Source organism: Gordonia hankookensis (assembly GCF_014673215.1).
GTDB classification, from domain to species: domain Bacteria; phylum Actinomycetota; class Actinomycetes; order Mycobacteriales; family Mycobacteriaceae; genus Gordonia; species Gordonia hankookensis.
Window position 1 is genome coordinate 971017 of the sequence record NZ_JACWMS010000002.1, and the last position, 57671, is coordinate 1028687.

38 protein-coding genes (2 of these 38 only partly in view) are annotated in these 57671 nt (G+C 66.9%); 18 read left to right on the forward strand and 20 right to left on the reverse strand.

Features of this window, described 5'->3' with window-relative positions:
- From IDF66_RS11815 to IDF66_RS11835, 5 genes are all read left to right on the forward strand, one after another.
- Positions 1-780 carry the 3' portion of a phytoene desaturase family protein gene (locus IDF66_RS11815; protein WP_190266977.1) on the forward strand. 756 nt of this gene lie to the left of the window's left edge, so only the last 780 of its 1536 coding nucleotides appear in the window; the start codon falls outside the window, past its left edge; the stop codon is at positions 778-780.
- A gap of 98 nt (positions 781-878) precedes the next feature.
- A complete protein-coding gene (locus IDF66_RS11820; RefSeq protein WP_164309544.1) occupies positions 879-2297 on the forward strand; it encodes an FAD-binding oxidoreductase in 1419 nt (472 codons plus the stop codon).
- Between the two features lie 52 nt (positions 2298-2349).
- Positions 2350-3111, forward strand: coding sequence for a decaprenylphospho-beta-D-erythro-pentofuranosid-2-ulose 2-reductase (locus IDF66_RS11825; RefSeq protein WP_164309543.1), 762 nt, complete (start codon positions 2350-2352; stop codon positions 3109-3111).
- A 2-nt stretch (positions 3112-3113) separates the two neighbouring features.
- Entirely contained in the window at positions 3114-5051 is a 1938-nt protein-coding gene (locus tag IDF66_RS11830) for a galactan 5-O-arabinofuranosyltransferase (protein ID WP_190266978.1), read from the forward strand.
- Entirely contained in the window at positions 5048-5809 is a 762-nt protein-coding gene (locus tag IDF66_RS11835; protein WP_190266979.1) for an MBL fold metallo-hydrolase, read from the forward strand. The genes IDF66_RS11830 and IDF66_RS11835 overlap by 4 nt, the downstream gene beginning before the upstream one ends.
- Positions 5810-5906: 97 nt before the next feature.
- Here the strand turns inward: IDF66_RS11835 and IDF66_RS11840 are convergent, their stop codons facing one another.
- Complete coding sequence (locus IDF66_RS11840; RefSeq protein WP_164309540.1) at positions 5907-6227, reverse strand: ArsR/SmtB family transcription factor; 321 nt, start codon at positions 6225-6227, stop codon at positions 5907-5909.
- Positions 6228-6267: 40 nt separating this feature from the next.
- The gene (locus IDF66_RS11845) at positions 6268-6717 is read right to left on the reverse strand and encodes an SRPBCC domain-containing protein (protein WP_190266980.1); all 450 of its coding nucleotides are present in this window, start codon (positions 6715-6717) and stop codon (positions 6268-6270) included.
- A 133-nt stretch (positions 6718-6850) separates the two neighbouring features.
- Between IDF66_RS11845 and IDF66_RS11850 the strand changes: the two genes are divergently transcribed.
- A complete protein-coding gene (locus tag IDF66_RS11850; RefSeq protein WP_190266981.1) occupies positions 6851-7168 on the forward strand; it encodes an antibiotic biosynthesis monooxygenase in 318 nt (105 codons plus the stop codon).
- A gap of 32 nt (positions 7169-7200) precedes the next feature.
- Here IDF66_RS11850 and IDF66_RS11855 read toward each other — a convergent pair whose 3' ends face one another.
- Positions 7201-8013 (reverse strand): SAM-dependent methyltransferase, encoded by an 813-nt coding sequence (locus IDF66_RS11855; protein WP_190266982.1) that lies wholly within the window; start codon positions 8011-8013, stop codon positions 7201-7203.
- Entirely contained in the window at positions 8010-8477 is a 468-nt protein-coding gene (aroQ, locus tag IDF66_RS11860; protein ID WP_190266983.1) for a type II 3-dehydroquinate dehydratase, read from the reverse strand. Before aroQ ends, IDF66_RS11855 begins: the two co-directional genes overlap by 4 nt.
- A 68-nt stretch (positions 8478-8545) precedes the next feature.
- Here aroQ and IDF66_RS11865 point away from each other — a divergent pair, with 68 nt between their 5' ends.
- On the forward strand, positions 8546-11875 hold the full coding sequence (locus IDF66_RS11865; RefSeq protein WP_190266984.1) for an arabinosyltransferase domain-containing protein: 3330 nt from the start codon (positions 8546-8548) through the stop codon (positions 11873-11875).
- Between the two features lie 51 nt (positions 11876-11926).
- On the opposite strand, the gene IDF66_RS11870 is transcribed toward IDF66_RS11865, so the two are convergent.
- A complete protein-coding gene (locus IDF66_RS11870; protein WP_190266985.1) occupies positions 11927-15301 on the reverse strand; it encodes an arabinosyltransferase domain-containing protein in 3375 nt (1124 codons plus the stop codon).
- Positions 15294-18584, reverse strand: a complete 3291-nt coding sequence (locus IDF66_RS11875) for an arabinosyltransferase domain-containing protein (protein WP_190266986.1) — start codon at positions 18582-18584, stop codon at positions 15294-15296. Before IDF66_RS11875 ends, IDF66_RS11870 begins: the two co-directional genes overlap by 8 nt.
- A 94-nt stretch (positions 18585-18678) precedes the next feature.
- On the opposite strand from IDF66_RS11875, the gene IDF66_RS11880 reads away from it, so the two are divergent.
- The 5 genes from IDF66_RS11880 (at position 18679) to IDF66_RS11900 (ending at position 28469) form a co-directional block, all read left to right on the forward strand.
- Positions 18679-22047 (forward strand): arabinosyltransferase domain-containing protein, encoded by a 3369-nt coding sequence (locus tag IDF66_RS11880; protein ID WP_190266987.1) that lies wholly within the window; start codon positions 18679-18681, stop codon positions 22045-22047.
- On the forward strand, positions 22037-25354 hold the full coding sequence (locus IDF66_RS11885; RefSeq protein WP_190266988.1) for an arabinosyltransferase domain-containing protein: 3318 nt from the start codon (positions 22037-22039) through the stop codon (positions 25352-25354). The genes IDF66_RS11880 and IDF66_RS11885 overlap by 11 nt, the downstream gene beginning before the upstream one ends.
- 116 nt (positions 25355-25470) lie before the next feature.
- Positions 25471-26364 (forward strand): oxygenase MpaB family protein, encoded by an 894-nt coding sequence (locus IDF66_RS11890; RefSeq protein ID WP_164309530.1) that lies wholly within the window; start codon positions 25471-25473, stop codon positions 26362-26364.
- Between the two features lie 66 nt (positions 26365-26430).
- The gene (locus tag IDF66_RS11895) at positions 26431-27153 is read left to right on the forward strand and encodes a VIT1/CCC1 transporter family protein (RefSeq protein WP_190266989.1); all 723 of its coding nucleotides are present in this window, start codon (positions 26431-26433) and stop codon (positions 27151-27153) included.
- Positions 27154-27236: 83 nt separating this feature from the next.
- Positions 27237-28469 carry an HNH endonuclease gene (locus tag IDF66_RS11900; protein WP_223309427.1) on the forward strand — a complete coding sequence of 411 codons (1233 nt, stop codon included), beginning with the start codon at positions 27237-27239 and terminating at the stop codon, positions 28467-28469.
- 188 nt (positions 28470-28657) lie between these two features.
- On the opposite strand, the gene mqo is transcribed toward IDF66_RS11900, so the two are convergent.
- Complete coding sequence (mqo, locus tag IDF66_RS11905) at positions 28658-30154, reverse strand: malate dehydrogenase (quinone) (RefSeq protein WP_190266991.1); 1497 nt, start codon at positions 30152-30154, stop codon at positions 28658-28660.
- A gap of 93 nt (positions 30155-30247) precedes the next feature.
- Between mqo and IDF66_RS11910 the strand changes: the two genes are divergently transcribed.
- Together IDF66_RS11910 and IDF66_RS11915 are read left to right on the forward strand one after the other, a co-directional pair.
- Complete coding sequence (locus tag IDF66_RS11910; protein WP_190266992.1) at positions 30248-31135, forward strand: LysR family transcriptional regulator; 888 nt, start codon at positions 30248-30250, stop codon at positions 31133-31135.
- 162 nt (positions 31136-31297) lie between these two features.
- Positions 31298-32527 carry a DICT sensory domain-containing protein gene (locus IDF66_RS11915; RefSeq protein ID WP_190267461.1) on the forward strand — a complete coding sequence of 410 codons (1230 nt, stop codon included), beginning with the start codon at positions 31298-31300 and terminating at the stop codon, positions 32525-32527.
- Between the two features lie 30 nt (positions 32528-32557).
- Here IDF66_RS11915 and IDF66_RS11920 read toward each other — a convergent pair whose 3' ends face one another.
- From IDF66_RS11920 to glf, 13 genes are all read right to left on the reverse strand, one after another.
- Positions 32558-34108 carry an acyl-CoA carboxylase subunit beta gene (locus IDF66_RS11920; RefSeq protein ID WP_164309526.1) on the reverse strand — a complete coding sequence of 517 codons (1551 nt, stop codon included), beginning with the start codon at positions 34106-34108 and terminating at the stop codon, positions 32558-32560.
- Between the two features lie 8 nt (positions 34109-34116).
- Positions 34117-39537, reverse strand: a complete 5421-nt coding sequence (gene pks13 / locus IDF66_RS11925; RefSeq protein WP_190266993.1) for a polyketide synthase Pks13 — start codon at positions 39535-39537, stop codon at positions 34117-34119.
- A 75-nt stretch (positions 39538-39612) separates the two neighbouring features.
- Positions 39613-41514, reverse strand: coding sequence for a long-chain-fatty-acid--AMP ligase FadD32 (gene fadD32 / locus IDF66_RS11930; RefSeq protein WP_164309524.1), 1902 nt, complete (start codon positions 41512-41514; stop codon positions 39613-39615).
- A gap of 252 nt (positions 41515-41766) precedes the next feature.
- Positions 41767-42753 carry an LLM class F420-dependent oxidoreductase gene (locus tag IDF66_RS11935; RefSeq protein ID WP_190266994.1) on the reverse strand — a complete coding sequence of 329 codons (987 nt, stop codon included), beginning with the start codon at positions 42751-42753 and terminating at the stop codon, positions 41767-41769.
- Between the two features lie 167 nt (positions 42754-42920).
- Positions 42921-43919 carry a cutinase family protein gene (locus IDF66_RS11940; protein ID WP_164309522.1) on the reverse strand — a complete coding sequence of 333 codons (999 nt, stop codon included), beginning with the start codon at positions 43917-43919 and terminating at the stop codon, positions 42921-42923.
- A gap of 3 nt (positions 43920-43922) precedes the next feature.
- A complete protein-coding gene (locus tag IDF66_RS11945; RefSeq protein ID WP_190266995.1) occupies positions 43923-44480 on the reverse strand; it encodes a DUF732 domain-containing protein in 558 nt (185 codons plus the stop codon).
- A 241-nt stretch (positions 44481-44721) separates the two neighbouring features.
- Positions 44722-46188 carry an alpha/beta hydrolase-fold protein gene (locus IDF66_RS11950; RefSeq protein ID WP_190267462.1) on the reverse strand — a complete coding sequence of 489 codons (1467 nt, stop codon included), beginning with the start codon at positions 46186-46188 and terminating at the stop codon, positions 44722-44724.
- 261 nt (positions 46189-46449) lie between these two features.
- Positions 46450-47439, reverse strand: a complete 990-nt coding sequence (locus tag IDF66_RS11955; RefSeq protein ID WP_164309955.1) for an alpha/beta hydrolase — start codon at positions 47437-47439, stop codon at positions 46450-46452.
- Positions 47440-47816: 377 nt separating this feature from the next.
- Positions 47817-49952 (reverse strand): flagellar motor control protein ZomB, encoded by a 2136-nt coding sequence (zomB, locus tag IDF66_RS11960; protein ID WP_223309428.1) that lies wholly within the window; start codon positions 49950-49952, stop codon positions 47817-47819.
- On the reverse strand, positions 49939-50859 hold the full coding sequence (locus tag IDF66_RS11965) for a decaprenyl-phosphate phosphoribosyltransferase (protein WP_164309956.1): 921 nt from the start codon (positions 50857-50859) through the stop codon (positions 49939-49941). Before IDF66_RS11965 ends, zomB begins: the two co-directional genes overlap by 14 nt.
- Complete coding sequence (locus tag IDF66_RS11970; protein WP_190266996.1) at positions 50856-51470, reverse strand: phosphatase PAP2 family protein; 615 nt, start codon at positions 51468-51470, stop codon at positions 50856-50858. The genes IDF66_RS11965 and IDF66_RS11970 overlap by 4 nt, the downstream gene beginning before the upstream one ends.
- Entirely contained in the window at positions 51451-53391 is a 1941-nt protein-coding gene (locus IDF66_RS11975; protein ID WP_190266997.1) for a glycosyltransferase, read from the reverse strand. Before IDF66_RS11975 ends, IDF66_RS11970 begins: the two co-directional genes overlap by 20 nt.
- Entirely contained in the window at positions 53392-54624 is a 1233-nt protein-coding gene (gene glf / locus IDF66_RS11980) for a UDP-galactopyranose mutase (RefSeq protein WP_190266998.1), read from the reverse strand.
- Positions 54625-54791: 167 nt separating this feature from the next.
- Between glf and IDF66_RS11985 the strand changes: the two genes are divergently transcribed.
- The 4 genes in view from IDF66_RS11985 to IDF66_RS12000 are tightly spaced (each overlapping or abutting the next) and all read left to right on the forward strand, a layout consistent with a single transcriptional unit that may run on beyond the window.
- Positions 54792-55532 carry a glycosyltransferase gene (locus IDF66_RS11985; RefSeq protein ID WP_190266999.1) on the forward strand — a complete coding sequence of 247 codons (741 nt, stop codon included), beginning with the start codon at positions 54792-54794 and terminating at the stop codon, positions 55530-55532.
- Entirely contained in the window at positions 55529-56596 is a 1068-nt protein-coding gene (locus tag IDF66_RS11990; RefSeq protein WP_317628665.1) for an acyl-CoA dehydrogenase family protein, read from the forward strand. Before IDF66_RS11985 ends, IDF66_RS11990 begins: the two co-directional genes overlap by 4 nt.
- Positions 56593-57381, forward strand: a complete 789-nt coding sequence (locus IDF66_RS11995) for a PIG-L deacetylase family protein (protein ID WP_190267000.1) — start codon at positions 56593-56595, stop codon at positions 57379-57381. The genes IDF66_RS11990 and IDF66_RS11995 overlap by 4 nt, the downstream gene beginning before the upstream one ends.
- Positions 57378-57671, forward strand: the 5' portion of a protein-coding gene (locus tag IDF66_RS12000; protein WP_190267001.1) for a class I SAM-dependent methyltransferase. Its footprint extends 354 nt past the window's final position; 294 of the gene's 648 nt are visible here — the first part of the coding sequence; its start codon is at positions 57378-57380; its stop codon lies off the right edge, out of view. Before IDF66_RS11995 ends, IDF66_RS12000 begins: the two co-directional genes overlap by 4 nt.

A 57671-nucleotide genomic window follows, 5' to 3' on the forward strand; every position in this document is an offset into this window, starting at 1 on the left:
CGCACCGGCGTCCGGGTGCTCGGCGTGGACCCGTCGGACGGGACCGTCGAACTCGCCGGCGACCGCGTGACCGGGTCGATGCTGTACGCGGCCTGCGCACCACAGGTGATCAACGGCCTCCTCGACGAGCCCGTCGACACCGAGGCAGACCCGAGGGGTTCGCAGCTGAAGATCAACCTCCTGCTCGAACGGCTGCCGCGCCTGTGCGACACGACGACGTCGCCGGAGGCCGCGTTCGCCGGCACCTTCCACATCAACGAATCCGCGAGCCAGCTGCGGATCGCGTGGGAGCAGGCCGACCGTGGCCAGGTGCCCGAACAGCCGCCGTGCGAGATCTACTGCCACACACTCTCGGACGGCTCGATCCTCGGCCCCGAGCTCGAGGGCAGACACACTCTGACGCTGTTCGCCCTGCACATGCCCCCGGAGGTGTTCGACGCACCCGGCGCCGTCGAGCACGCGGTCGGCGCCACCCTCGCATCGTTGAACTCCGTGCTCGCCGAGCCCATCCAGTCGGTGATCGCCCACGACGTGACCGGCAATCCCTGCATCGAGGTCAAGACCCCGCAGGATCTCGAGGAGAACCTCGGCCTGCCCGGCGGCAACATCTTTCACCGCAGCCTCCAGTGGCCGTGGGCCGAGTCCGAATCCGAGGTCGGGTCCTGGGGCGTGGAGACCCGGCATCCGCGCCTGCTGCTCTGCGGAGCCGGCGCACGGCGCGGCGGCGGGGTGAGCGGCATCCCGGGCCACAATGCGGCAGCGAGAACACTCCGCGGATAGCGATCCGGGGCAACCGCCGCAGATGCACACCCGTCCCTCAGCGTTTTCTCACCGTGAGGGCTCTGTGCCCGCGCACCGTGCAGGTACCCTCATGAGCGATGTCTACAGAAGAGCTGTTGCCGATCGAGACCCGCAAACTGATGGGGTGGGGACGCACGATGCCCATCCAGGGGCACGTGCTGGCGACCCCATACCCCGAGGTCATCGCCGAGGCGGTGGCGCGAGTTGCCGACCAGAATGCCGACAAACCCGACTATCTCAAACGCGGCGTGATCGCCCGCGGACTCGGTCGCTCCTACGGTGAGAACGCGCAGAATGCCGGTGGCCTGACCATCGACATGTCGCTGCTCAACCGGATCTACTCGATCGACCCCGACACCGCCATCGTCGACGTCGACGCCGGCGTCGATCTGGACACGCTGATGCGCAAGGCGCTGCCACACGGTCTGTGGGTCCCGGTGCTGCCGGGCACGAGGCAGGTGACCGTCGGCGGCGCGATCGGCTGCGACATCCACGGCAAGAACCACCACAGCGCCGGCAGCTTCGGCAACCACGTGGTCGAGGTCACGCTGCTACTCGCCAGCGGGAAGATCATCACGATCACCCCGGACGGCACCGACGACGATCCCGACGCCTCGATCTTCTGGGCCACCGTCGGCGGCATCGGCCTGACCGGGATCATCCTGCGGGCGAAGATCAGGATGACCCGTACCGAGTCGGCGTATTTCATCGCCGACGGCACGGTCACGTCCACACTCGACGAGACCATCGCCCTGCATCAGGACGGCAGCGAGTCGAACTACACCTACAGCTCCGGCTGGTTCGACGCGATCAGCAAGCCCCCGAAGCTCGGCCGCGGCACGTTCTCCCGCGGTTCGCTCGCCACCCTGGATCAGCTGCCGCCGGAACTGGCCAAGGACCCGTTGAAGTTCGACGCCCCGACCCTGATGAACTTCCCCGACATCTTCCCCAACGGGCTGGCCAACAAGTTCGACTTCTCCATCGTCGGCGAGGCCTATTACCGGATGGGTGGCAACTACACCGGGAAGATCCAGAATCTGACGCAGTTCTATCACCCGCTCGATCTGTTCGGGAACTGGAATCGCGCCTACGGCTCCAAGGGGTTCCTGCAGTACCAATTCATCGTCCCGCCGGAGGCCGTCGAGGAGTTCAAGCAGATCATCATCGACATCCAGGCATCCGGGCACGTCAGCTTCCTCAACGTGTTCAAACTGTTCGGCCCGGGAAATCAGGCGCCACTGTCGTTCCCGATGGCGGGATGGAACATCTGCGTCGACTTCCCCATCAAGAAGGGCCTCGCCGAGTTCTGCAACGAACTCGACCGGCGGGTCATGTCGATCGGCGGCCGCCTCTACACCGCAAAGGATTCGCGCACCTCGGCCGATACCTTCCACGCGATGTATCCGAGGGTCGACGAGTGGATCTCGACGCGCCGCCGTGTCGATCCGGAGCGGGTGTTCATGTCCGATATGGGACGCCGCCTCCAGCTCGTCTGAAACAAGCCCGAACTGCCAGGGCCACAACGCTTCCCAAAGGAGAAATGACACCATGATCAATGCCGTCGGCGTGCCGCGGTCCGTCCTCGTGCTGGGCGGGAGTTCCGAGATCGGGCTGGCCATCACCGAGGAGTACCTCAAGAAGGGCCCGATGCGGGTGGTGCTGGCCACCGTCCCCGGCGACCCCGCGGCGACGGCCGCCGCCGAGAAGATGACCAAGGCCGGAGCATCGAGCGTCGAGCAGATCGACTTCGACGCCCTCGCCCCGGAGACCCATCCGGCCGTACTGGACAAGGCCTTCGCCGGCGGCGACATCGATGTCGCGATCGTGGCCTTCGGTATCCAACCCGACGACGAGAAGGCCTGGCAGGACCAGAAGGTCGCGGTCACCGAGGCGGGGATCAACTACACCGCCGCGGTGTCGGTCGGGGTGTTGCTGGGCGAGAAGATGCGCGCACAGGGGTTCGGTCAGATCATCGCGATGAGCTCGGTCGCCGGAGAACGGGTGCGCCGCAGCAACTTCGTGTACGGCTCCACCAAGGCCGGCCTCGACGGCTTCTACCTCGGGCTCGGTGACGCATTGCGTCCGTTCGGCATCCGCGTCCTGGTCATCCGGCCGGGACAGGTCCGGACCCGCCTGTCGGCGCACGTGAAGGAGGCGCCGATGACGGTCGAGAAGGAGGACGTCGCACGCCTGGCCGTCGCGGCCGCCGACAAGGGCAAGGAAATCGTCTGGGCGCCCGGGCCGTTCCGCTTCGTGATGATCATCCTGCGGCACATCCCGCGCCCGATCTTCCGTCGACTGCCCATCTGAGGATGGCACTCCCCGCTCGCCGCGCCCGCGACGTCGGAGAACTCGTCGTCGGTGCGGTCGTCGCCGTTGCGATCGCCTACCTCGGCCTCAAGATCATCGGGGCTGTCGACTGGCCCGCGTTCAACTCGTCCAACGTGAGTCGGGCGCTCACCACCGTCGGCCAGGTCGTCGCCGTCGCGCTGCTGGTGGTCGCCGTGATCCTCCATCGCGGCGGCCGCGTCCGATGGCTGACGAGCCTTCTGTCGGTGGTCGGGTCGGCCGGTCTGGTGACGGTCACGCTCGGCATGCCGCTGGGCGCCACCAAGCTCTATCTGTTCGGTCTCTCGGTGGATCAGGAGTTCCGTACCGAGTACCTGACCAGGATGACGAGCAGCCCCCGACTGGCCGACATGACCTACATCGACCTGCCGCCGTACTACCCGGCAGGCTGGTTCTGGTGGGGCGGGCGGTTCGCCAATGTCGAGGGCCTTCCCGGCTGGGAGGCCTACAAACCGTGGGCGATCATCTCGATGTCGGTGGCCGCGGCCGTGGGCATCCTGCTGTGGACGCGGATGGTCGGCGCGAACCGCGGGATCCCGATCGCGCTCGCGGTCACCACCATCACCCTCATGTACGCCTCCCCGGAGCCGTACGCGGCGGTGCTGGTCATGATCGGCACGCCGATGCTCATCACGCTGCTCTACGCGCTGCGCGGCCGATCGCGCATCGCCGACGGGCCGGTCGGCGGGCTCCGGCGCGGGACGAGTTGGCCTGCCGTGGTCGCGGCGGGTGCGTTCCTGGGCCTCAGCGCCACCTTCTACACCCTCTACACCGGCCTGTTCGCCCTCACCGCGGCCCTGATGGCGCTCTATCTCATCGGCCAGGCTTGGTTCGGCGCCTCCAACAAGGCCGTTCCCGACGAGACGGTCTCCGCCCGAAGGCGTTCGACGATCGGTGCGGTCATCGGCCGACTCGTGTCGGTCGGCGTGATCGCCGGACTCATCGCATTGCTCGTGTGGGCGCCGTACCTGTGGTCGAGGCTCCGCAGTGAACCGGCCAGCGGCGGTACCGCCGAGCACTACCTGCCCGAGCGTGGCTCCATCCTGCCGCTGCCGTTCTTCCACTTCACCCTCGTCGGGATCATCACCTTCATCGGGCTGGTCTGGCTCTTGCTGCGTTTCCGGAAACGGACGATCGCCCTCGCGCTGGGCTTGACGGTGCTGACCGTCTACCTGTTCTGCCTGCTGTCGATGCTCCTCACCGCCGCGGGCACCACGCTCCTCTCGTTCCGTCTCGATCCGATCCTCGATGCGACCCTCGGCGCCGCCGGTGTGCTCGGTGTGGCGGAGGTGTCGCGGTGGGCGGTCGGTAGATTCGGCGATGTCCGGTTCGCGATCGGTGCCGTCGCGGCGGTCTCCGCCATCGCCCTCGCCCAAGGCGTCCCGGGCTATCTCTCCACCGAGATCACCACCGCCTACACCGATACCGACGGCTACGGGAAACGCGCCGATCAGCGACCACCGGGCGCCGAATCGTACTTTCCCGAGATCAATCGCCTCATCCACCGACAGACCGGCCGGCCGGCCGAGCAGAACGTGGTGCTCACCGCCGACTACGGATTCCTCTCCATCTACCCGTACTGGGGTTTCCAGGGTCTGACATCGCATTACGCCAATCCGTTGGCGCAGTTCGACAAGCGCGCGGCCATCATCGCGCGGTGGTCGGAGTCGACGACGCCCGACCAGATGATCAGAAAGCTCGACCGGTCACCGTGGAAGCCACCGAATGTCTTCCTGTTCCGCTATGGCGCAGACGGTTACACGCTGAGGTTGGCAAAGGATGTCTATCCGAACGACCCGAACGTCAGCCGGTACTCGGTCACGTTCGATCCCGCGGTGTTCGCCGACCCACGCTTCACGGTGACCGAGGTCGGCCCGTTCGTGGTGGTGGTCCGGAGATGATCGTGCCGAAGAGCAGGTTCCTGATCAGCCGGGTCGACGCCGGATCGTCATCGGCCTTCCTGGTACACACCGACGTCGTGAACTGGGTTCTGCTCCAAGAGGGTTCGGGCATCACCCTGATCGACGGCGGCTACCCGGGCCAGGCCTCCGACGTGGTGGAGTCGATCCGGCACATCGGCGGGCGGCCCGAGGACATCCAAGGTGCGCTGCTGACCCATGCCCACGTCGATCACCTCGGCGGACTCGTGTCCCTGAGCGAGCAGTACGGATTCGACGTGTACATGGATCCGGTCGAGGTGACACACGCCCGACGTGAGTACCTCCAGCAGGCCGGCCCCCTCGACATCCTGCCGATCGCGTACCGGCCACGTGTCCTGCGGTGGCTGGCCGCGGTGACCCCGCTCGGCGTGTTGAGCCGCAAGGGAATCGACGGCGCCAAGCCGTTCGGGACCCGACTCGACCTACCCGGCGGTCCGACTCCGGTTGCCGCACACGGTCATACCGACGGACACAGCGCCTATCTCGTCGCCGACGATACCGTCCTGGTGTCCGGCGATGCACTGGTCAGTGGGCATCCGATCTCGGCAATCGCAGGCCCGCAATGTATCTCGGATGCCTTTCAGCACGACGTCGAGACGGCACGGCGGACCGTCGAATCGTTCACCCGGCTCGACGCGACCGTCCTGTTCCCCGGCCACGGACCGCGATACGACGGTTCCGTCGCGGACGCCGCCCGGCGAGCGCTCGACGTGTCCTGAGCGGTTGCCCCGCGATATCGGAAAACCGCCCCGGGAAAGCGCCTGCCAAGGACCACCGATCGGCAGACGTCGATGGGAGCTCTCTGACAGGCGGTTCTCAGGGGCGGCCGTCCTCGGCGATCGACCTGATCCGGTCGAGTCGGCGGTCCCAGCCACGCGCGATGGTATCGAGTTGTCGGGCGACCTGACTCAGCCGCGCGCCAACCGGCTCGTAACGCAGCTCCCGGCCGGCCTTGGCCGAACTGACCAGCCCCACCTCCTCCAGTACGCGAAGGTGTTTCGCGATCGCCTGTCTGGTGATGGGCAGTTCGGACGCCAGCGCCGACGCCGACGCCGGGGCCGCGGAGAGCGTCACGAGGATCTGCCACCGACTGTCGTCGGCGAGCGCCGCGAACAGATCGACCGGCGCGGCGGCCATTAAATCCCCCGTCGCTTCGCTCGCCGAGACCACATCCCCATCAGGCACGGGCAGCGGCCCCGTTGAGGTGGGCGCGAGCCAGATCCAGCTCGATGCCCCACCCCTCGGTGTGGTCGTCGAATCGCGAGCGGCGATCGGCCTCCGGCTCGGAGAGCGACCCGAAGCCCGACTCGGCGACCTTGAGTACGACGCCCGTCTCCGCCTCGGTGACCCAGAACTCCACCAGCGTCGATGAACTCGACAGGTCATCGGCATCGATGTGCCAGCGGAAGGCCGCATAGTTCGGTTCGTCGAGTGTCACCGTCCGGAAGGCGAACCGACCATGGTCGGGGTCGGTGACGTAGGAGATATCGCCGTCGCGACTGATCTGATGGTCGAGGATCTTCTGATCGTTGATGTACCAGCCCGGCTCGCTGACAAGTGCCCAGACGCGGTCGGCGGGGGCGTCGATGCTGATCTCGCGTTCGATGCGATCGAATTGGGTGTCCACGGTGTCCTCCTCGGGACTCGATGGTTTGTGTGCAACCCGATAGTTGCACAGAACCTCTACGTCTGCAACCCCTCGGTTGCAATCAGGAGTGCTGCTTGACCTCAAGTGAACTTGAAGTATGAGACTTTGCGACATGACATCGACATCACCGCAGCTCCACCGCATCGACAAGTTCGCCGTGCCCGCCGAGGCGATGACCGAGTTCCTCACTCGGGTACGGCACACCCACCGGATCCTCGGTGGCCAGCCGGGCATCGTCCGCAACGACGTCGTGACGCTGGTCGACGGCGAGAGCGACTACAACGTGGTGACCGCGGTGACGTGGGAGTCACGCGAAGCACTCCAGAACGCCGGTCGGGCGGTGGCCGCGGATGTCGCGGCGAGCGGATTCGACCGGGCCGCTTTCCTGCGGCGACTCGGGGTCACGGCGGACTTCGGGACGTACTCGTGACGTCGTGACGCGCCCGCGCTCGCCCGCGGCCCTCAACCCCGCCGAGTGCCCGCCAACAGCGACGCCGAGCTCATCCCCGGCCGATTGATCGGCCTGCCGTGCGCCGCCAGTACGGACCCGGTGTCACTCAGCGAGCACTCCCACCCCGCCGCGTCCAGGGCGGCGGGAACGTCCGGGTTGTCGTGCCAGAGTGCGCGGATCTCGGCGAAGGGATCGTCACGGCCGGGCGCGCGTCTGCGCGCCCGGCGCACGGTGACACCGATCCTCGAATCCGCTGTCGCCGCCACGCTGACACCGTCGATGACGCGGGTCACGACGTCGGCGGGCAGATACGCGAGCAGCCCCTCGGCGAGCCACGCCGACGGTTCGTCGGGTCGAAAACCGTTGTCCTGCAGCGCACGCAACCAGTCGTCGACGAGGTCGCAACGCACCGGCCGCCGGTCGACGACGGGTTCGATCCCCACCTCGGCGACCACGGCCTCCTTCACGTCGACCACTGCGGGGCGGTCGACCTCGAACAGCCGGGAGTCGGGTGTGAGCCCGCTCCGGAATCCTCGACCGTCCAGACCGGAGCCGAGGATGACGAACTGCCGGATTCCCGCCGCGGCGGCGTCTGCGAGGACATCGTCGAGAAACAGGGTCCGTGCGACGAGCCACAGGTACATCGCCTCGACCTCGACACGGCTGTCCTCGCTGTCACGTTCGGCCGGATACGGCCGCGGACGCACACGCGCGATGGCCTCGGCGAGCGGGTCATGAAAGAGGGCATCGCGACGCGAGGACTCCGTCGCCCGTGCCCACGCGACCCCGAGTGCGGTTCTGCCGACGGCATCCAGTTCGCTCAATGGGCGTCGACCAGTTCCGCGAGCCGACGGATCGCGAACTCATAGCCTGCAATGCCGCAGCCGGCGATCACCCCGGACGCGATCGGCGACACGTAGGAATGATGCCGGAACGCCTCGCGCCGGTGGATGTTGCTGATGTGGACCTCCATGATCGGCACCTCCGGAACCACCAGCGCGTCAGCCAGCGCGACCGACGTGTGCGTCCAGCCGCCCGGGTTGATCACGATGCCGCTGACCTGCCCGCGGGCCTCGTGGATCCAGTCGATCATCTGGCCCTCGTGATTGGTCTGGGCGGCCCGCAGACCGAACCCCACTTCCGATGCGGTCCGTTCCGCGAGCGCGACGACGTCGTCGAGGGTCGCCGATCCGTAGACGTCCGGCTGCCGGACGCCCAGGGTGTTCAGGTTCGGGCCGTTGAGCAGCAGAATCGGCAGGGGTTCGGGGCTCGACGAGGTGTCCGGCATGGCTCCAACCATAGTTCAGTCCTTTGCGCCGACATCGCGCCCAGGGACAACGGTTACCATCTCTCTTTGTGCCATCGCCGACGGTCCGACGAGCCAAGATCGTCGCCATCATCACCGGACTGCTCGGACTGTTCATGGCACTGGCCACGCCGCTCATGCCGGTCCAGCAGACCACGGCGCAGATCAATTGGCCACAGGACAACACCGTCGGATCGGTTGCCGCCCCGCTGATCAGCTATGTCCCCATCGACTTCGACGCGCACGTCCCGTGCCGCGCCGTCGATCAACTCGGCGACGGCGAATCGGTACTGCTGTCGACGACGCCCAAAGAGGCCGAGAAATCCCCGGAACGCGGGCTGTTCATCCGTAAGACCGGGCAACCCGGCGATCCCCCCGATCAGCAGACCATCGAGGTGGTCATCCGGAACCTCCCGCTGGTCTCGGCGACACTGGCGCAGGTCCGGCAGCAGGACTGCCGCGAGATCGTCGTGCACGCGGACTCCGAGGCGGTGTCGGCCGAGTTCGTCGGGATGCGCAACGACCAGGGCGAACCGCTCGACGGCACCACCGCCGGCCGGGAGTCCAACACCTACGACCAGGACCAGCGACCGCAGGTCACCGGACTGTTCACCGACCTCTCCGGTCCGGCCGCGAGTCAACCGGGCCTCAGCGCACACGCCACCATCGACTCCCGCTACACGACGGCTCCGACCATCCTGAAATGGCTCGTCCTGATCGTCGGCATCATCTGCACCCTGTTGTCGTTGGCCGCGCTCGCCGTCCTCGACTCCACCGACGGCCGCAAACACCGGCGCATCCTCCCGGCGCGCTGGTGGCGGCTCAACGCCCGCGACTACGTGGTCATCGGCGCGCTGATCCTGTGGCACTTCATCGGACCCAACACCTCCGACGACGGCTATCTGCTGACCATGGCCCGCGTCGCGCAGAACGCGCAGTACACGGCCAACTACTTCCGATGGTATGGCGCTCCCGAGGCACCGTTCGGCTGGTACTACCAGGTCTTCGGACTGCTCAGCCATGTCAGTGTGGCCAGCCCGTGGATGCGCATCCCCGCATTGATCTGCGGCATCGGCGTCTGGCTCATCATCAGCCACGAGGTGCTGCCGAGACTCGGTCGTGCCGCCATCACCCGCCCGTCCGTCGGGTGGACCGCCGCCTTCGTGTTCCTCGTGTCGTGGTTCCCGTTCGACAACGGTCTGCGCCCGGAACCGATCATCTGTCTGGGCGCCCTGCTCACATGGTGTTCGGTGGAACGTGCCATCGCGACCGGGCGTCTCCTACCCGCCGCGGTGGCCTGTCTGATCGGTGCGTTCAGCCTGGCCGCCGGTCCGACCGGTCTGCTCGCCGTGGCCGCGCTCATCGCGGGCGCACGACCGATGATCCTGGCACTGATCAAGCGCGCGAAGGTCATCGGCGGCGGTCGATGGGCCTACGTCGCACTGGTGGCACCTATCCTCGCGGCAGGCACCTTCATCATCTTCGTCGTGTTCTCCAATCTCACGCTGCGATCATTCGTCGAGGCGTCGCAGATGAAGACCGCCCTCGGACCGTCGGGCCACTGGTACAACGAGATCAATCGCTACTCGTCGCTGTTCGCCTTCTCCGCCGACGGCTCCATCGTCCGACGGTTCGCCGTCCTCGCGATGATCCTCGGCCTGGTGGTGTCGGCGGCCATGCTGATCCGCCGGTCCCGCATCCCCGGCACCGCGCTGGGTCCGTCCCGACGCATCGTCGCGATCACTTTCGCGTCGTTGGTCTTCCTGATGTTCACGCCGACGAAGTGGACACACCACTTCGGGGTGTTCGCCGGACTCGGGGCGGCGCTCGCAGCCATCGCGGCGATCGCGGCGAGTAATCACGTCATGCATTCCAGGCGCAACCGCACGCTGTTCGCGGCGTTGGTCCTGTTCATCGCGGGTCTGGCGTTCACAGCACCCAACTCGTATTACTACTCGTCCGCCTGGGGAATGCCCTGGGGCGTCATGCAGGTCACCATCGCGGGGGTGAACCTGGCAAATCTGCTCTTGTACGCAGCACTCGTACTCCTGTTGGCGGCCTTGTGGTTCCACTTCCGTGAGCCGTTCACCGGAGTCGATCCGGCCGACCAGAGACCCGACCCCTCGGCGCGGCCGTGGTACCGACGGCTCGCGGCGATGCTCGCCTCGGCTCCGTTGGCCTTCGTCGCCGCGGCGGTGGTGATCTTCGCCCTGGTCACCGCGATGTTCGCCGGCATCCAGCAGAGCTCGTCGTATTCCGTGCCGCGCGCGAATCTGGAGGCGCTCAAGGGCGAGGAATGCGGTATGGCCGACAAGGTCTGGGTCGAGACGGACCCCAGCCGATACCAGCTCAAGCCCGTCGACGGATCGATAGCCGACCCGCTGGCAGGCCCGCCGACGGCACCAACCGACGCAACCCAGCCGGCCACCACCGGATTCACCGCGAACGGGGTGGACGAGGATCTCGAGACCACGGCGAGCGAGGGCTCGCTGGGCGTACTGGCCGGTAGCGCAGTCGCGTCGCCGGATGTACTGACCGCCAACGCAGGCGGCACCGGGGGCGGCATCGAGTCGACTGCCGGGGTCAACGGCAGTCATGCACAACTCCCGTTCTTCCTCGACCCGGCGAAGACGCCGGTGATGGGCAGCTACTCGAAGACCGATCAGGTCCCGGCACATCTGACGTCGGCGTGGTACGCGATGCCCGCCGATTACAAGGACCGTCCGATGGTGGCATTCTCGGTCGCCGGCCTCTTCGACAATCCGGACCTGCTGCTCGAATACACCACCGATCCGGTCGGACCGGGTACCCGCGACGCGTCGCTCCATGCCACGGGTGACACCGAGATGATCGACCCCGGCCCGCGTCCGTCATGGCGGAACGCCCGTGTCACCACTGATTCACTGCCGGACGACATCACCGCGGTTCGGATCGTCGCCACCGACGAGAACCTCTCGGAGGACCGCTTCATCGTGGTCACCCCGCCTCGACTCCCGGAGATGCAGACGCTGCAGCAGGTGGTCGGGCGCGAGGACCCTGTGCACGTCGACTGGACCTCCGGCCTCTCGTTCCCGTGTCAGCGGCCGTTCACCCACAAGGACGGGGTGGCCGAGATCCCCAAGTGGCGCATCATGCCGGGTGCCGACCTTGCCGCAGCGGTGTCGGCATGGCAGAACTCCTTCGGCGGAGGCCCGCTCGGCTGGATCGAGGTCTCTCAGCAGGCCACCGCGATGTCCACCTACCTCCAGGACGACATCGGACGCGACTGGGGCGCGCTCGAGCGCTACACGCCGTACGGCGACGTGACCAGGCTCGCCGACATCGACACCGGAACGGCGACCCGCAGCGGGTTGTGGAGCCCGGCGCCGATCCGGCACTGAGTTCGTAGCGATAGTCCGCGCTGAGCGCGGACCATCGCTACGAAACGCGAGTCAGTTCTTGATCGCCCGCATCGGGCCCGGCGTCCACGTACCGCCGTGCACGTCGCCGGTGACCTTCAGTTCCGCATCGACCTGGGGCTTGAGCGGCACGAGTCGCTGCAGGCTGCCCCAGTCCCGGGCCCAGCCGTTGCGCAGGTAGGTCGGCAGCACGATGGGACGCAACTCGTTCTCGACGATGCCCAGCGGCCCGCCGTAGTCGCCTGCCATCCAGCGACGTGAGTTGACCCGTTCGCCCTCGGCATCGGGTGTGACCCGCCACTTCGGCGTCTCGAGCACACCGTTGACCGCGGCGGCCGGTCGCTGACACGGGAACGCCAGGGCGACCTCCCAGTCCAAGAGCACCGGGTCGTCGCTGCCCACGAGCGAATTCAACGTCACCATCTTGGTGACACGCGGCGGGGTCATCGCCAGCCACTGCTGGGAGTCCGTCGAGGTGTCGTCGGCGACGATCCGCGTGACCGTGGCCCGCGGCGGCACCTGGTCGAGTGGCACACGCATGTTTCGCCACTCGGGGTCGGTGTCGATGCCCAACGGCACCACCGACGCCACCGTGGTGACGCGGCCGTCCGGCTCCACGCGCCCGAACTCGAGCCTCAGCTTCTGGCCGGGATGGGTGACGGCGAGGTGATCGACGTACTCCACCTTGCCCGCAACCGACATCGTGAGCAGCGGCGCGTCGTCGCTGCGTGCCGGCAGCTGATACCAGTCCGACGTCAGATGCGCTCGGCCCGACGGCGACCCGTAGCTACCGAGGACCGGGACTCGACGCTGGTCGAGGCCGAACGGCAACCGCACCGACGACCCGTTCACGCCCTGGGTGGCTGTGGTGCCACCGCCGGTGTCGGCGGCACCCGCCGAGCCGCTCGGTTCTTCCTGCGCCGACGTCGGATCCGATTGCGAACGGTCCAGTTCCGTCGAGCTCTTGTCCGCATCGGCGTCCGACGAGCCCCCACCGGAATCGGCGTCGCTTTCCAGATCCGTCGACACGCCGTCGGGATCGAAGCCCGACATGCCCCGGCCTGCCAATGCCGCACCCGCCGACGGATTGTTCTGTCCGGCAACACCGGCCGGGGCCAAGAGACCCGTGTTGGGGTCGGCCTCCACCATGACCGCATCCGCCAGAGCGCAGGGGCTGCCCCGCAGCGCATCGATGTTGGAGCTGGTCCACGACCACGAATCCTGCTGTGTCCGAGCCGCCTTGGCGAACGACACGAAGTTGAACAACAGGATCACGGTGGAGATGATCGCCAACGAGTAGGTCGGCATCCGCGCGAAGATGCTGCCTCCCGAATCTGCCGGGCCGGCGACAGATTCACCCCGCTGCTCGAGCTGATCATCTCGGTAGTACTGCCAGACGCCGTACAAGGTCAGCAGCACAGCCACCACCAGGATGGGGACGAACAGCCCCACACCGGCGACATTCGGGGTGTCGTCGGCCCACGGGATGCCGTAACTGCCGACGTACCACCACTGGTTGCGCCCGGCGAAAGCCACCGCGAGTGCATACGCAGCGGCCGCCGCGATGAATGTCCGGTTGCACCGGCGGCGCATCACCGACGGCTGCAGGAAGACCGTCGCCGCGGCAGCGAGCACGCCTGTGAGACACGCGAAGGCACCCATCTGGTGCGTGGCCTTGGTCGGGACGAACGCGAGTACCGCCACCGCACCCGACGTGACCGCGATGAGCCGCCACAGCGGAGCGCTCGGCACGCCCGGCACCCGACGCTTGCTCAGCAGGGTGAGGACGATGATGCCCACCGACAGAATTGTCACGAAGATGCCGACCCGCCGTGCGATGGAGCCGTCCGGAGTCGGGTTCAGCAGGATGTAGTACCGCATCGCCTCGGTCCACCATTCGTTGGTGGGTCCGACGATGCCCTGCACCTTGATGCCCTCGCGGATGGCAGCCAGCGACTGGTCGGCGAAGATCTCGAACAACACCGCCAAGCCTGCTGCCAGGACCGGCATGAGCAAGGGCAGCAGGCCATCCCGCACACGGCGGCGGCGCAGACGCCTCAGCAACGGACGTACCGCGGCCAGCAACGGCAGGACCGCGATTGCGCCGGCCGGATGAATCGTCAGTGTGAAGGCCGCCGCCAGCACGGCAAGCGTCAGTGGGAAGAACCGTCCGGTGGCGATCGAACGCTCGACCAGTACCCAGGTGAGCAGGATTCCGACACTGAGCGCCGGTTCCACACGCAATCCGTTGTTGAACGCGAGCCATACCACCAGGAAGCCGAGTGCTGCCGTCCAACGGGCCGCGTTCGACGACCGCACCGCCCGACCGAGCCGAGGCAGCGCCGCGCGACTGATCAGGAACCACCCCGCCAGCGCGAACAGCAGAGGCAGCACGCGTAGCCACGGGGTGGCCGTACTCACCTGCATCCACAGCGCGAGATAGCGATAGTGCCAGCCGAACGGGTCCTGCGGCGCACCGAAATAGCGGTAGTAGTTGTCGAGATAGCCCGCACCGGGCGCGACGCGTCCCACGGTGACCTGGTAGCCGTCGTCGGCGGTGTTGCCACCCACGAACAGCCATACCACCAGCACACCGGTGACCACCACATCGAGCGGCTTGAGCCGCCACCAACGATCTCTACCCGCGCGGACCATACGCCGCAGCCGCCGTCCATCGCGTGCGTCGAGCACAGCCAGCGCGATCATCGAGACGATCGTGGAGATCACGCCGAGGATCAGGAGCGCACCCTTGAGGGTCGTCGGACTCGAGATGAATCGGGTGTCGATCGTCGATCGGTACGAGAGCCCCTCTGTGGAGACGTCTTTCGGAAGATCGGTGTAGACACCGATGATCTGGGGACGCGCGTTGGGGTCGTCGAGCCGGAAACTCTGGGTCCCGGCATCCGGGTCGACGCCCTCGACCTCGCCGCGGCTACCAGAGGTGTCCGCGTGGATGACCACCCGACATTGCGCATTCTGTTGCGCGTCGGCACGAGGTACGTTCAGCAACACCGCGTTTCGCTGCGTCACCAGCAGTCGGTCATGGGTGGCGCGGACGAACAGGCCGACGGTTCCGGCCTCCGCGCCGTTCTCGGGCACCGTCGACAGCAGCACCCCGCCCGACGGCGGCAGGTCGGCCGCGAGCCGGCACGGCACCGAGATGTCCATGGACACCGGCGCATACGACACGTTGGGCGCCGCGACGTTCTCCACGACCGGATTGCTCGGCTGTGGCCACTGCAGTTCGGTCTTGGTGTAGGTCACCGGCAGGAACGGCGCAGCGATCGCCAGCAGCACCCCGAGTGCACCCGCCACGATCGCGACGATCTTCGCGATCCTGATGGTCCTGCTGTCGGGCGCCGAGCGCATCGGCTGCGCTGCCTTCTCCCGTGACGTCGGCTCAGTCATTCTGCGGCACCACCCTGATCGATCCCGGTCGCGTCCATCCCCAGGCTGTCGTGGTCCCGGTGTTCACCCGCGCGGGCGTCGCATCCGGCACCAGCGGCGACAACCGTTGCAGCCCACCCCAATCGCGATACCAGTCGTTGTCGAGGTAGGTGGCAACCGTCGTCGCACTCGTCAATGCCTCCGGCGTGCCGAGGATGCCGCCGTTGACCGACGCCTGCCACGTCTTCGACTTGGAATTGGTGGTCGTCTGGTCCGGGACGATGCGCCACTTCGGCACTTCGCTCACACCATTTCGCGTGCTCATCGGGCGCTGGCAAGGGAATTGGCTACCGACCGACCGATCCAGCAGCACCGGGGTCCGGGACCCGACGACGTCCTGCAGGGTGTGCAGTTCCGGTGCCCGGGGCGGCGTGAACGCCAACCACTGGTCAGGGCTGACGTTGTCGTCCACCGCGACGATCCGCATGGCCGTCGCACCGGCGGGAACCGCCGTCATCGGGATACGCAGGTTCCGCCACGGTCGATTCGGCCGCCCGGGTCCCGGATCGATGGGGGTGTACGCCTTTCCCACCTGCTGGAAGTCGCCGGAGCCGGCGGTCTTGCCGAACTGCACCTGCAGCGACCGGCCGGCCTGCGGCACGCCGTCCTGGTCGACCGAGAAGACCGGCCCGGCCGCGGTGATCACCAGCAACGGCGACGCATCCCGCGCCGGCAGCCGGTACCAGCCGGAAGTCAATTCGGCGGTGCCGTTGTCGTGCCCGTAACTGCCCAGGACCGGGGTGGTCTTCGGGTCGAGGCCGAACGGCAGCGCCGCCGACGAACCGTTGATCGTCTTCGGTCCGGAACCACCGGTGGTGCCGGGGGATCCGCCGGTGACGACGAACGGCCGCGACAGGTCGCCGGACGTGTTGATGGTGCCCGCACCCAACGACGTCGGGTCGGGAAGCAGGTCTCCCGCGACGCCGTCCGGAGTGAAGCCGGAGGATTCGCCCGCGAGCGCCCGGGAGATGTCGCGGGTACCGATCGGCGACAGCGCACCACGATTGGGATTCTGTTCCAGCAGCACCTGATCGGCCATGCTACAGGGATCACCCGCGAGCGCGCGGGTATTCGCGTGGAACGTGGTGTACGTGTCCGAGCGGTCCACGGCGGCCTTGGCGAACAGCCCCATCTCGCCGACCACCACCAGGGTGGCGATCACCAGCATGGGTGCCGATGCCACAGCGATCTGCATGCGCGACAGGCGAGTCCGGTCACCGCGAACCTTTCCGCGGTCCGCGTCGACGTCGATCCGCAGGTGATACCAGGTTGCCACCGCGAGTGCCAGGACGGTGAGCACCAAGAACACCGACGACAGCGGCGTCCCCGCCACCACCGGCGCCTTGTCGAACCACGAGATGCCGAAATCGTAGCCCCAGCCCCACGCGTTCTCACCCGCGACGGCGACCGCGCAGGCGAACAGCAGCACCGCGATGTACATCCACAGATTGCGCGGCGAACGTCGTGCCGACTGCGCGACGGCGACCGTCGCCACCGCGGCCATCGCCGCTCCGACACCCGCATAGATCCCGAACTGGATGGTCCACTTGGTCGGTGTGAACGACAGCAGCAGCACCGTCAGCAGGATCGAGCCGACGAGTCGCCACACCGGACCGGGGTCGACACCACGGATGTGCTTGCGCCGCAACATCACCGCCAGCGTCACGAACAGTGCGGCAACCAGCAGGAGCAGCGGCACGCGTCGCACCAGCGACCCGTCCTGAGTGGTCAGGGAGAGATAGTAGAAGCGCAGGAGTTCCTGGTACCAGGCCAACGTCGGGCCAACGGTGTAGCGAAGGCGGACTGCCTCGGCGACGTTGGCGAGCGTCTGGTCGCGGAAGACGACGATGACCACCACCGCGAACGCCCCGGCGACCGGCGCCAGCAACGGCAGCATGCCGTTCTCGCGACGGCGGGTCCGGATGGTGCGCAACATCGGTCGCGAACCCGCGATGAGCATCGCAAGCGCGATGACGCCGTGCGGGGCCACCGCCAGGGTGAGGCCGGCGGCCAGCGCGGCACCCGCCGCCGGCAGCATCCGGCGGGTGGCGACGGCCTGCTCGACCGCCCACCAGGTGAGTAACGATCCGAGCACGATGATGCCCTCGCTGCGCAACCCGCTGCACAGCGGCATCCAGAAGGCCACGAACACCGCGGCTGCGGTGAACATCGCCCACTGGGAACGGCGGACCGCACCACCCAGCCGCGGCAGCAGGATCCGGCTCAGCACGAACCAACTGACCAATCCCGCCACCAGGGCGGGCAGTCGCATCCAGACACCGGCCGTCGACACGGTCGACCAGTGGGAGAGGAAGCTGTAGTACCAGTCGAACGGCGCCTCCGGGATCCCGAAGAAGCGGTAGTAGTTCGCCAGGTAACCGGCGTCGTGCGCGTTGCGGCCCATGTTCAGGATGTAGCCGTCGTCGGACGATCCGGCGCCCAGGAAGTGCCACACGACGAGCGCTGCGGTCACCGCGATGTCGGCGGCCCGCGGCGCCAGCAGCCGACGTAGGTCGAGGCGTCCGATCCGGCGGTGATATCCGTTTCGGACGTCGAGGATCGCGATCGCGATGAACGCCATGGCCGCGGCGATCAACCCGACGATCATCGTGATGAGCTTGATCACCGACGGGCTGGTGTCGAAGCGATTGTCGATGTCCAGATGGACCGCCAGCCGGTCTGCGGACGGCCCCTGACCGGCGGCCTGACGCACGGCGGAGGGTTCGAGTCCGGTGAAGACCCCGGACACCTGTGGGCGATCGCCCGGGTCACCCGCGACAGCCGGGCCGAGCCCGACAAACTGTGCCTCGACCCCCGACGACGATGCGCGCACGGTCAGCCGGTCGCAGCGGGCGAGGTCGGCCCGATCGGCACGGGCCAGTTCCTGACCGCGCATCGAGACCGAGACCGCCTGGCCGTCTGCGGTCACGAACAGCGCCTTGTTGGATGCGTCGCGCCCCGCAGACGGCATGGTGGAGACCACCACGGTCGTCTTGTCGGCCGGGGTCTGCGCCAGGGCGCGACACCCGACGGTGACATCGAGGCCTGCGGCCGTCTGGGCCACCAGCGGCGCGGTCACCGACGCGCTGGTCCCGGTGGTCTGCTGGGGCCAGTCGATGGACGCGGTGTGCCGGCTGACCGGCAGCAAAGGCGTCAGCACGGCAGCGACGATCGCGACCAGTCCGGACACGATGGCGATCGCGGCCCAGACACGTGTGGGCGATCGTCGGGAAGAGGCAGTCATCAGACGGTGACCCTAGTTCACCGGAAAAAACCTGTTGTAGCGCAGTCCGGGTCTGACTAGGTCCTCTCAGGGAAGTCCCATACCATCAGACATCGTGCCTGTGACAGCCTCGACCGCTGCGCCCGACGCCGCGCCGCCGACATCCAGGGTGTCTGTGGGCACCGCCCGCACGGTCGCCGTGGTTGCAGGCATCATCGGCATCGTCCTGTGTGCCATCACGCCATTTCTGCCGGTCAAGGCCACCGATGCCGCGTTCGACTGGCCGTCCGGGCAGAGTCTGTCCGCGCAATCGGCCGATGTCGTCGCGCCGCTGATCGCCCAGACACCCCAGGCTCTCGACGCACGGATCCCGTGCGGCGTGTTGTCGGGATTGCCGGCCGACGGCGGCCTGGTGTTCGCGACGATGCCGACCAACGCCCCCAAGAGCAGGTCGTCGGCGCTCTACGTCACCGCAAACCGGGACACGGTGACGGTCAGTTTCCGCAACACCGTGGCGGCCGACGCACCCCGCGATCAACTGGCCCGGTGTTCGGTGCTGCACGTCTGGTCGGCACCGACCGGGCCGGGCGCACAGTTCGTCGGCCTGGGCGAGTCGACCGTCCTGCCGCCGGACAAGCGCCCCCAGGTCGACGGCATCTTCACCGGCCTGAACACCCGACAGGTGCAGTCGGCCGCGAGCGCGGGCCTGCGGGTGCACGTCCAGATCGACAACCGCTACGTCAGCTCGCCCACGGTGCTCAAGCTCATCGTGATGGTGCTGGCGGTGATCGCCGTCCTCGTCGCGCTGGTGGCGCTGTACCTCCTCGACCGGGCACACGGCCACCACCGCCGTATCGGCAGACGCGCCGACGACGGCAGCAGGCCGAACCGTCTCGGGTCCTGGTGGCGCAATCTGATCCCGCGCACCTCCGACGTCGCGGTCACCGTCGTCCTGCTGATCTGGGCGCTCCTCGGGGCCGGGACCGCCGACGATGGCTACATCCTGAACATGGGCCGGACGGCCGACGCCTCCGGCTATCTGGCCAACTACTACCGCTGGTACGGCATACCCGAGGCGCCGTTCGACTGGTACTACAGCTTCCTCGCGCACTGGTCGTCGATCTCGTCCACGATCTTGTGGATGCACCTGCCGTCATTGGCCGCGGGGCTCGTCTCCTGGTTCGTCCTCAGTCGGGTGCTGCTGCCGCGGCTGGGTGCAGGCGTCCGCCGCAGCGGCTGGGCCGTGTGGGCCGCAGCGCTGGTGTTCATCGCGTTCTGGCTGCCGTTCAACAGCGGCCTGCGGAGCGAACCGATCATCGTGCTCGGTTCGCTGCTCACCTGGTGGGCGGCGGAGCAGGCCATCGCCACCCGCCGCCTGCTCCCCGCCGCGCTCGGTGCGATCGCGGCGGGCTTCACCCTCGCGCTCGCCCCACAGGGCGTCATCGCGGTGGCGATCCTGCTGGTGTCGGCGCGGCCGCTGCTGCACATCCTGCTCGACCGTCGGCGTGAGTCGGGCACGCTCGCACTCATCGCCCCGATGACCGCGGCGGGCCTGCTGGTGCTGATCGTGGTGTTCCGCGACCAGACACTGGCCACGGTCCTCGAGGCGATGAAGATCCGGTATCAGGTCGGACCGGTGATCAGCTGGCATCAGGAATTCCTGCGCTACTACTTCATCTCGGTCACCACCGACGACGGTGCGCTGACGCGCCGGGTACCGGTGCTGCTCCTGCTGGCCGGTCTCATCGTCACCGTGGCGGTGATGCTGCGCCGCAACAAGATCCGTGCAGTCGACCCCGGACCGACCTGGCGGCTCATCGGCTCGATCGGCGTCACGATGCTGCTGCTGGCCTTCACTCCGACCAAATGGACCATCCAATTCGGCATCTTCGCCGGACTCGCCGCCGCCATCGCGGCCACCGCCACCCTCGCGGTGGCCCAGTCGGCGGCCCGGTCGGCGCGCAACCTGACGGTGTTCGTGTCCGGGCTGTTCTTCGCGCTCGCCGCTGCCATGGCCGGTTACAACGCCTGGCCGTTCGCCTACGAATACGGGATCTCCTGGTTCGACCGTGCGCCGGTGCTGGCCGGACGACCGGTGTCCACACTGTTCCTCGTCCTGGCCGTGATCACCGCGGTACTCGCCGTCTGGCAGCACCTGCGCCTCGACTACGTCGAGAACAAGGGCCTGGCCCACGCCGGCGACGGTGACGGTGGGAGCAAGGCCGATCGTCGGCGGCTGTTCCTGGCGTCGTCACCGATCGCGGTCATCGCCGGCCTGATGGTGGTGGCGGAACTGCTGGTGTTCGCGAAGGCGGCCGTGACCCGCTATCCGGCCGACACGGTGTTCTCCGAGAACGTGAACGCTCTGCGCGGCAACAGCTGCGGCATGGCCGACGAGGTCCTCGTCGAGTCGGACCCGAACGCCGGGATGCTGGCACCCGCCGATGGCGAGTCGGTGTCCGCGGCACTGCGTGGGACCGATCCCGTCGGATTCACCCCGAACGGTGTCCCCGACGACCTCACGCCCGACCCCGGCAACCAGCGACCAGGCCAGATGAATGTGTCGGCAAGTGTCGCCAAACCCTTCGTCATCACGGGTGGACTCGGTGCAGGCACCACCGGAGGCACCGGACCCCGCACCGTCAACGGGTCAACAGTGGCGCTGCCCTACGGGCTCGACCCGTCCACGACCCCGGTCCTGGGCAGCTACGGCTATCCGGGCGAGGCACATCTGACCACCGGCTGGTACCGATTGCCCACGGTGCGCGCGGCGTCACCGCTGCTGGTGTTCAGTACGGCAGGCGCCGTATCGACGATCGACACCTTCGGCGTCCGCAACTTCGGCCAGAAGCTCGTCGTCCAGTTCGGACGGCCCGGCCCCGATGGTTCGTTCACCCAGATCGGACCGGACGTGCTGCCGATCGATCCCGGCCCGGTCATCACCAACCGGCCCTGGCGCAACCTCCGGGTGCCGATGAGTGCGGCACCTCGGGCAGCCACCACGATGCGCCTGTCATTGCTCGACAACAACCTCGGACAGAGTCAGTTCATCGGCATCACCCCGCCCAGGGCACCGCGATTGCGGTCGCTGCAGGATGTCGTCGGGTCACAGTCGCCGACACTGATCGACTTCACGGTCGGTGCGCATTTCCCGTGCCAGCGACCCCTGCGGGTGACCAACGGCGTCGCCGAGGTCCCTCGATGGCGAATCCTCCCCGACTACCCACTTGCCAACTCGCAGTCCAAGACCTGGCAGTCCGGCGCCGACGGAGGACTGTTGTCGATCTCGGAGTCGACCACCTCGGCGCAGGCCGTTCCGACATACCTCAAGGACGACTGGGCACGCGAATGGGGAGCTCTGGAGCGGCTGACGCCACTCGCCGAGAACGCGGGGACGGCGCAGGTGAACACTTCTCAGACGACACAGTGGGGCTGGTCACGCACCGGTTCGATCAGGGTGGAGCCGCAATCAGATGACGAGTGAGACAGTGACGCAGCCATCGACGCCACGCTCCCGCGATCACCGCACCGCGAAGATCGTCGCGGTGGTGGCAGGGGTGTGCGGCTTCCTGGCTGCCATCCTCACCCCGCTGCTACCGGTGAATCAGTCCACCGCCGAACTGAATTGGCCGCAGGGTGACAGCGTGGGCAGTGTCGCGGCGCCACTCGTCTCGTATGTGCCGATCGACATGGACGTGACGGTCCCGTGTTCACTCGCCACGCGGTTGCCGCGGGACGGCGGACTCCTGCTGTCGACGATCCCGGAGGGCGGTCAGGATGCCGGCGCCCGCGCGCTGATGATCCGCGCCACGAGTGACGCACTCACCGTCACCGATCGCGACGTGGTGATCCTCAACACCGATCGCGCCACGGCCCAGTCGAATCCCGGCTGCCGGATCAGGTTCCACGCCGACGGCTCCGGCGTATCGGCCCGATTCGAGAACGCCCCGGGCGACGGTCTGCACAACTTCTCGGTCGCCGATCAGGAGATGCGGCCCCAGATCGTCGGCATCTACACCGATCTGCCCGATTCGGCGCCACGGGCCGGTCTGTCGGCGCATGCGACGATCGACACCCGCTATGTCAGCACTCCGTCGGCGCTGAAGCTGGCGGTCATCGTCGTCGGCATCATCATGACGATCCTGTCGTTGATCGCCCTTGGCGTTCTCGACCGCCGGGATGGCAGGGGACACAAGCGGTTCCTGCCCACCGGATGGTTCACCATCCGCGGCCCCGACGTCGCCGTGTTCCTCATCCTGGCCTTCTGGTGGTTCGCGGGGGCCAACACCTCCGACGACGGGTACAACTTCACCGTCGGCCGGATCACCGGGGATGCGGGCTACGCGGACAACTACTTCCGCTATTTCGGCGTGCCGCAGGACCCGTTCGGCTGGCATTTCCAGGTCATCGCCGCGATGACCCACGTGAGCCTCGCCGCGCCGTGGATGCGCCTTCCGGCCTTCTTACTCGGCCTGCTCGGCTGGTGGCTCATCAGCCGAGAGGTGATCCCGCGTCTCGGCCGCGCGGTCCGCAACAGCACGCCCGCGGTGTGGTCGGCCGCCTTTGTCTTCCTGGCCATCTGGCTGCCGTACAACAACGGTCTGCGACCGGAGCCTGCCGAAGCCGTCGGCGCACTGCTGACATGGTGCTGTGTGGAGCGAGCGATCGCGACCAGGCGAATGCTGCCCTACGCCATCGCCGTCGTGGTTGCGGCATTCACGCTCGCCCTCGCACCCGGCGGCCTGATGGCCGTCGCCGCACTCCTCGCAGGCATCCGTCCGGTGGTCAAGACCTTGGTGACGCGACGCAAGCGCGACGGCCTGCTGCCCATGCTCGCCCCCGTCCTCGCGGCGGGAACGGCGGTGCTCTATCAGATCTTCTACGACCAGCCACTGATGCCGCTGATCGTCGGCAACAAGGTCGCCACCGACGTGGGTCCGACGCTGGAATGGTGGCAAGAACCTGTCCGGTACTACTACCTGATCCTGCCGACCGCCGACGGCACTCTCGCACGCCGATTCGGGGTGCTGGTCATGATCCTCTGCCTGGTGGTCGTGCTGCTCCGTCTGTTGCGTCGTGTGCACCCGAACGGAGTTGCCCGAGCGCCGATCTGGCGCCTCATCGCGGTGATCCTGGGCACCATGTTCTTCATCGCGTTCACGCCGACCAAGTGGACCCATCACTTCGGCGTGTACGCAGGGATCGCGGCCGGTCTGGCCGCCGCCGCGGGCGCGATGATGGCCCCGGCCATCCTCCGGTCGCGACGCAACCGGACCTTCTTCGCCGCAGCGGTCCTGGCGGTCACCGCGATCTCGTTCACCGGTACCAACGGCTGGTGGTTCGTCGGCAGCTACGGCATCCCCTGGTGGGACCGGCCACCATCGATCGCCGGGATCAAGCTGGGCTGGCTGATCCTGGTGGTCGCGGTGATCACCGCGCTCGTGGGCCTGTGGTTCCATTTCCGCGACGACTACGTCGACGACACGACCAGGACACGCGGCGGCGACGGCTGGCCGTCGAAGCTGAAGTTCTCACCGCTGCCGGTGATCTCGGGACTGGTCGTGATCTTCATGGTGCTCTCGTTCGCCAAGGGCGGGTACGAGCAGCGCGACAGCTGGTCGTGGATGAAGTCGAATGCGCGGGCGATGGCCGGCAACGAATGCGCACTCGCGAACGACGTGCTGGTGGAACAGGATCCGAACACCGGCCTGCTGTCTCCCGCACCGGTCGACGGTCGGGTGGCGCCGACCACCTCGTCGGCACTGGCCGGCGCCGGGAACGGCAGTCCCGATCCGGACGGCTTCACACCGAACGGCGTGCCGAACCGGCTGTCCATCGATTCGACCGAGGAACAGGACACCGCGACCTCCACGGCCCAGAACACCGCCCAGTCGGGCGCGGGCTCCGACGCGTCCACCCAGACGACCGAATCCGCACAGGGCGGGACAGAAGGTGGGCAGGGAGCACGCGGCGTCAACGGTTCGACCGTGCGGCTCCCGTTCGGGCTCGACCCGGCCAAGACACCGGTGCTCGGTTCCTACGACTCCCCGAGCGGGACCGGGTCACTGACCACCGACTGGTATTCGCTGCCCGCGCGCAACGCTAATGCTCCGCTGCTCACCATCGCGGCAGCCGGATCGGTACAGGCGGTCGACGGGCTCGGCGTGCAGCACAGCGGCCAGCAGGTCACCGTCCAGTTCGGCCGGACCGGAGCCGACGGTCGGGTGACCCCGGTCGGCGTGATGTCGCCCATCGACATCGGTGAGGTGCCCACCTGGCGGAACCTTCGATACCCGCTCGCCGACGCACCGCCGCGTGCCGACGTGGTGCGGGTGGAGGTGCGTGACACCGCCGGAGCGCCGTCGGAGTGGGTGGCGATCACGCCACCCCGGGTGACCGAACTCCGCACTCTCAACGACGTCGTCGGGACCACCGATCCGGTGTTCATCGACTGGCTGCCCGGCATGGTCTTCCCGTGCCAGCAACCGATGAAGGTTCGTGACGGCGTTCTCGAGGTACCGAAGTGGCGCATCATGCCCGATGCCGAGGCCACCCGGAAGAACAGCCAGACCTGGATGTCCGGCAAGGCAGGCGGACCGCTGGGCATCACCGAGGCCATGCTGACCCCGACGTTGCTGCCGACCTATCTCCGTAACAACTGGGGACGGGATTGGGGTGGCCTGCAGAAGTTCACCGAGATCGACCCTGCCCCTCCTGCGCAGCTCGAATTGGGGACCGCGCGGCATTCCGGGCTCTACAACCCGGCACCCATGCGGTCGAGCGGGTACTGAGGACACCCCCGCGGCGGGTGCAGTGGCCCGCCAGGAACGAGCGTGCCGTGCCGAGACCACGGCACCACTACGCCCGAACGCGCCCTCGACCCGCATCGTCGCGTTAGCCTGGCGTCATGGAGCGTGGTCCGGACACGTATCAGCACGCGCACGTCGCCGACGTCAGGCCCGCGCGGAGGCGTCCCCGTGTCCGGCGGACCGGTGATCTGGTCACCGGGCTCGGCCCGACCATCGCCGGGGCCAACGTGATCATGCAGCTGGCGAATCCGAAGGTCGGCCACGGTGTGGTGGAGAGTCGTGTCGACTCCGGCAGCGCGGTGAAGCATCCGATCAAGCGCAGTCGGACCACCGGGACCTTCCTGGCAGTCGCATTGATGGGTGACGACGACGACCGAACCTTCGTCGGGACCGAGCTGAAGCGTATCCACGATCTCGTCTATTCGACCGCAGAGAGCCCCGTCCACTACAGCGCCAACGACTCCCGACTCCAGCTGTGGGTGGCGGTGTGCCTGGTGAAGTATTTCCTCGATCAGTACGAACTCTTGTACGGATCGCTGAGTCCGGCCGAGAAGGACCGTGTCGTCGACGATTCCCGATGGCTCGGGACAACGCTCAACGTGACCGAGGACCAGTGGCCCGGCAGCTACGCCGATCTACAGGAGTACTGGCGCACCCAGCTCGACGACATGACCATCGACCCGCCGGTACGCGCACTGCTGCAACAACTCTCGGATCTGTCGTTCCTGGAGGACCGGATCGGACCGGCGGGCGCGATGGCACACAAGGTACTCGGCCGTCCGCTGAGCTATCTCATCAAGGCCGGGCTACCTCCCGAGTTCCGCACCATGATGCACTGGCGGTGGAGTCCCGCGGACGAAGCGGCCTACGACCGGACCCTGCGGGTGGCCCGGCTCGTCGAGCCGGCCACCGGACGTGTCGCACGAGGCCTGCTCCAGGCCTATCTGTACGACATGCGTCTGCGGCGGCGGTTGGGGATCCGGGTCTTCTGAGTCGTTCCCGCTAAGGCAATCGTTTCCTTGCTTGCGGGGATGTCATTGTGGCAGTTGAGTTGACCCATGACCGTCGATCACGAACACCAGCATCGCGGCGAACCGCACACCGGTTCCCTGGCGAATCGGCTGAACTGGCTGCGCGCGGGCGTACTCGGCGCCAACGACGGGATCGTCTCCACGGCAGGCATCGTGGTCGGTGTGGCGGCTGCCACGGCCGACCGTGGGCCGATCTTCACCGCGGGCGTCGCCGGACTGGCCGCGGGTGCCGTCTCGATGGCGCTGGGCGAGTACGTCTCGGTCAGCACCCAACGCGACACCGAACGAGCACTGCTGGCGAAGGAAGAACGGGAACTGCTCGAGCAACCGCAGGCCGAGTTCGACGAACTCGTGGGCCTCTACGAGGCAAAGGGACTCACGCACGAGACCGCGTGCCGGGTGGCGCGGGAGCTCAGTGACCACGACGCCTTCGAGGCGCACGCCGACGCCGAGCTCGGCATCGACCCGCACGAGCTCACCAACCCCTGGCAGGCCGCGTTCTCGTCGGCGGTCTCGTTCACCGCCGGAGCCCTGCTCCCGCTGATCGCGATCCTCGCGCCACCGGCCTCATGGCGAATCCCGGTGACGTTCATCGTCGTCATCGCCGCCCTGGCACTCACCGGCGCCGTCGGCGCGACGCTCGGCGGGTCACGTCCATGGCGACCGATGCTGCGGGTGGTGATCGGGGGGGCGCTCGCGATGATCGTCACGTTCGCGATCGGGCGGCTCGTCGGGCACACCGTCGCATGACGTCGGCAACGGTGCATGTGACGAATTCTTCGCAGTACTGAAGAACCACTTGACTCGAACACATGTTCGAGTACGCTGGTCTCATGGGGGAGATCAGATCGGTCATCGACAGCATGAGAGAGGTCACGGTCGCCGACACGGCGTCCGGGCGACAGGTGTTCGACGGCACCAAGACGTTGATGGAACTGCGCAATGTCGTCGATCATCTGCTGGCGGTGCATGCCGCGGCGCTGGATCGATTGGGCGTCGCGAAACAGTCCGGTGGCACGACGCGCAACCTGTTGATCGAGATGGGTGCCGCACCGGGTGTGGCGTCACGCTGGTTGCGGATCGGCGCCGCGCTCGCGTCGTTGCAACGGTTGCCCGCCTACGCCGGCGACGGCGTGTTCTCCGGGGAGCATGTCGATGCGATCGTGCTGGGCGTGGCACACATCATCCGTCGCGCCACCGCTGACCTGTGCGATCAAGAACGCCTGGAGCATGAGCGGGCGCTGATCAGCCAGGCCATGTCCGGAGCGACGCCGAAGGAGATCGGGCAGACCGCCCGGGAGCTCGGTAACCAGATCGCCGACGAGACAGGGGGTCTGCCGGCGTCCGAGGACCGCGGCGTCAACGAGTTCAGTGTGACCGAGACCGCGGACGGGCGCGTACGGGTGAAGGGTGATCTCGACATCGTGGTCGGCGAGAAGTTGATGACCGCGATCGACTCACTCTCCGGGGCGCGGCCCGAACCGGACGGGTCACCCGATGCCCGCACGCGCGGTCAGCAACGTGCCGATGCCCTAGAACAGATCCTGGACGCTGCCGGAACCGCGGATCCGAGATTCGTGACGCCACCGAAGACCCACATCACTCTGACCGTCCCGGCCGACACCCCCGACGCGGCGCGTCTGCAATGGCTGGGTCCGGTGTCCCAGGTGACCGCCAAACGGCTGGCCTGTGATGCCGGGATCACCGAGATCATCATCGACGGGCAGACGGTGCCGCTGCAGATGGGTCACGAGAAGCGGCTCTTCCCGCCCCACCTACGCAAGGCGATCATCGTCAGGGACAGGTGCTGCATCAAGTGCGGCGCGCCGGCCTCGTGGGGACACGTACATCATATGAGGCACTGGATCGATGGTGGACCAACCGATCTCGACAACGGGTGTCTGCTCTGCCCTTCGTGTCATGCAGAGGTCCACGCGCACGGTTGGGAGATCGTGATGGGCCTCGACCGCCACCCCTGGCTGATCCCACCCGTCACCGTAGACCCGAGACGGCATCCGCTACCGGCCTACAACCGACGCACCATGCACCTCGACGCCGCCGCCTGAGTCACCGGCAAAGGCTCAGCGCAGCACATTCCCGCGCAGAACTTTCATCTCGCACCCGACCATCATCGGGATCGCATACGACCCTTGAGAACTCAATGGTGTGAACTCGATGGCGTGGGGGCACCGCGGCGGATGCCTGCCGCCCTGGGGACCGCGTCGCACGGTCTCCAGGCAGCGGGTTCCGTACGTCAGGATGCCCGGCGCAGACCCAGCGCGGAGGCCGACCGAGCGAGGCTGTTCTCCGCGGCCTCCCGGTCCCAGCGGACCCGCTCGAAATCCGGAATCGCCTTCTCCACCGCACTTTTCCAGCTCGCATCCCATTCTTTCGGAAAGCACTGTCGCAGGAGGTCCACCATGATGGGAACCGCCGTCGATGCGCCCGGCGACGCACCGAGTAATCCCGAGATGGAGTGGTCGGCGCTCACGATGAGCTCGGTCCCGTGCTGGAGCACACCTGTCCGCCGCGAGTCCGGTGTCACGAGCTGGGCGCGTTGACCGGCCGAGATCAGCTCCCACTGTTCAGATCGTGCGGCCGGAAAGAACTTCTGCAACTGCATGAATCGCCGTTTCGGACCGGCGACGAGTTCTGACAGCAGAAAGCGTATCAGTGACAGATTCTGGAGACACGCCGCCAGAAGAACGTGCACATTGCGCCACCGCAGCGTGGTGAAGAAGTCGGCGAACCTGCCGTGTTTCAGCAGTTTGGTACTGAACGTGGCATAGGGCCCGAACAGCAGGTACTCCTCGTGATCGACGATGCGTTTGTCCAGATGCGGCACAGACATCGGCGGAGCACCGACCGCGGCCTGGCCATAGACCTTCGCGTCGTGCCGGGCGACGACGGACGGTGTTGCGCACCGGTAGAAGGCGGCACCGACCGGCAATACCGCATAGCCATCGATCTCTGGGATGCCCGCTTTTTGCAGCAGACGCAAGGCGAACCCGCCCGCGCCGACGAAGACGTGCTGCGCTCGTACCGTGAATTGCTGTCGGCGTCGCGTCTGCTTTCCGGTCACACACCAACTGCGGTCCGGATTCTGGCGCAGTGTTCGCACATCGTGGTCGAGCAGCACCTGTCCGCCGCGCTCAACGATGATGCGGGTCAATGCCTTCGTCAGGGCGCCGAAGTCGACGTCAGTGCCCCGTGGATGTCGTGTCGCGGCGATCGGTTCGCCGGGTTCGCGTCCCTCCATGACCAGCGGCGACCACGCGGCGATCTGGGCCGGATCCTCCGAGTACGCCATCTCTGCGAACAGTGGATCACCAGCCAGCGTCTGAAATCTGCGTTGCAGGTAGTCGACATCGCGAGAGCCGAACACGACGTCCATGTGTGGCGTCGTGCTGACGAAATCCTGCGGGTCATCGAGGAATCCCGCGTCTGCCAGGTATGCCCACCACTGCCTGCTGAGGTGGAACTGCGCAGCGACGGTGGTTGCCCTACTCCGGTCGGCCGGGTCCGGCATGTAATTGAGCTCGCACAGTCCCATGTGTCCGGTCCCGGCGTTGTTCCAGGGGTCGCTGCTCTCTGTGGCGAGCTCTCCGGCCCGCTCAACGAGGACGACTCGCCAATCCGGCTGCAGTATCGCGATCATCGAGCCCAGGGTCGCCGACATGATCCCTCCCCCGACGAGGACGATGTCGGCCTCGCTGCCGATCCCCTCATCGGTGCCTGCACCTGTACCCATCTGATGACTCCTTTTCGATGAACGCCTGAACACTCACCGTCCCGCACAGCCATCAATCCGTCCAATGAACTATCTGTCAAATATCATCCATATATGGATGAATGGGTCACCGAACTCTCCCCTCAGCTGCGCGCCCTGGTCGAGCTCGCCGTGCACGAAGGTCACGTCACCGGGGCGGCGGCGGCTCTCGGCATCCCGCAGTCGTCGATGAGCCGTCGGATCCATGCTCTCGAGAAGGCGCTGCACGTGCCCCTGGTAGTGCGCGACGGGCGGACTCTTCGTCTCACTCCGTCGGCGATCACATTGGCCGATTCGGTTCGGGCGCCGCTCCGCGAGATCGAGGCCGCCCTCACCCAGATCACCGACGCCGCCGATCCCGACCACGGCACCGTTCGGTTCGGCTTCCCCTTGACCATGGGTTCGGGACCGGTTCCCGGCCTTCTTGTCGACTTCAGCCGCCGTCATCCCGACATCCATCTTCAGCTCAAGCAGGCGCACGGCGCGGAACTCATTGACGATCTCCGCCACGGCAGACTCGACCTCGCGATCACGATCCCACCTCCGGCGGACCTACCGTTCCGGGTGCTCGCGACGCAGGAGATCTGCGCCATATTGCCGGAGGGCCATACTCTCGCCGGCCACCCCTCGGTTCTCCTCGGTGAGCTGTCCGATGAGCGATTCGTCGCGAATCCCCCGAGCTATCACCTACGCCAGGTCACCGAAGAGTGGTGTATGGCAGCAGGATTCGTCCCCGACATAGGGATCGAGATAACCCAGTTCTCCACCATTCGAGATTTTGTGCGCCGCGGTCTCGGCGTCGCTCTGCTGCCCCGGATCGCGGGCCGCCTCCGCGGCATCGTCGAGAAGCCCATTGCCGACGGTGAGCACACGCGTCAGATCGCCCTGACGTCGGCCACCAGGAGCCAGAGTCCTGCAACACAGCGGTTGAACGCTTTCATCGTTGCTCGACGCTTTCAGTGATCAGTCCGTGCCGAACAGCGGTGTTATCCTGGCGGCAGGCAACGCAATTGCCCCGCCCCAGGATGTGAAGAAGCTCGCGTCCCGTCATCACGATGTGAGCGACCGTCCGTTCCGACGGGAGGCCCGAATGGTCCCGTGTTCCCAGAGGATCGATCCACGATGATGCCTGAGCCCCATCGAGCTCCTACAGCCGAGGACGGGTTCACCCTGTTCGAGGATCTCGAACTGCACATGCAGTTCGCGCCGGTGTGTCGATTGACCGACGGCGCTGTCGCCGCGCTCGAACTGCAGCTCCGCGGACCTTCCGGGACCAGACTCGGGACGGCCGACGCGCTGCGTCGCGCCGCGAGAGTGATGGAACAGCATCACGTCATCGATCGGCGACGACACGAGTTCGCGCGCTCGGCCCGTGCTCGGTCCGTCGCGACCATCGTGCCGCTGCTGGTGGCGACGGATCTCGAGCTCCTCGACCAGTTCGAGGACGACGCCACCGACACCCCCGGACGTCAGATCATGGTCGTCATGCCGAGCGCGCTGTCTCGCAATCCCCAGCACACGCTCGCCCGAGTCGCCCGGGCACGGGCAGCCGGGAAGGTCATCTGCGTCGACGGCCTCGAACGTAGCGGGGATGCCGCCGTCCTGCTCTCCCTGATCGAGCCGGACATCATCCTCATCGGAGCAGACCTGCTGCAGCACAATGCCACTCAGGACTCCGCCCGGCTGGCACACATCCTGGCTGCGCACACCGAACGAAGCCACGCCGTCGTCATCGCCGAAGGCGTCGACGACGACGCCCGTCGGATCACGGCCATGACGCTGGGGGCTTCGTTCGGGACCGGCGCGCTGTACCCGTCGGTGGAGAGTCCCACAGCACTGTCGAACGTCCCGGTCGTACCCCTTCCCGACATGCCGGTGTGGTCGACCCCCGGTCCGAACCAGGCCACCCCGTACGCCATCGCGTCCGCGTCCGTCGCGCCGCGCCTCGGCGACAAACGCCTGCTCATCGAGATGAGCAAGTCGCTCGAACACCAGGCCGCCACCGATGGCGCGGCCATCGTCCTCGGCACCTTTCAGCATGCCGAACACTTCACGCGACGAACCGCCGACCGATGGCGGCTGATGTCGGAGAACACCGGTCTCGCAGGCGTATACGGTGTCGGACTGCCCGACCTGCGGGACGGCAATGTCCATCGGGCACCACTGCGGCCGGACGACGACCTCGTGGAAGAGTGGAACGTCGCCGTTCTCGGACCGCATTTCACCGCGCTGCTGTCGGCGCGCGACAGACACAGCGGCAACGACGACCTCGACCGCACGTTCGACTTCGTGCAGAGCTACGACCGGACGACCGTCACGCAGGCGGTTCGTTCCATCCTGCTCCGATTCGACTGAGCCGCGAGGAAAGACCGGCCTGTCGAGGTCTCAGATGGGCATCAGGTAGTGCTTACGCGGCGTCCGGTACTCCGTCTTGTCGCGCAACTGTGCCAAGGCCTTTCGCAACTGAAGCCTCGTCTCGGCGGGCTCGATCACCGCGTCGATGTAGCCGCGCTCGGCTGCCAGATACGGCGTGGCCATGTTGGTGTTGTAGAAGTCGATGAAGTCGCGGCGGACCTTGTCGGCGTCAGCCGCCGACATCCCCTCGGTCTGACGACGGGTGAGCACCGCGGCAGCCGACTCCGCGCCCATGACCGCGATCTTGGCGCTCGGCCATGCCAGATTGATGTCGGCGCCGAGCTGTTTACAGCCCATCACCGCATAGGCGCCGCCATAGGCCTTGCGGAGCACCACGGTCACCTTCGGGACGTCGGCCTCCACGTACGCATAGAGGAACTTGCCGGATCGACGGATGGTGCCCTTCTGCTCCTCGGCGAGTCCCGGGAGAATGCCCGGCGTGTCCACCAGGAACACGAGCGGAATGTGGAAGGCGTTGCAGATCCGCACGAAACGCGTGGCCTTCTCCGACGAATCAGTGTCCAGCACACCGGACATCACGCTTGGCTGGTTGGCAACCACGCCGACGGCGCGACCATCGACCCGGGCATACCCGGTCAGGATATTCGGCGCGAACAGCTCGCCGACCTCGTGGAAGGCGCCGTCGTCGAACAGCTTGATGACGATGTCGTGCATGTCGTAGCCAGCATTGTCGTTGTCCGGCATGAACTCGTTGAGCGACAGATCCGACTCGGTGATCTCCGGCTCGAGACCGGGATTGATGATCGGCGGCAGCTCGTATGCGCTCGACGGCATGTACTGCAGGTACTCGCGCACCCACTCGAATGCCGTCTTCTCGTCCACCGCGACGTGATGGATGTTGCCCCAGCGCGCCTGGTTGTGCGCGCTGCCGAGGTCCTCGGCCGAGATGTCCTCGCCGTTCACCTGTTTCAGCACATCGGGTCCGGTGACGAACATGTAGCTCTTGTCCTCGACCGCGACGAGGATGTCGGTGTTGGCGGGCGTGTACACCGCACCACCCGCGCACTTGCCGAGGATCACCGAGATCTGCGGCGCCAGACCGGAGAGCAACAGATTGCGCCTGCCCATCTCCGCATACCAGGCCAGCGACGTCACCGCGTCCTGGATGCGGGCACCCGCCGAGTCGTTGATACCGACCATCGGGCATCCGATCTTGCCGGCCCACTCCATCAGCGCGGAAACCTTGCGCCCGAACATCTCTCCGACCGTGCCGCCGAACACCGTCTGGTCGTGCGAGAATGCCGCCACCGGGCGGCCGTGCACCAGTCCGTGTCCGGTGACGACGCCGTCGCCGTATCCGCTCTGGGCGGCTCCGGGCATCTTTGCCAGCGCACCGATCTCGACGAAGGTCCCCGGGTCGAACAGCATGGCCAACCGCTCACGCGGTGAGCAGATGCCCTTCGCCTCGCGCTTGGCGATCGCCTTCTCGCCTCCGGGCTCCTTGGCGGACTCCAGCTTCTCGCGGAGGTCGGCCAGTTTTCCGGCGGTGGTGTCAGTCACGGTGCTCCTTACTCGCCAGCGTCGCCGCGGCGGCCCACATTCTTCAGACGCGCGGTGAGGTCCGCCCCGATCCTGCCGATATAGGGCTCATCGACGATCGAGAGGTGGTCGCCGCCGATGTGGATGATCTCCAGGTCGTCGACCACCTCGCCCCACCTGCCGTCCTCGTCGATCTTCGCCCACTGCGGCTCGAGTTCGATCGCTCCGTCGTGCATCTTGTCGGCACGATAGAGGATCACCTTGCCGTCGTAGCTCGTCGGTTCGATGTTGGTGAGCGCGCGGTTGTCGAGGAACGAGGTGCGCTGGTGCTCGATGATCCCGCCGGGAATCTTGGTGCCCGACATCGACATCATCTCCATGATGATCTGGAACTGTCCCTCGTCGTCGGCCTCCACGAGGCGATCCATCGGGATCGGTACGTCCTCATCGAGGTCGTAGGTCTTGACCGCGAAATCGCGCCAGCGCTCCAGGCGGGCCCGCTTGGTGTCGGCGGTCTCGACCACCGGCTCCGACGGACGCACCACGTCGATCAGGCCGACGAAGTCGACGACCTCACCTTCGTCGCGCAACACCTGCGCACATCCGTAGGCCAGTGCGCCACCGAGCGACCACCCGATCAGTACGTACGGCCCGTGCGGCTGGATCTCACGCAGGCGCGGCATGTACTGCAGCACACGCTCCTCGATCGAACCCTCGACGCGATCGAAACCGATCACCGGCTGGTCGTCGGGAAGTCGCTTGAGCAATGCCTCATACGCCGACGTGTTGCCACCTGCCGGGTGGAAGAGCAACGCGGGCACCGGATCACCGGCCGACGGGTCATACGACTTCTTGCCGTCCGGAACCAGACGCAGGTACCGGATGAAGCCGTCGGTGTGCGCGCTCGCGTCGAGGAACTCGCGAACGTAGTTCGACATCTCCTCGATGGTCTCGGAATCGAGGATGTCCTCGACGTCGATGTCGCCGCCGGTCCGCTCGTTCAATCGATCGGTCAGCTGCTGGGCCACGTCGTCGGTGAGTACCGGGAGCTTGTTGAAGACGCCGCCTGCCGACTTCTTGGTGACCACGGCGTACACGCCGAACGTCAGGCGCTCGGCCGCATCTCGAGGCGGCACATCGGAACCCGTTGCGTCGGCGACCGCAGACTGATCCGTGAGGTTGGTCGCGGGCTTGGTGGTGCTGTCGGCGGGTCTCGATACGGCGCTCGCTTCGCTCGGGCCTACTCGACCGTCGGTGGGGTTGCTGTCGGCGGGTCTCGATACGGCGCTCGCTTCGCTCGGGCCTACTCGACCGTCGGTGGGGTTGCTGTCGGCGGGGGCCGGGTTGCTGTCAGCGGGTGTGGTGGTGCTGTCGGCGTCGATGAGTGCGTTCAGCGCTGCGGTGTCGAGATCGCCCTGTCCGGCAGAGCCTTCCGCGAGCTGCGCGACCTCGTCGCGGTGCTCGACGGCGTAGGTGACGAACTTGACCACGTCGGCCAGATTGGCCTGCCGCATCGCCTGCAGCTGCAGCTGCGGGATGTCGAACTCGAACTCGACACGATTCTTGATGCGGACCGCCATCAGCGAATCCAGCCCCAGCTCGATCAGCGGGATCTCGCGGGGCAGGTCCTCCGGGTCGTAACCCATGGACTCCCCGACGATCACCGCAAGCCGATCCTCCACGGACTCACCGGAATCCGGGTTCCACTTGTTGCCGATGTCGTCGACCACCTCGTCCTCGACCACGACCTTGTCATCGGCGAAGACCGCTGCCGGCGACGTCTGCGCAGGCTCGGACGCGTCGACCGGGGGCACGTCTCCACCGGTCACGACCGCCTCGAACACCACGCGGAAATCCTTGTCCTGCTTGCTGTGCACGGTGACCGACGCACCACCCGGGTGCGGGCTGAGTGTGGTGGTCAACGTGCCGACGGCCGGGATGTCGCCATGGCCCAGAGCGGCACCGACAGTGGCACCTGCCAGCACCTGCGCCGCGGCCGCCCGCACGAGTTCGCGCGGATCGGTGACCGCCGAGGCGTTCACCTCCCAGGCGTGCCGCCCGTCGGGCAGTGCGACGTGCGAACCCGGAGCCTTACCCGACGATCCGCCGGACGACAGCTGCGCCTTGAGCCAGAAGTCCTTGCGCTCGAAGCGGGTCCGCGGGATCTCCCCGAACTCACCGCTGCCGAACAGCGAGCCCACGTCCACCGGGTGTCCGTGCACGTACAGCTTCATCAGCGCGTTCACCACACCGAAGCTCTCGTCCTCCTTGCGCCGCAAGGTCTCGATGAGCTCGGCGTCGTGCAGGCCCACCGAGAAGGTCACCGCGGCAACGGAGATGAGGACGGCGGGATTCGGCGAGAGTTCCAGGAACGTGCGGTGACCGTTCTCCACCGACTTCGCGATCGCCTGGCTGAACCACACGCTGTGGCGCAGGCCCTTGGTGAAGTAGTCGATCGTGTGGACCGGGTCGTGACCAGGGCGGTAGAACGTCTCCCGATCGACCGAACTGTAGAAGCCGACGGACGGACGCAACGGTTCGATCCCGGTGAGCTCATAGGCGAGTTCGCCGAGCAGCGGGTCCATCTGCGAGGTGTGGCTCGCACCCTTGGTCTGCAGTTTGCGGCCGAGCTTGCCCTCCCCCTCGGCCCGCGCGACGATCGCGTCGACCTGGGGTTCGGGACCACCGATCACCGTGTGGGTGGGTGCCGCGTAGACGCAGATCTCGAGGTCGGGATAGTCGACGAGCACGTCGCTGATGTCCTCGGCGCTGTACTCGACGAGGGCCATCAGGCGGATGTCGTCCCCGGTGAGCATCGACTCGCCCTCGCCCATCAGACGCGAGCGCTGGCAGATCACGCGGGTCGCGTCTTCCAGCGAGAGCCCGCCGCTGATGTACGCGGCCGAGGCCTCACCCATCGAATGCGGAACCAGCACACCGGGTTCCGCACCGAAGTGGCGCAGCGTGTCGGCCAGCGCCACCTGGATGGTGTAGATGCCGACCTGGCTGGTCTCGATGCCGTAGGTCTGCTCGTCGTCGAGGAACACCTCCGCGATCGAATAGCCCAGCTCGTTCTCGACAAAGGCATCGACCCGGTCGACGTACTTCTTGAACACCGGGTTCTCGGTGTAGAGCTGCTTGGCCATCTTGCGATGCTGCGAGCCGAATCCGGAGAGCAGCCAGACCGCCGATGCGGCGTCCGGGGAGTCCGCCGAGTAGACGAGCGGATTGTTCTTGCCCTCCGCGATCGCGCGCAATCCGGTGACCGCGTCCTCGTGCGACCGCGCCATCACCACCGCGCGCGACCGACCGTGGTTACGGTGGGCGAGCGCGCGCCCGATGTCGGCGAGCGATGTCGCCTGCCCTGCTTCGGATTCCAGCCATGCGACCAGATCCTCGGCCGCCTTGCGACGGCGTGACGGCAGGAAGCCCGAGACCACGAGCGGAACCACCGAGCCCTCGACGGCACAGGGCCCGAAGCCCTCGGCGGGGTCCTTCTCGACGACCTCGACGGCCTCGGGTTCCTTCTTGGCCTGCGCGGCGAGAATCGCACGCTCCGCTTCGGTGAGGTACTCGTCGTCGTCTTCGTCGTCGAGGTTGGCTGGTCTCGATACGGCCGCTCCTTCGTCGCTCCCTACTCGACTGGCGGAAGAAACGCTGCCTACTCGACCGGCGGAAGAAACATCGCCACCACCATCACCGTCCACGCGACCGTCGGAAGGATCGAGGTCTGACGGCAAGGGCTCGCGGACCACGATGTGTGCGTTGGTACCGCCGAAGCCGAAACCGGAGACACCGGCGATGGCGTGACCCGAATAGCGCGGCCATTCGGTGTTCTCGGGGACGACCTTGAGTCCGTTCGATCCGAACTGGATGTACGGGTTGGGACCCGCGTAGTTCAGGGACGCCGGGATGCTGTTGTTCTGCATCGAGAGGACCACCTTGGCGAGCGCGCCTGCGCCCGCAGCGGACTCCATGTGACCGAAGTTGGTCTTCGCGGATCCGAGCAGGGCGGGCGTGCCCACCACACGACCCCGACCGACCACACGACCGAGCGCATCGGCCTCGATCGGGTCACCCAGGATGGTGCCGGTGCCGTGGGCCTCCACGTAGTCGATGCTGCGCGGATCGATGGCCGCGTCGGTGTAAGCGTCGCGCAGGACTTCCACCTGCGCCTCGGGGTTGGGGGCAAAGATGCCGTTGGAGCGGCCGTCCGAGTTGACCGCGGAACCCGCGATCACCGCGAGGACCTGGTCGCCGTCGCGACGGGCGTCGGCCAGTCGCTTCAGCACGAACAGCCCGCCACCCTCGGAGCGGACCATGCCGTCGGCGTCACTGGAGAAGGCCTTGATGTGGCCGTCCTTGGCGACCGCGCCGATGGTGTCGAAGCCGACGGTCGCCGCGGGGGTCAGGATCATGTTGACGCCGCCGGCCAGCGCGACCTCGGACTCACCCGATCGCAGGCTTCGGACCGCCTGATGCACGGCCACCAGCGACGACGAGCACGCCGTGTCGAGGGCGACGGATGGACCGTGGAAGTCGAAGAAATAGGAGACCCGGTTGGCGATGATCGACGTCGCCGTACCGGTCAGTGCGTAGGCCGCCGTCTCGTCGGAGCCTTCGCCCAGACCCAGTGCTGCCATCAACTGGTAGTCGTTGGTGGACGTGCCGACGAAGACGCCGACCGAACCGCCCTTGAGATCGCTCGGCGGGATGTGGGCGTGTTCGAGCGCCTCCCACGTCAATTCCATCGCCAGACGCTGCTGCGGGTCGACCATCTCGACCTCACGCGGGCTCATCTGGAAGAAGTCGGCGTCGAACGCCTTCACGTCGTCGAGGTAACCGCCACGCAGGTTCCGCTTGTCGAGCACCTCGGCCATCCGCGCGTCCGCCCTGAACTCGGTCCAGCGGTCGTCCGGTAGGTCGGAGATGCCGTCACGGCCCTCGATCAGGGCCTCCCACGTCGACTCCGGGGTGCTGCCTGCCTTCGGGAACCGGGTGGACAGTCCGACGATCGCGATGTCGTCGTCGGCGCTGCGCTCGCGCTGCCAGAACGTGTCGGAATCCGCATCGAGGCCCTCATCCGGATCACCCTCGATGATGCGCTTGGACAGCATCGCGATGGTGGGATGGTTGTAGGCGGCGGTCGCCGTGAGGATGACGCCGGTCTTGTCCTCGACGTCGGCGGCCAACGCCACCGCGTCGCGCGAGGAGAGCCCGAACTCCTCCATCGGCCGGTCGTCGGAGATCTGGTCTGCCGGGATACCGGTGGCTTCCGACACCCAGCCGCGCAGCCAGTCACGCAGTTCGGCGACGGTGAGATCGCCGACGGTCTCGCCGGCGGTTCCCTCGGTGTGTCCCTCGATGTGCGAAGTGTCGTCAGCGCGGCTCGACGACGAATCGTCGCCGGGCTCGAGATTGCCGGACTCTTCGGTATTCAGTTCAGACATCATTTCCAGACTACTGATCGAGGGCACCCGCAGAGGTGACCACGGGTGATTCGGGTACCGGGGACCTCGACGGCGCTATTCGGCGTCGGGAAACGCGGTCTGCTTGTAGCCGCCACGAAGGCTGCCGTCGATGTAGGCCGCGCGGGTGGCGCGACGGGCGATCTTGCCGCTCGAGGTCCGCGGGATCGATCCGGCCGGCACGAGCAGGATGTCGCGGGCCATCACGCCATGACGGGACGCGATGGCGGCCCGGACGGTGTCGGCGATCTCCTGCGGATCGTTCCGCTTGCCCGGTCCGCGCTCGGCGACGATCACGAGCTGCTCCGACGCATCGTCGGCATCGAACTTCAGACCGCTCGTGGACTGCTCGAACACCACCGGAGGGAGCTGATTCGACGGCACGGCGAACGCCGCGACGAAGCCGGGTCGCAGGCTCGCACTCGACTCCTGCGCGCTGTACTCGAGATCCTGCGGGTAGTGGTTGCGTCCGTCGACGATGACGAGGTCCTTGACGCGGCCGGTGATGTAGAGCTCGCCGTCGAGCCAGACGCCGTAGTCGCCGGTGCGCATCCAGATCGAGTCCGCGGGGGCGCCCTCGGTGTGGCTGCCCTCGGCAAGCGGATTGGCGACCTTGTTGTGGAAGGTCTCCTCGGTCTCGTCGGGCTTGTTCCAGTAGCCGGCACCGATGTTGAGGCCGCTCAGCCAGATCTCACCGACGTGGCCGTCCTGCTGCTCGGTCGCGGTGTCCGAATCCACGATCGCCGCCCACTGGCTGACCGCCACCTGGCCACAGGAGACCTGCGCGACGGCGTTCGGCGAATGCTGGTCGACCACCTGGAAACGGCCCGCGTTGAGCTCGTCGCGATCGACGTAGATGATCTTGGCCTCGTTCTCGCGCTGCGTCGCGGAGACGAAGAGCGTTGCCTCTGCCATGCCGTAGCACGGCTTGATGGCCGTTTTCGGCAGACCGTACGGCTCGAAGGCGTCGTTGAACTTCTTCATCGAGCTGACCGTGACCGGCTCCGATCCGTTGATCAGACCGATGACGTTGGACAGATCGAGGCTCTCGCCCTCCTTCGGCAGTCCGCGGACGGCGGCGTGCTCGAAGGCGAAGTTCGGGGCGGCGGCGTAGGTCTCCGCACCGTCGCTGGCGGCGGCGAGTTCCTTGATCCACCGGCCGGGCCGACGGACGAAGGCCTGCGGACTCATGATGGTGATGTAGCGGCCACCGAGCGCGGGCAGGATCACGGTGAGCAGGCCCATGTCGTGGAACATCGGCAGCCATGTGACGCCACGGGCATTGCGGTCGATCTCGATCGTGTCGTAGATCTGCAGCACATTGGCGGCGACGGCCTGGTAGGTGATCTCGACGCCTGCGGGCACGCGGGTGGATCCGGACGTGTACTGCAGGTAGGCGACGGTGTCCTTGTTGTGGTCCTTACCCGCGACCGGGGCGACCCAGCTCGACCCGACCGAATCGGGAACGGCGTCCACGGCGATGACACGCGGGCGTTCCTTGGCGGGGAGCGGCTTGAAGAAGTCACGGACCGCTTCGGCAGACTTCGTGGAGGTCAGGATCGCGGTGGGCCGGCAGTCACCGAGGACTGCGTGCAGGCGGTCGGTGTGCCCGGGCTCGTCGGGAGAGAAGAGCGGGACCGCGACATTGCTCGCATAGAGCGCGGAGAAGAAGCCGATCACGTATTCGAGCGACTGCGGCGCGAGGATCGCGACCCGATCGCCCGGCTTGGTGACCTGCTGCAGCCGTGCCGCCACCGCGCGCAGTCGTTTGCCGAACTGCGCCCACGTCAGATCCTGCGCCTCACCGTCACGCTCACGGCTGTAGTCGATGAAGCGGTAGGCGAGGGTGTCGGCCTCGTCGCGCACATTGCGCTCGACGTAGTCGACGAGTGTGGCGTCCTCGGTGAAATGCAGTTGTCCGTTCTCATCGAGGAACTGCTCGAATTCTGTGTTCAACATCCGTTACTCCTGTGGCCCCCACGTGGCAGGCAACGCCGCCTGGTCGGTCGGCACTCCCCGCGATGCCGTCCGGCCGATGCCTTTCACGCCCTGTGTACTACCGCGGTCACGGTAGTCCAATGTCGTTATCTGCTCGAAATGCTCATGATCGTCAACTCGATCTTCGTGGCGGCGCACACGGGACAAATCCCCCGGTTCGCCGCCACCCGATGTCCGTTCACCTGGTCATATGCGTTCAGGCCGTCGGCAATCTTACTCTCCCTTGAGAAGCTGGATCACCGGCGCGAACGCATCCATCTGGGTCGGGAACACCCCGACGTAGGACATCGACGTCCGCCGCCGGACCTCCCGGATCTGGTCCGCGATCTCCTCGAAGGTACCCATCGCCAGGTAGGGCGAATGCAGCACGTCCGCGACGGTGAACTCGGTGTCCCGCTCGATGTTGGGCGGATAGCCCTGCTCGAGCGCCTTCAGCGCCATCTCCGCCGTGGCCTCGCGGTCGTCGGTGATGACGATGACGGCGATCGTCCAGTTCAGTTCGATCTCGTCGAACCGGTCACCGGCGGTCTCACGAATCCGGTCGACGCGCTCGGCCGTCCTCTCGATCGTCATGTCCGAGAGCTTCATCTTGCCGTCGCGCGTGGTGCTCGGCGCCACGGAGATGATGTCGGCGTGCTTGGCGGCCAGCGCGAGCATCTTCGGCCCACCACCGCCGACGGCGATCGGCGGGCGCGGCCCCTGACGCGGTCGCGGGCTGCCCTCGAGTCCGTTGATCTGATAGAACTCGCCGTCGAAGTCGACGGTCTCGCCGCGCATGAGGCCGTCGAGGATGGTCAGCGCCTCGTCGAGGCGCCGGATACGGACGCCGGGGCTCTCGAACTCGATGCCCGCCTTGTCGAACTCTTCCTTCATCCAGCCGGCACCGATGCCGAGCTCCAGCCGGCCCTTCGACAGCACGTCGATGGTGGTGGCCTCTTTGGCCAGGAGTGCCGGATGCCGCCAGCCGTTGGCCAACACCGACGTGCCGAGCCGGATGGTGCTGGTGGCCTGGGTCAGTGCGCCGAGTGCAGCGATGGGACCGACCTGGTTGCCGAGATGGTCGGGGACGGCGAAGGAGTCGTAACCGTATTCTTCGGCCGTCTGCGCGAGTTTCACGAACTTGCGCGCGCCGCCCTCGTCCTTGTTGCCTTCGCCGCCGGCGCCGAACCGGAACTTTCGCAGGTTCCCGGGTTCGCTCATTCGAAATATCTCCTCGTGCGCGTGTGCGCGGTCGTCTGGGGCAGGTGCCCGATCGCCAACACACGTTAATGGAGCGAGAGGGCACCACCAAACGAATCGGTGAAGGTCGACGGCATATTACGGTGTATGCCACATCTGGGACCTTTGACCCAGTCGATGCGTCGGCCTCAGTTGTGCGCGGGCCGCGGGGCGTCGCGGATCACATCACTCGCCCAGCCGTACATCCACTGGGTCGCGGTCGAACCGTCGTGTGACCAATAGCGAGGCGTCCCGTACATCGCGTGCACCGGATTGTTGATGGCACCCGCGAGCTGGCTCACCGCACCGATCGGATTCGTCACCGTCGGCGAATCACAGATCAGATCGCCTGGTGCACAAATGGATTGGACGCGGTCGCGGAGTTCCCCGAAGCCGCCGCTGCGTGCTCCGGTCATGGTGATCCCCGGCACGATCCCGCGCATGCCGGAGAGGGCGACCTCGGCTCCCACGCCATTGGGCGAAGGAGCGATGTCGTTCTGCTTGCCGGGTTCGCGGCGGCCGTCGGCGATGAGCCCGACGCCGAGGACGAGGTCCTGATCCGACGCGGGGAGCACTCCGCGCCCGTTGCCGATGGCGCTCGCGAGGTCACCGGCGATCACCGCTCCCTGTGAGAAGCCCATGATCACGTAGCGCGTCAACGGACAGTTCTTGTTGGTCTCGATGATCTTGCCCGCGGCCCGTTTGTAGCCCTGCGCCCGTGAGACGTTGTAGTCGCTCTGACGGTCGGTCAGGTTCGTCGGATTCCGGAACTGCGCGATGTAGGGCACCGTGTAGACGCTCGTTCGCGACGACGGGAACTCGTCGGCCAACGCGCCCGACACCCGCAGCATCAGCGACTTCGGATTGGCCGTCGGCTGGTACGGATCGTCGTCGGGTGCCGACTCCCATGTCCCCGGGATGACGAGACTCAGGACGTCGGGACAGTCGGCCGACTGGGCGTCAGGACGCTCCTTGGTCTCCGACGTCGAGGGGCCGCCTGGTGTGGGCAGTCTCGGAGGTCCAGGCTGGAGAAGGGTGATCACCAGGATCACGATCAGGATGATCGCGACGATCGCCAGCAGACCGAGGAACAACAGCAATTTCGGCAGCCGTCGCTTTCCGCGCGGCTTGGCCTTACGTGCGCTCACCCGTCAGCAGTAGTGCTCGTCAGCGGCTTTGATCACCTTGTCGGCCTTGGAGTTCGCCTCCGCCACTGTTTTGGTGCCCGGACCGACCGATGCCGTCACGAAGGCCTTGACCGTGACCGGGTCGGTGCCCTTGCGCCGTTCATTGCAGACGTACTCGGCCATCGTGAGGGCCACCGAGTTGTCGGTGTCGCCCATGAACGTCACCTTCTGCGTCTTCAGGGCCGCGAGATATGACTGTCCCTTGCCGTCCACCTTCTGTCCGTTCGGGCCGGGGAAGCTCTGCGGCACGCCGGTGCTCGGGTCGGGCGCGGTGGCAGGCAGTGCCGAGCCTGCCGCAGCCGACGCACCGTTCTGTGCGGCGGAACCGGAGGTCGGGGCCGCGGAGGCACCGGCGGACTCACCTGCCGAACTCGGCTGTGTCGAGTACATCGAGGTGGTGGTGACCGGGTTGCTGGTGATCGGAGCGGTGGCCGTCGAGTCGTCGGAACAGGCCGACACCGAACCCAGCGTCAGCGCGGCACCGGCCACGACCATCGCGAGTTGCAGAAACTTACTGGTCATCGTCACTTCCTCGTCGCGCCCGGACAGTGGTTCCGACGGTGATCCATCGACCCCGACCGCCCTGGCTCTCACCTGATGCCTCGCCTCGCCATCCGGCGATCGGCCTGCCGCAAGGCTACCTGCTCACCGGTGCCATTCCGGCACAGTGACCCGCCCGACCTGCGGAAACACACCGATTCCTCAGCGAAGTCTCAGCACGGGCGAGACCTGCGCTCAGATTCGCGACCTGGACGCGGGTTCGTCACCTGGTGACCCGTGCCCCGTCCTTGGCGGTCCACACGATCCGGCCGTGCTGGAAGGTGTTGAACCGGCCCTTGCCGTCTCGGGTGGGGAGCTCGTCACTGGTCGGCAGGCCGAGCGTTCCGCCCGGGCCGCCTGCGCCGACATAGGCTCCGCCGATGCCGCCGCCGATGACCTTCGGTCCCTTCGGCCCGGTGATGATGCGGCCACCTCGGAAGTCCTGCGCCTTGCCGCCGGGCACCGAGTACACCGGTGTCAGACATTCACCGAGCGACTTCCGATTGGCGTCGTAGACCTTGCGGAACCCGACCTTGCACGCGGGGCGATCGGCACCGAGTCCCAGCGCCGAGGCCGCCTGAGGCCAGGACTGTTCCATCTCGAACTGCCAGTACGGCCACGTGTGGGTACCCGACGGCCGGTACACCGCCTGCCCGGGGATTCCGAGCTGGTTCAGCTTGATGGCGAACTGCTGCGAGGTGACGCGACTCAGGATCTCCAGGCCGACGCCGGAGTAGTTGGTGGCCAGCATCGGGATGTCGGAGGCCTTGTCGTGCGGACCGATCAGACCGTTGCCCGACGACACGTAGAGACTCGTCCCGCGCAGTTTGTCGGCGAGCAGGTAGGGATCGTGTTCCTTCCACGCCGGATCACTCGGCGGACCGAACATCTTCATCGAGTCGTAGCCACCGCCGTCGCGCAGGGCGAACTGGATGGCCTGCGGCATGCCGTACGAGGTCATCTGCAGGATGCCGGAGAACGACGCCGCGTATTTGTAGTAGCCCGGATTGCGGGCCGCGAGCATCATCGCCGCCGAGCCGCCCATCGACAGGCCCTGGATGCCGCGGACGTCGGTGGACCGCCACTGACCTTCCAGGACGGGCGGGAGTTCCTTCTGCAGGAACGTCTCCCAGCGATAGAGCTTGCCCTTGTCGCCGTCCTTCCAGTCGGTGTAGAAGCTGGACTCGCCGCCGATCGGGAGCACCACGTTGACGTTCTTGTCGCGGTAGAAGTCCTCGATGTCGGTGTTGAGGATCCAGCCACTCTGGTCCTCCTGGGCGCGCAGACCGTCGAGGGTCACCAGTTGCGGGAAGCTCTGCCTGGGCTTGGCCCACCAGTCGCGGGCCAACAGGATCTGCACCTGGATGTCGTTGTTCATCGCAGGCGAGTGCACCCAGAGGGCGACACGGCGATCCGAGTACCAGTAGGTCTTGGTGACCTTGACCTCGCCGACGGGCTGAGCAGCCATCGGTGCGGGCGCGGCCGGGGTCGCCTGCGGTGCCGGTGCCGGAGCCTGCGGAGCGGGCGGAGCGGCTTCGCGAGGCTGAGCCGGGGCTGCCGGAGCCGCCGGGGCCGCGGGAGCCGGTGGCGCGGCGGGCTCTGCGCTCGCCGGGGCCACCGCGGCCGCGATGACGAGCACCACTGCGACGGCACTTGCCGCGCCGGCCGCCGTCCACCGGGCGATCACCATGTTCTGCCCCCGTTCCTGCTGCGTCTCGTGACGCCGAACCACTCGCCGTTTCACCCTCGAACTCCTTCGCGCACCTGAGCATCACGGCGTCTGCCCTGGTGAGTCGGTAACTTTCTCCCCAGAAGTCACATCAACCTCACAGACAACAGAACGCCCTACGTGTTTCTTACACGTAGGGCGTTCCGTTTTGCGTGCGCCACGCTGTTACGCGTGGGATTTGTGTGACTTATGTTGTTCGGCGAGTCGCCCCGCCGTCCGCGATCAGCGGAAGAAGCCTCGGTTCTTGGCGTTCCACAACATGTCCTGCCAGTAGCCCCATGCGTGGGTGCCGTTGGCGTCGTAGGTCATCACCGGCAGGCCCTGCAGGGCTGCGGCCGCCTCGAAGGCCTTGGCCTGCGTGAACGCCAGGACCTCGAGTGTCGAACCCTTGAACAGGTCGTCGAAGACGTTCGGCAGGGCGTTGTACTGACCGAACAGGCCGTTGCCCGAGCCGACGAAGATCTTCATGCCGTGCATGCGGTTGATGTTCATGAACGGGTCGTTGTCGAACCAGCGCGGGCTCCACGGCGGGCCCCACATGCTGTCGATGTTCCACGGCTTCGGGTCCACGTCCAGCATCGCGATACGCAGGGCGCTGCGCATGCCCGGCGCGTTCAGGAAGTTGTAGCCCGACAACGATGCCGCACGGTCGAAGTTGCGGCGGTTCTGCGCACCGATCACGAGCGCCGCGTTACCGCCCATCGACAGACCCGCGATGGCGTACTTGCGGCCGGCACCGACGCGGTAGCCGCGCGCGTCGAGGGCGCGGACCAAGGTGTTGGTGATGACGCAGTTCCACTTGTAGGTGTACTTCTGGCCGTTGAAATTGCTGGGCGCATCCCAGTCCGAGTAGAAGCTCGCCGGGCCACCGATCGGCTCCACGACGTTGACGCCGGAGCGCACCATCTCCTGGACGTTGCTGTTGATCTCCCAGCCGCTGTAGTCGTACTGGGCGCGCATGCCGTCGAGCAGGATGACGGTCTTGTAATTGCCCGGACGCTTCCAGGCACGGACCTTCACGTTCGGCATGCCGCAGCCGTTCACGAAGAACTGCTCTTGTCCGACCGATGTCCCACCGATTCGGGCGTTCGCCTGGCCCGCTCCCCCGATTACTCCGGCGAGTCCGATCACTGTCGCCATCGCGACGAACACGGCGACGAAACGACTACTCGTCCGGCCGGTCGTCCGCGGTTTGGCAGCACCTTCGCGCATCGACTGTTTTCTCCCTCTGTCACCTGTCAGGTCGGGGACCTTCTGTCCCCGGCCCGACCGGTTCTTCTACGACACCCGGCCGCTGGCCCTCCCCGAACCGGTGCTCGATCGAGTCGTGAACGACTCGACCATCGGCCGACATCGGGCCGATCAGCACCGTTTTGGGAGCCTATTGCAAACCCCCTACCCTGACAAACCCTGTGACAGCAGTCACAAGAGCCAGGGAGACCCCTCGGTGGCGGGTCAGCGCACGGGTGTCCTGGTCACGCTGGTCTATCGACCAGATCCCGCCGAACGTTACCGATTCGAGATATTGAACGGCAAACCGAACTGTTGCCGATCCGTTGCCGATCCGACGACCAGGAGCGACGAGATCATCAGCGCGGATGGATGCGCGGAGGCATCTCCAACCCACACCGCTGGATCTCGTACTCGGGGTCCCGCTCGATTCGGTAGTCGGTGAACTTGAACGACTCTTTGAGGTTGCTCTTGAACCGTGCGAAGGTCCACGGGCCCTCATAGGACTCGAAACGGTCCTTGGTCTCCGGACAGGTCAATGCGACCTCCGCCTGCCGGACGACGTCCTCGTCGAGATAGCCGGGCAGCACCGGCTTACGGGGGAAGGCGTGCGCCTCGGCGACCACCCATTCCGACGGCAGCACCTTGTCGTGCCCGATCCGGCCGTCCTCGAGGCGTTCGGTATGGGCCGCTAGCGGGTACGCCAAGCCCATCTGGTCGATGACACGGACGTCGAGCGGGGCGTTCATGCTCGTCATGCCCAGATTGAGGAAGTAGACCGACAGCTTTCGCTTGTCCTTCGGGATGTCGCCGGGCAGCTTGGCGATGTACCACTCGTCGTAGTTGAACGACGGCAGGATGACCCCGCCCTGGCTGTGGTACTTGTCGATCCACTCGACCATCGCGCGCATACGCGGGTAGTCGAGGTAGTCCTCCGCGGTCACCGGATTCTGGTTGCCCATGTTGGTCGTATAGAAGCGACGCTCGTCGACGATCCCGCTGCGACCGATGTCGATACCGGCGTTGGGCAGGACGTTCTCGTGGCTGTCGATGGCCCAGACCAGCGTCGTGACCCAGATGGCCGCCATGACGACCGAGCCGACGAGCTGGACTCGCGTGCGCCGCGCGCGATCGGCGGTCGCGGGGGTGCGACGGAAGGCCGCGCGAACGTGGCCCGGGATGGTGACCGGAATCACCATCAGCGGCAACATCAGGGTGAACAACGGTACGAGCAGGACGCGCCCGTGCATGAAGTCGCCGCCCTGCCGAATCCAGTAGACGCCGCTGATGAGCCCGGCGACCAGGATCATGACGACCACTGCGGTCGAGCTCTGCAGAGAGGCCGACCACCGCGCCGGCCGTGAGCGCGGATCGGTGGCGCCCGGGGCATCGCCGTCCGAGAGGCCGTCGTCGGTGACCCGCATACGGTTCCCGACGACGATCATGATCCCGGCGACGACGGCCAGCACGACCGGCAGCACCAGCACATAGGGACCGAACAGGTTGCCGACGTAGATGAAGCCCTGATGCCACTTGGACCCGCTGGCGTCCTTGGCCACGGCCGGATTCGGCACCAACAGGGCGTAGTAGCCCATCCGGAAGATCTGATACCCCACGGGCAGGACGGCCGCGGCGACCACCATGGCGATCCGCATCTTCCACGACGACGGCGCCAGCAGCACGAGCAGCAGCGCCAGGCCGCCGAGAACGGTCAACTCGGGGCGGATCAACGGCGCGAGTCCCGCGGTGAACGCCAACGTGATCGTGGCCGCCCGCCCGGGCCAGGAGGCGCCACTGCCGCGGCGTCGACTCCACGCGACCAGCTGACACCACAACACCGCCACCCAGAAGATGCAGAGTCCGTTCTCCAGTCCGCTGGTGGCGAAGTCACGCGCAGGCGGCAGCGCGATGTAGACGATCGCACCCAACGGCAGCAGGAGGGTCCACCCGTCGCCGCCGAGTCCGCCGAGGCGGGTGCCGAACAGTCGAGCGGTGCCGTACATGGCGATCGGGATCGCCGCGACGGACAGCACGAGCGCCACCCAGAGGGCGACGTACTCGAGTTGACCGTCGGTGACCCAGGCCCAGAACCACAAGAGGTAGGTCCACGCGGTCGAGGTGTTGGCCTCCACGCGCTCACCGGCGTTGAACACCGGGCCGTTGCCGGCGAACAGGTTGCGGAGCGTCCGCAGGACGATGAGCCCGTCGTCGGCGATCCAGCGTCGCTGCCACGCACCGATCGCGAAGAACGTCGCCGTGGTGACGGCCCCGATGACGAAGCTGATGGCCGGCACCCATTGCCGAGGACCCCAGCCACGAACGCCGGTGCGGGTCGTCACGGTTCCGTCGGCCGGACCCCGGGTGCTCTCGGCGGGATCGCCGTTGCCGTCGGCGGTTTCGCGCGGTGCGGCCTCGAACTTCTCGGTGTCGGACTCGTCGGAATCGACGTCGGTGGTGGGACCCTGGGCGGAGGACGAGTGCTCAGGAGACTGCATAGACCGCGACACCCACGCATACTAACCAGGCGACGGCCAGCAACTGCAGGACGCGGTCCCCGAGCGCGATCTCCTCCGGTTCACCCGCCTGGCCACCGTCGATGTCCACGGCGTAGCGCAGGATGGCGATGGTGAACGGGACCATCGAGATGGCGTAGGCGACGTTGGTGTCGTGCCCAGAGTTCTTGTCGAAGGCCCAGAGTCCGTAGAACACGACGACTGCGGTGGCGGCCACCGTCCACACGAAACGCAGATAGGTCGTCGTGTAGTACTGCAGTGCCTTACGGATCTTGGCGCCGGTACGTTCGGCGAGCTGGAGCTCCGCGTACCGCTTGCCGGCCGCCATGAACAGCGAGCCGAACGCCATGACGAGCAGGAACCACTGCGAGAGGGCGATCTCGGCCGCAACGCCACCGGCGATCGCACGCAACAGGAATCCCGACGACACGATGCAGATGTCGATGACGGGCTGGTTCTTCCACCCGAAGCAGTAACCGAACTGGATGGCCAGATAGATCGCGATCACCAATGCGGTCTGCCAGTTGGCGATGAAGGCGATGCCGAGCGAAGCGACGAACAGCACTGCCGCCAGGCCATAGGCGAGCGGCACGGGCACCACGCCCGCGGCGATCGGCCGGAAGCGCTTCGTCGGGTGGTTGCGGTCGGATTCGACATCTTTGGCGTCGTTGACGAGATAGATGCACGAGGCGGCGAGGCAGAACGCGACGAACGCGATCGCCACCGGACCCAGTACATCGCCGTCTCCCACGCTCCCCGCGGCCAGTGGCGCCGCGAGGACGAGGACGTTCTTGACCCACTGTCGCGGCCGAACGGCCTTGATCAGACCGGTCGCCAGATTCTTCGGGGGTCCCAGCACCGGTTCGTGCTCGATCGGCTCTTCGCTCATGTCCTCGGGCTCATCTCGTTCCTGGATGTCGCGAACAGTCTGTCACCCGCCACCACGGCGGCCGCGCTCGCGGTTCCGATCGCCGCTCCGGCGAGCACATCGGTGGGGTAGTGCACACCCAGGACCAGCCGCGACAGCAGCATCGGGGGCACCAACGCGGCCGGCAGCACCGCTGGGGGCAGACCCGCGGCGCAACCGAGCAGGATCGCCGCGGCCGTCGTCGACGTGGCGTGCGACGACGGGAAGCTCAACTTACTGGGGGTGGAGACCCCGATGCGGATGTCCGGATGTGACGGTCGGGGACGCCGGACCACCCGTTTGATCACGACCGATGCGGCGTGGGCACCGAAGGCCCCCACCCCGGCCTCGATCCATCGTCGCCGGGCATTCGTGTCCCCGCGACGGTGCGCGAGTGCGGCGCCGGTGCCCGCCACGGCCAGCCATCCCAGCGAATGCTCGCCGAAATGCGAGAGACCCCGTGCCGCCGGGACCACAGCGGGCCGATCGGCGATCGCGGACTGCAGACGGACCAGGAACCCGGCCTCGCCGCTGCTCGGCCCGACGACGCCGTTCACCTCCGCGCGGTGTGCATCAGTCGATTCCGAAGACACGCGCCCAACTCTCCTGACTCGTCAGTTCTTGATGCTTGGCGCGGTAGGTCTCGCGCATCTGCGGGAACCGCTCGCGCAGTTCTCGCACCAGTGCGGCCGATTCCTTGGCCAGCGCGATCATCTTGTCACGGTCACGTTGCCGGTAGACCACACCGCGGCCGTCGGCTGTGGTGACGGTCACCCCGTCCACGCGGCCGAGGCTGAACCAGCGCGCCTCGATCGGCGGATAATTCGCCTGCGGCACCTCATGATGACGGGGGTCGGCCGGACGGACGTTGTTGATCACGGCCGCCGCGAGAGACTTGATCTTGGCGACCGTGCCCACCGGCACCCGGGTGCCGAGGTGGGTCGCCTCGCCGCTGGTCCGCGGGAGTTCGGTCGCCGACGGCAAGACCACGGCGTCGGGATACTGCTTGCGCATCTGGGCGATCTTCGGCAGCGCGGTCGGCAGCAGATCCCGGATGTGATCGGGTCCGGCGAGGAAGTCGCGGATCGCCTCGTTCTGGATCGCGACTGTCGAATACTCCAGGCACAGAAGGTGTTTCGACGTCGCCTTGACCATCGACTTCAGGATCCCGTCGATCGGGCCGTCCTGGATCAGCGACGCGACCACCAATCGGTTGCGCAGGTGGAAATAGGCCTGCCAGTCGATGGCGTCATCCTTGTCGCTCCAGGCCATGTGCCAGATCGCGATACCCGGAACGGTCGCCGTCGGATAGCCGGCCCGAGCAGCGCGGAGCGCGAACTCCCAGTCGTCCCATTTGATGAACAGCGGCATGGGCAGCCCGATGGACTCCGCGCACTCGCGCGGGATCATGCACATCCACCAGCCGTTGCCGTCTACGTCGATCCGCCGATGGAGGTTCTTGGAGTTCTCCCGGTCGCGCAGTGGATGTTTCGCGAAGTTGTGGTCATAGGAGACGAACGGCGCGGCGGTCCACATGAAGTTGTGCCGGTTGATCACCTCACCCATGCAGTGCAGATGACTGCGATCCTGCAGGTTGAGCATCTGCCCGCCGACGAGCATCGGGGTCTTGGCGAATCGGGACATCGCCAGCGCCCGCAGGATCGAGTCGGGCTCGATCATGATGTCGTCGTCCATGTAGAGGATGTAGGGAGAGTCGGTGAGCCGCAACGCCTCGTACATGATCCGCGCGTAACCGCCCGACCCGCCGAGGTTGGGCTGTTCGAAGATGTGCAGCCGGTCGCCGAGCGCTCCGGCCGCCTCGCTGTATCCCGGCTCGTCGATCACCTTGCGGGTGCCCTGATCGGGCATCAGCACGGCGTCGATCACCTCGTCCACGAGCGGGTCGGATGTCAAGGCCGCCAGGGCATTCACCGCATCGGTCGGCCGGTTGAAGGTGGGGATGCCGATGGTGACGCGACGGGTGTCCGGCCCGGCGGGGCTGTCGATCGGCGCGTACCAGCCCGCCGCCACGATCTCGGTGTCGGTGTCGCTGGTGATGTCGAACCAGATCCAGCCGCCGTCCTCGAACGGTCCGAGGTCGAGCTCGAACTCCGCGACGCCGCGGCCGGTCTCGTCGGTGGCGACGAGGTCACCGCCGATGCCGATCCGAGAACCGTCGATCTTCGAGCGGTACAGGTCGACTCGACAGGTGCCGATCACCTCGACACGCAAGACGACCGATTCCAGGATGCTCCAACGCCGCCAGTACGACGCGGCGAAGGCGTTGAAGTAGGTCTCGAAGCTCACCTCGGATTCGGCCCCCACGAGCACCGATGTCCGGCTCGGGGCATGGGCGCGCCGCGAATTGTCCTCCGACTCCACCAGATACAACGATCGCACGTCGATCGGCTCACCGGGCCGCGGGAAGATGACCCGCTGCAGAAGCGCTTTCGCCTTCGACGGTGCGGAGCCCGCTTCCGGGATGTCGGTCTGATCCACCGGGGTCACGGTCATCTACTCCACCTCTTCAGCAAGCGGTGCACCCTCGGCGAGGTGCGGAGCGAGCGTGTTGTCGAACATGGTGAGCGCGCTCGCGATCGCCATGTGCATGTCCAGGTATTGGTAGGTGCCCAGCCGGCCGCCGAAAAGTACCTTGTGCGTGGCGGTCTCGGACTTGGCGAGATCCCGGTACCGCGCCACCATGGCGCGGTCGTCCGGGGTGTTGATCGGGTAGTACGGCTCGTCGTCGTCCTTCGCGAACCGGCCGTATTCGCGCATGATCACGGTCTTGTCGTCGGGGTAGGTGTCCCGCTCCGGGTGGAAGTGACGGAATTCGTGAATCCGCGTGTACGGCACGTCGGCGTCGTTGTAGTTCATCACCGGGGTGCCCTGGAAATCGCCGGTCGGCAGCACCTCGGTCTCGAAATCCAGTGTGCGCCAGCCCAGCCGGCCCGCGGAATAGTCGAAGTAGCGGTCCAGCGGTCCGGTGTAGACGACCGGGGCGTCCGGACTGGCGGCACGCAGCTCGTCGCGCACGTCGAACCAGTCGGTGTTCAGCCGGACCTCGATGCGGTCGTCGGAGGCCATCTTCTCCAGCCATGCGGTGTACCCGTCGACCGGCAAGCCCTCGTAGGCGTCGTTGAAGTACCGGTTGTCGAAGGTGTAGCGCACCGGCAGCCGCGTGATGTTGCCTGCGGGCAGATTCTTGGGATCGGTCTCCCACTGCTTGGCCGTGTAGTGCTTGACGAACGCCTCGTAGAGCGGTCTGCCGATGAGGCTGATCGCCTTCTCCTCGAAGTTCGCCGCATCCTTGGCATCGAACTCCGCCGCCTGCTCTGCGATGAGGGCCCGCGCCTCGTCCGGTCCGTAGTACCGACCGAAGAACTGTGCGACCAGCCCGAGACCCAACGGGAACTGATAGGCCTGGCCCTTGTGCATCGCGAACACCCGGTGCTGATAGCCGGTGAAATCGGTGAACTGGTTCACGTAATCCCACACCCGCTTGTTGGAGGTGTGGAACAGATGCGCACCGTATTTGTGCACCTCGATACCCGTGCTGGGCTCGGGCTCGGAGTAGGCGTTGCCGCCGATGTGATGACGCCGATCGAGGACCAGGACCCGCTTGTCGAGCTGGGTCGCCGCCCGCTCGGCGATGGTGAGGCCGTAGAAGCCGGATCCGACGACGATCAGATCGACGGGGCCTTCGGTTCCGCTGCCGGTGTCGGTGCCCTGACTATTGCTTGCCACGGGAGTTCAGGGTAACGGACCCTTCCTGAGTAATCGCCGTGCACACGTCCCGACCGCCGGTCGCGGCGAGTACGCCCGTGACGAAGCGTCCGAACGCGGGTATTCTCGACCCACTCGGCCTGCAGCCATCGGGCCTGGACATCCAGCGTTGAGTTCAGGGGCTGCCCGTGGTCGTTCTTCCCGTTTCCTCTCCCGACAGACCTGCGCCCGACCGCGTCGTGGTGGTGGTCCCCGCGCACAACGAGGAACGATTGCTGCCGGCATGCATCGCCGCCCTCGACGACGCGACGAGCCGGGTCGCCGTCCCGGTCGAGCTCGTCGTCGTGCTCGACGCATGTACGGACGGATCCGCCGGGCTGATCCCCGAGCATGTGACGACCGTCATCGGCACGGCCCGGTCGGTCGGGGCTGCGCGCCGGAGCGGGTTCGCACCCCATCTGGACATCCCGAACGCCCACCGGACCTGGTTCGCCACCACCGACGCCGATTCCGAGGTGCCACCCGACTGGCTCGCGACGCAGCTCGACGTCGCCGGTCGCGGCGCCGACGCCTTCGTCGGGACGATCACCCCGAAGAACTGGGACAGCTGGTCACCGCGGACCGCGCTCATCTTCGGCGACCGCTACCTGCCCGGCGACGGGCACTTCCACGTCCACGGCGCCAACCTCGGGGTCCGCGCGGACTGGTACCGGAGGGTGGGCGGCTTCGCCGCCCGCACCGGCGACGAGGACGTCGATCTCATCCGGCGCCTGCGGGCCGCGGGCGCACGGATCGACCGGAGTGGACGGTCGCCGGTGATCACGTCCACCCGGGCCGACGGTCGCACCGACGCCGGATTCGCCGCCTACCTGAATCAACTCGAGATCCTGAGCCGCCAGGACCCACCCGCGCGAAAGGTGTCACCGTGATCGTCGACGCTCCCGCACTCGCCTACCGCATCGTCAACGAGGGCGCGCTGGATGTCCCACTACCGGGTCGCGGCGAGACCGCGATCCGGTTGCGGACCCTCGCCGACTTCTGTCATCGCGACATCTCGGTGGGACGACTCGTGGAGGCCCATCTCGATGCCGACGCGATCCTCGCGGAGATCGCCGGTGAACGTGTCGGGCCGGACGAGCTGTGGGGCGTGTGGGCGGCCGAACCGCCCGAACCCAGGGTCAGCGCCGAGTACGGCTCAGGGCGCTGGCTCCTGTCCGGCGCCAAGCCATGGTGTTCGGGCGTCGCGGCCTGTACGCACGCCCTCGTGACGGCGAACCACGGGTCGCATCGTCGACTGTTCGCGATCGACCTGCGACAGCCTGCCGTGCGCGCCGAACGCGGGGGCTGGGCAGCTGCCGGGATGCGGGGCACCGAGACCGGTAGCGCCCGCTTCGACCGGGCGCTCGCGCGCCCGATCGGCGAGCCCGGTCAGTATCTGAGCCGGCCGGGCTTCTGGCACGGCGGCATCGGTGTCGCGGCGTGCTGGCTCGGTGGGGCCCGCAAGGTCGCCGGGGCTCTCTATCAGCGGACGCAACGGCCGAACGGTGACCACCACGCCGACGACCTCACCCTGATGCATCTCGGCGCAGTCGACGCGATGCTGGCCGGCGGCCGGTCGATGCTCGAGCAGGCGGCGATCGCCGTCGATGCCGCGCCCAAGGATGCGGCGGCAGCGCGTCTGACCGCCCATCAGGTGCGATGGGGTGTGGAGCAGATAGCCACCGCCGTCATCGACCGGGTCAATCGCGCACTCGGTCCCGGGCCCCTCGTCCACGACCGCGAACACTCGCGTGCCGTCGCGGACCTCGCCGTCTACATCCGTCAGTCGCACGCCGATCGAGATCTCGTGGAGCTGGGCAGGCTCGCGGTCGAGCGGCACTCCTCGGACGAGCAGCCACCGTCGTCGATGGTGCCCGGGAATCCTGTGCCCGGGAACAGCGACGGGACCTCGACCGTCGTCCCTCGCCCGATCCCGGCGGAGATCCTGCGATGAACCCGGCGGGCCCGGCGCCGGGCGCGGCCGGGGAATTGGCGGTGACCCCGGTCTGCGACGACGGCACCCCGGAGGAGCAGTGGCAGCGCTGGCTGCAGGATCGCGCGCCGTGGCCGCCCCTGGAGCTCGACGTCGAGCGTCTCGTGGTGCTCGGCGCTCACCCCGACGACGAGGTGCTCGGAGCGGGCGGGATCATGGCGTCCGCCGCGGTCGCGGGCATCGAGGTGGAGGTCATCTGCATGTCAGACGGCAGCGCCTCCCACCCGGGCTCGCGGACCCTCACGCCCGAACAGCTGGCGACCCGCCGCCACGTCGAGCTGGAGACCGCGACCGCACTGCTGGGCCTCGCGACACCGCGCTGGTTCGGATTGCGCGACGGCGGGCTCACCGAACAGACGCACACGATGGCAGGCATCGTCGACGCCGTCCTCGACGACCGGCCCGACGTCACGACCGGCCTGCTGTCGGTGTGGTCGAGAGACGGACATCCCGATCACGACGCGGTCGGACGCTGCGCGACCGAGGTCGCCCGCCGTCGACGTCTGCCGCTGTGGATGTATCCGATCTGGATGTGGCACCGGGTGGTGCCCGGTGACTCGTCGGTGCCGTGGGACCGCGTGCTGGTCCATCGCCTCGACCCCGAGGTGCTCGCCGTGAAGCATGCCGCCATCCGCTCCTTCGACACCCAGATCAACCCGCTGTCACCCGACCCGGCCGATGCCGCCATCCTGCCGCCGCATGTCCTGGCACACCTCACCCGACCGTGGGAGTTCGTGATCGCATGACCGGCCGGCCAGCCCCATCGACACCGTCACCGGCGTCACAACCGCTCTCCGACGACTACTTCCACGACATGTACGCCGTCGCCGACGATCCCTGGGGTTTCACCGAGCGCTGGTACGAACGCCGCAAGTACGCGCTCACCCTCGCGTCACTGTCGTCGGAACGGTACCGCCGCGCCTTCGAGCCGGGCTGTTCCATCGGGGTGCTCAGTGCCGAACTCGCACTCTGCGCCGACCACCTCGTGTGCATGGATCTCAGTCCCCGGGCGACCGAATTCGCGAGGCGACGCCTG

Bases quoted from the DNA above. Each gene is read 5' to 3' on its own strand.
- IDF66_RS11820 (WP_164309544.1), top strand. From the start codon at position 879: ATGTCTACAGAAGAGCTGTTGCCGATCGAGACCCGCAAACTGATGGGG.
- IDF66_RS11825 (WP_164309543.1), top strand. From the start codon at position 2,350: ATGATCAATGCCGTCGGCGTGCCGCGGTCCGTCCTCGTGCTGGGCGGG.
- IDF66_RS11830 (WP_190266978.1), top strand. From the start codon at position 3,114: ATGGCACTCCCCGCTCGCCGCGCCCGCGACGTCGGAGAACTCGTCGTC.
- IDF66_RS11835 (WP_190266979.1), top strand. From the start codon at position 5,048: ATGATCGTGCCGAAGAGCAGGTTCCTGATCAGCCGGGTCGACGCCGGA.
- IDF66_RS11840 (WP_164309540.1), bottom strand. From the start codon at position 6,227: ATGGCCGCCGCGCCGGTCGATCTGTTCGCGGCGCTCGCCGACGACAGT.
- IDF66_RS11850 (WP_190266981.1), top strand. From the start codon at position 6,851: ATGACATCGACATCACCGCAGCTCCACCGCATCGACAAGTTCGCCGTG.
- aroQ (WP_190266983.1), bottom strand. From the start codon at position 8,477: ATGCCGGACACCTCGTCGAGCCCCGAACCCCTGCCGATTCTGCTGCTC.
- IDF66_RS11870 (WP_190266985.1), bottom strand. From the start codon at position 15,301: ATGACTGAGCCGACGTCACGGGAGAAGGCAGCGCAGCCGATGCGCTCG.
- IDF66_RS11875 (WP_190266986.1), bottom strand. From the start codon at position 18,584: ATGACTGCCTCTTCCCGACGATCGCCCACACGTGTCTGGGCCGCGATC.
- IDF66_RS11885 (WP_190266988.1), top strand. From the start codon at position 22,037: ATGACGAGTGAGACAGTGACGCAGCCATCGACGCCACGCTCCCGCGAT.
- IDF66_RS11890 (WP_164309530.1), top strand. From the start codon at position 25,471: ATGGAGCGTGGTCCGGACACGTATCAGCACGCGCACGTCGCCGACGTC.
- IDF66_RS11895 (WP_190266989.1), top strand. From the start codon at position 26,431: ATGACCGTCGATCACGAACACCAGCATCGCGGCGAACCGCACACCGGT.
- IDF66_RS11900 (WP_223309427.1), top strand. From the start codon at position 27,237: ATGGGGGAGATCAGATCGGTCATCGACAGCATGAGAGAGGTCACGGTC.
- mqo (WP_190266991.1), bottom strand. From the start codon at position 30,154: ATGGGTACAGGTGCAGGCACCGATGAGGGGATCGGCAGCGAGGCCGAC.
- IDF66_RS11910 (WP_190266992.1), top strand. From the start codon at position 30,248: ATGGATGAATGGGTCACCGAACTCTCCCCTCAGCTGCGCGCCCTGGTC.
- IDF66_RS11915 (WP_190267461.1), top strand. From the start codon at position 31,298: ATGCCTGAGCCCCATCGAGCTCCTACAGCCGAGGACGGGTTCACCCTG.
- pks13 (WP_190266993.1), bottom strand. From the start codon at position 39,537: ATGTCTGAACTGAATACCGAAGAGTCCGGCAATCTCGAGCCCGGCGAC.
- fadD32 (WP_164309524.1), bottom strand. From the start codon at position 41,514: ATGTTGAACACAGAATTCGAGCAGTTCCTCGATGAGAACGGACAACTG.
- IDF66_RS11935 (WP_190266994.1), bottom strand. From the start codon at position 42,753: ATGAGCGAACCCGGGAACCTGCGAAAGTTCCGGTTCGGCGCCGGCGGC.
- IDF66_RS11945 (WP_190266995.1), bottom strand. From the start codon at position 44,480: ATGACCAGTAAGTTTCTGCAACTCGCGATGGTCGTGGCCGGTGCCGCG.
- IDF66_RS11950 (WP_190267462.1), bottom strand. From the start codon at position 46,188: ATGGTGATCGCCCGGTGGACGGCGGCCGGCGCGGCAAGTGCCGTCGCA.
- IDF66_RS11955 (WP_164309955.1), bottom strand. From the start codon at position 47,439: ATGCGCGAAGGTGCTGCCAAACCGCGGACGACCGGCCGGACGAGTAGT.
- zomB (WP_223309428.1), bottom strand. From the start codon at position 49,952: ATGCAGTCTCCTGAGCACTCGTCCTCCGCCCAGGGTCCCACCACCGAC.
- IDF66_RS11965 (WP_164309956.1), bottom strand. From the start codon at position 50,859: ATGAGCGAAGAGCCGATCGAGCACGAACCGGTGCTGGGACCCCCGAAG.
- IDF66_RS11975 (WP_190266997.1), bottom strand. From the start codon at position 53,391: ATGACCGTGACCCCGGTGGATCAGACCGACATCCCGGAAGCGGGCTCC.
- IDF66_RS11995 (WP_190267000.1), top strand. From the start codon at position 56,593: ATGAACCCGGCGGGCCCGGCGCCGGGCGCGGCCGGGGAATTGGCGGTG.